General features: G+C 63.7%; 52 protein-coding genes and 1 tRNA gene (1 of these 53 cut by a window edge). 30 read left to right on the forward strand and 23 right to left on the reverse strand.

Annotated elements, in window-relative coordinates; genetic code table 11:
- Positions 1-638, forward strand: partial view of a glycosyltransferase gene (locus tag J7359_RS15870; RefSeq protein ID WP_348524402.1) — the 3' portion only. 394 nt of this gene lie to the left of the window's left edge; the window shows 638 of its 1,032 coding nt (coding positions 395-1,032); its start codon lies beyond the left edge, outside the window; it ends in the stop codon at positions 636-638.
- 58 nt (positions 639-696) lie between these two features.
- Here the strand turns inward: J7359_RS15870 and J7359_RS15875 are convergent, their stop codons facing one another.
- Genes J7359_RS15875 through J7359_RS15915 form a run of 9 tightly spaced genes read right to left on the reverse strand, consistent with a single transcriptional unit; the run spans position 697 to position 5,316 of the window.
- Entirely contained in the window at positions 697-1,257 is a 561-nt protein-coding gene (locus tag J7359_RS15875) for a hypothetical protein (RefSeq protein WP_209058080.1), read from the reverse strand.
- Positions 1,258-1,267: 10 nt separating this feature from the next.
- Complete coding sequence (gene flgH, locus J7359_RS15880; protein ID WP_209058082.1) at positions 1,268-1,993, reverse strand: flagellar basal body L-ring protein FlgH; 726 nt, start codon at positions 1,991-1,993, stop codon at positions 1,268-1,270.
- Between the two features lie 24 nt (positions 1,994-2,017).
- The gene (gene flgA / locus J7359_RS15885; protein ID WP_247740459.1) at positions 2,018-2,431 is read right to left on the reverse strand and encodes a flagellar basal body P-ring formation chaperone FlgA; all 414 of its coding nucleotides are present in this window, start codon (positions 2,429-2,431) and stop codon (positions 2,018-2,020) included.
- Complete coding sequence (flgG, locus tag J7359_RS15890; protein WP_209058084.1) at positions 2,431-3,216, reverse strand: flagellar basal-body rod protein FlgG; 786 nt, start codon at positions 3,214-3,216, stop codon at positions 2,431-2,433. Before flgG ends, flgA begins: the two co-directional genes overlap by 1 nt.
- A gap of 11 nt (positions 3,217-3,227) precedes the next feature.
- The gene (locus J7359_RS15895; protein WP_209058086.1) at positions 3,228-3,944 is read right to left on the reverse strand and encodes a flagellar hook-basal body complex protein; all 717 of its coding nucleotides are present in this window, start codon (positions 3,942-3,944) and stop codon (positions 3,228-3,230) included.
- Positions 3,945-3,947: 3 nt separating this feature from the next.
- Positions 3,948-4,214 carry a flagellar biosynthetic protein FliQ gene (locus J7359_RS15900; protein ID WP_209058088.1) on the reverse strand — a complete coding sequence of 89 codons (267 nt, stop codon included), beginning with the start codon at positions 4,212-4,214 and terminating at the stop codon, positions 3,948-3,950.
- A gap of 3 nt (positions 4,215-4,217) precedes the next feature.
- Positions 4,218-4,508, reverse strand: coding sequence for a flagellar hook-basal body complex protein FliE (fliE, locus tag J7359_RS15905; RefSeq protein WP_209058089.1), 291 nt, complete (start codon positions 4,506-4,508; stop codon positions 4,218-4,220).
- 11 nt (positions 4,509-4,519) lie between these two features.
- A complete protein-coding gene (gene flgC / locus J7359_RS15910; RefSeq protein WP_209058090.1) occupies positions 4,520-4,912 on the reverse strand; it encodes a flagellar basal body rod protein FlgC in 393 nt (130 codons plus the stop codon).
- 11 nt (positions 4,913-4,923) lie between these two features.
- Positions 4,924-5,316 (reverse strand): FlgB family protein, encoded by a 393-nt coding sequence (locus J7359_RS15915; protein ID WP_209058091.1) that lies wholly within the window; start codon positions 5,314-5,316, stop codon positions 4,924-4,926.
- 97 nt (positions 5,317-5,413) lie between these two features.
- Here J7359_RS15915 and J7359_RS15920 point away from each other — a divergent pair, with 97 nt between their 5' ends.
- Positions 5,414-6,751, forward strand: a complete 1,338-nt coding sequence (locus J7359_RS15920; protein WP_209058092.1) for a FliI/YscN family ATPase — start codon at positions 5,414-5,416, stop codon at positions 6,749-6,751.
- Positions 6,752-6,864: 113 nt separating this feature from the next.
- A complete protein-coding gene (locus J7359_RS15925; RefSeq protein WP_209058093.1) occupies positions 6,865-7,596 on the forward strand; it encodes a Crp/Fnr family transcriptional regulator in 732 nt (243 codons plus the stop codon).
- A gap of 2 nt (positions 7,597-7,598) precedes the next feature.
- Here the strand turns inward: J7359_RS15925 and J7359_RS20040 are convergent, their stop codons facing one another.
- Positions 7,599-8,441 carry an extensin family protein gene (locus J7359_RS20040; protein WP_209058094.1) on the reverse strand — a complete coding sequence of 281 codons (843 nt, stop codon included), beginning with the start codon at positions 8,439-8,441 and terminating at the stop codon, positions 7,599-7,601.
- Entirely contained in the window at positions 8,438-9,772 is a 1,335-nt protein-coding gene (locus tag J7359_RS15935) for a L,D-transpeptidase (RefSeq protein WP_209058095.1), read from the reverse strand. Before J7359_RS15935 ends, J7359_RS20040 begins: the two co-directional genes overlap by 4 nt.
- A 180-nt stretch (positions 9,773-9,952) precedes the next feature.
- Between J7359_RS15935 and J7359_RS15940 the strand changes: the two genes are divergently transcribed.
- The 4 genes from J7359_RS15940 to J7359_RS15955 are packed head-to-tail and all read left to right on the forward strand — an operon-like array spanning position 9,953 to position 15,379.
- On the forward strand, positions 9,953-11,275 hold the full coding sequence (locus J7359_RS15940) for a TRAP transporter large permease (RefSeq protein ID WP_209058097.1): 1,323 nt from the start codon (positions 9,953-9,955) through the stop codon (positions 11,273-11,275).
- A gap of 2 nt (positions 11,276-11,277) precedes the next feature.
- The gene (locus J7359_RS15945) at positions 11,278-12,120 is read left to right on the forward strand and encodes an IclR family transcriptional regulator (RefSeq protein WP_247740460.1); all 843 of its coding nucleotides are present in this window, start codon (positions 11,278-11,280) and stop codon (positions 12,118-12,120) included.
- A complete protein-coding gene (locus tag J7359_RS15950; RefSeq protein WP_209058099.1) occupies positions 12,117-14,207 on the forward strand; it encodes a 3-hydroxyacyl-CoA dehydrogenase NAD-binding domain-containing protein in 2,091 nt (696 codons plus the stop codon). Before J7359_RS15945 ends, J7359_RS15950 begins: the two co-directional genes overlap by 4 nt.
- Positions 14,204-15,379 carry an acetyl-CoA C-acyltransferase gene (locus J7359_RS15955; protein ID WP_209058101.1) on the forward strand — a complete coding sequence of 392 codons (1,176 nt, stop codon included), beginning with the start codon at positions 14,204-14,206 and terminating at the stop codon, positions 15,377-15,379. Before J7359_RS15950 ends, J7359_RS15955 begins: the two co-directional genes overlap by 4 nt.
- Before the next feature lie 60 nt (positions 15,380-15,439).
- On the opposite strand, the gene J7359_RS15960 is transcribed toward J7359_RS15955, so the two are convergent.
- The gene (locus J7359_RS15960; protein ID WP_209058103.1) at positions 15,440-16,126 is read right to left on the reverse strand and encodes a GntR family transcriptional regulator; all 687 of its coding nucleotides are present in this window, start codon (positions 16,124-16,126) and stop codon (positions 15,440-15,442) included.
- 284 nt (positions 16,127-16,410) lie between these two features.
- On the opposite strand from J7359_RS15960, the gene J7359_RS15965 reads away from it, so the two are divergent.
- The 7 genes from J7359_RS15965 to J7359_RS15995 all read left to right on the forward strand — a co-directional run bounded on the left by J7359_RS15965 (position 16,411) and on the right by J7359_RS15995 (position 23,736).
- Positions 16,411-17,640: an MFS transporter gene (locus J7359_RS15965; RefSeq protein WP_247740461.1), complete on the forward strand. Its 1,230-nt coding sequence runs from the start codon at positions 16,411-16,413 to the stop codon at positions 17,638-17,640.
- Positions 17,637-19,373 carry a glycosyl transferase family 90 gene (locus J7359_RS15970; RefSeq protein WP_209058105.1) on the forward strand — a complete coding sequence of 579 codons (1,737 nt, stop codon included), beginning with the start codon at positions 17,637-17,639 and terminating at the stop codon, positions 19,371-19,373. Before J7359_RS15965 ends, J7359_RS15970 begins: the two co-directional genes overlap by 4 nt.
- A 24-nt stretch (positions 19,374-19,397) precedes the next feature.
- Positions 19,398-19,877 (forward strand): ureidoglycolate lyase, encoded by a 480-nt coding sequence (locus J7359_RS15975; RefSeq protein WP_209058107.1) that lies wholly within the window; start codon positions 19,398-19,400, stop codon positions 19,875-19,877.
- A complete protein-coding gene (locus J7359_RS15980) occupies positions 19,874-20,506 on the forward strand; it encodes a ribonuclease HII (RefSeq protein WP_209058109.1) in 633 nt (210 codons plus the stop codon). Before J7359_RS15975 ends, J7359_RS15980 begins: the two co-directional genes overlap by 4 nt.
- Positions 20,507-20,595: 89 nt before the next feature.
- A complete protein-coding gene (locus J7359_RS15985) occupies positions 20,596-21,726 on the forward strand; it encodes a site-specific DNA-methyltransferase (RefSeq protein ID WP_209058111.1) in 1,131 nt (376 codons plus the stop codon).
- A gap of 172 nt (positions 21,727-21,898) precedes the next feature.
- Positions 21,899-22,882, forward strand: a complete 984-nt coding sequence (locus J7359_RS15990) for a GSCFA domain-containing protein (RefSeq protein ID WP_209058113.1) — start codon at positions 21,899-21,901, stop codon at positions 22,880-22,882.
- A complete protein-coding gene (locus J7359_RS15995; protein ID WP_209058115.1) occupies positions 22,879-23,736 on the forward strand; it encodes a hypothetical protein in 858 nt (285 codons plus the stop codon). The genes J7359_RS15990 and J7359_RS15995 overlap by 4 nt, the downstream gene beginning before the upstream one ends.
- Here J7359_RS15995 and J7359_RS16000 read toward each other — a convergent pair whose 3' ends face one another.
- Together J7359_RS16000 and J7359_RS16005 are read right to left on the reverse strand one after the other, a co-directional pair.
- Positions 23,737-24,876: an alkane 1-monooxygenase gene (locus tag J7359_RS16000; protein WP_209058116.1), complete on the reverse strand. Its 1,140-nt coding sequence runs from the start codon at positions 24,874-24,876 to the stop codon at positions 23,737-23,739. It abuts the gene before it with no gap.
- 9 nt (positions 24,877-24,885) lie between these two features.
- A complete protein-coding gene (locus tag J7359_RS16005; protein ID WP_209058118.1) occupies positions 24,886-25,911 on the reverse strand; it encodes an A/G-specific adenine glycosylase in 1,026 nt (341 codons plus the stop codon).
- A gap of 112 nt (positions 25,912-26,023) precedes the next feature.
- On the opposite strand from J7359_RS16005, the gene J7359_RS16010 reads away from it, so the two are divergent.
- The 3 genes from J7359_RS16010 to mscL all read left to right on the forward strand — a co-directional run bounded on the left by J7359_RS16010 (position 26,024) and on the right by mscL (position 27,819).
- On the forward strand, positions 26,024-26,539 hold the full coding sequence (locus J7359_RS16010) for a DUF721 domain-containing protein (protein ID WP_247740462.1): 516 nt from the start codon (positions 26,024-26,026) through the stop codon (positions 26,537-26,539).
- Positions 26,533-27,186, forward strand: a complete 654-nt coding sequence (locus J7359_RS16015) for a DsbA family protein (RefSeq protein ID WP_209058123.1) — start codon at positions 26,533-26,535, stop codon at positions 27,184-27,186. The genes J7359_RS16010 and J7359_RS16015 overlap by 7 nt, the downstream gene beginning before the upstream one ends.
- Positions 27,187-27,381: 195 nt before the next feature.
- Positions 27,382-27,819, forward strand: a complete 438-nt coding sequence (gene mscL, locus J7359_RS16020; protein WP_209058125.1) for a large conductance mechanosensitive channel protein MscL — start codon at positions 27,382-27,384, stop codon at positions 27,817-27,819.
- Between the two features lie 84 nt (positions 27,820-27,903).
- Here mscL and ald read toward each other — a convergent pair whose 3' ends face one another.
- The gene (ald, locus tag J7359_RS16025; protein ID WP_209058127.1) at positions 27,904-29,022 is read right to left on the reverse strand and encodes an alanine dehydrogenase; all 1,119 of its coding nucleotides are present in this window, start codon (positions 29,020-29,022) and stop codon (positions 27,904-27,906) included.
- 149 nt (positions 29,023-29,171) lie between these two features.
- Here ald and J7359_RS16030 point away from each other — a divergent pair, with 149 nt between their 5' ends.
- Entirely contained in the window at positions 29,172-29,633 is a 462-nt protein-coding gene (locus J7359_RS16030; protein ID WP_209058133.1) for an Lrp/AsnC family transcriptional regulator, read from the forward strand.
- Positions 29,634-29,703: 70 nt separating this feature from the next.
- A complete protein-coding gene (locus tag J7359_RS16035; protein WP_209058135.1) occupies positions 29,704-30,459 on the forward strand; it encodes a hypothetical protein in 756 nt (251 codons plus the stop codon).
- 88 nt (positions 30,460-30,547) lie between these two features.
- On the opposite strand, the gene rpsU is transcribed toward J7359_RS16035, so the two are convergent.
- Positions 30,548-30,754, reverse strand: coding sequence for a 30S ribosomal protein S21 (gene rpsU, locus J7359_RS16040; protein WP_022705914.1), 207 nt, complete (start codon positions 30,752-30,754; stop codon positions 30,548-30,550).
- Between the two features lie 93 nt (positions 30,755-30,847).
- Here rpsU and J7359_RS16045 point away from each other — a divergent pair, with 93 nt between their 5' ends.
- The 3 genes from J7359_RS16045 (at position 30,848) to J7359_RS16055 (ending at position 34,889) form a co-directional block, all read left to right on the forward strand.
- Positions 30,848-31,504 (forward strand): COQ9 family protein, encoded by a 657-nt coding sequence (locus J7359_RS16045; RefSeq protein WP_209058137.1) that lies wholly within the window; start codon positions 30,848-30,850, stop codon positions 31,502-31,504.
- Positions 31,505-31,517: 13 nt separating this feature from the next.
- The gene (locus tag J7359_RS16050) at positions 31,518-32,507 is read left to right on the forward strand and encodes an NAD(P)H-quinone oxidoreductase (protein ID WP_209058138.1); all 990 of its coding nucleotides are present in this window, start codon (positions 31,518-31,520) and stop codon (positions 32,505-32,507) included.
- 102 nt (positions 32,508-32,609) lie between these two features.
- A complete protein-coding gene (locus J7359_RS16055; RefSeq protein ID WP_209058140.1) occupies positions 32,610-34,889 on the forward strand; it encodes an NADP-dependent malic enzyme in 2,280 nt (759 codons plus the stop codon).
- Positions 34,890-34,900: 11 nt separating this feature from the next.
- Here the strand turns inward: J7359_RS16055 and J7359_RS16060 are convergent, their stop codons facing one another.
- Positions 34,901-35,743, reverse strand: a complete 843-nt coding sequence (locus J7359_RS16060) for a hypothetical protein (RefSeq protein ID WP_209058143.1) — start codon at positions 35,741-35,743, stop codon at positions 34,901-34,903.
- Positions 35,744-35,918: 175 nt separating this feature from the next.
- Here J7359_RS16060 and J7359_RS16065 point away from each other — a divergent pair, with 175 nt between their 5' ends.
- Positions 35,919-36,227, forward strand: a complete 309-nt coding sequence (locus J7359_RS16065) for a DUF2218 domain-containing protein (protein ID WP_209058145.1) — start codon at positions 35,919-35,921, stop codon at positions 36,225-36,227.
- A 7-nt stretch (positions 36,228-36,234) separates the two neighbouring features.
- Here the strand turns inward: J7359_RS16065 and J7359_RS16070 are convergent, their stop codons facing one another.
- Positions 36,235-37,575: a condensation domain-containing protein gene (locus tag J7359_RS16070; RefSeq protein ID WP_209058147.1), complete on the reverse strand. Its 1,341-nt coding sequence runs from the start codon at positions 37,573-37,575 to the stop codon at positions 36,235-36,237.
- A 138-nt stretch (positions 37,576-37,713) separates the two neighbouring features.
- On the opposite strand from J7359_RS16070, the gene J7359_RS16075 reads away from it, so the two are divergent.
- Together J7359_RS16075 and J7359_RS16080 are read left to right on the forward strand one after the other, a co-directional pair.
- Complete coding sequence (locus J7359_RS16075) at positions 37,714-39,339, forward strand: (2,3-dihydroxybenzoyl)adenylate synthase (protein ID WP_209058149.1); 1,626 nt, start codon at positions 37,714-37,716, stop codon at positions 39,337-39,339.
- Positions 39,336-39,584 (forward strand): phosphopantetheine-binding protein, encoded by a 249-nt coding sequence (locus J7359_RS16080; RefSeq protein WP_247740463.1) that lies wholly within the window; start codon positions 39,336-39,338, stop codon positions 39,582-39,584. The genes J7359_RS16075 and J7359_RS16080 overlap by 4 nt, the downstream gene beginning before the upstream one ends.
- A 9-nt stretch (positions 39,585-39,593) precedes the next feature.
- Here J7359_RS16080 and J7359_RS16085 read toward each other — a convergent pair whose 3' ends face one another.
- The 3 genes from J7359_RS16085 to J7359_RS16095 are packed head-to-tail and all read right to left on the reverse strand — an operon-like array spanning position 39,594 to position 42,212.
- The gene (locus tag J7359_RS16085; RefSeq protein WP_209058150.1) at positions 39,594-40,364 is read right to left on the reverse strand and encodes an SDR family oxidoreductase; all 771 of its coding nucleotides are present in this window, start codon (positions 40,362-40,364) and stop codon (positions 39,594-39,596) included.
- A complete protein-coding gene (locus tag J7359_RS16090) occupies positions 40,364-41,002 on the reverse strand; it encodes an isochorismatase family protein (RefSeq protein WP_209058151.1) in 639 nt (212 codons plus the stop codon). Before J7359_RS16090 ends, J7359_RS16085 begins: the two co-directional genes overlap by 1 nt.
- Before the next feature lie 25 nt (positions 41,003-41,027).
- On the reverse strand, positions 41,028-42,212 hold the full coding sequence (locus tag J7359_RS16095) for an isochorismate synthase (RefSeq protein WP_209058152.1): 1,185 nt from the start codon (positions 42,210-42,212) through the stop codon (positions 41,028-41,030).
- 669 nt (positions 42,213-42,881) lie between these two features.
- On the opposite strand from J7359_RS16095, the gene J7359_RS20045 reads away from it, so the two are divergent.
- The 3 genes from J7359_RS20045 to J7359_RS16110 all read left to right on the forward strand — a co-directional run bounded on the left by J7359_RS20045 (position 42,882) and on the right by J7359_RS16110 (position 45,793).
- Positions 42,882-43,196, forward strand: coding sequence for a 4'-phosphopantetheinyl transferase superfamily protein (locus tag J7359_RS20045; protein WP_348524403.1), 315 nt, complete (start codon positions 42,882-42,884; stop codon positions 43,194-43,196).
- A gap of 126 nt (positions 43,197-43,322) precedes the next feature.
- Positions 43,323-45,299 carry a TonB-dependent receptor gene (locus J7359_RS16105; RefSeq protein WP_209058154.1) on the forward strand — a complete coding sequence of 659 codons (1,977 nt, stop codon included), beginning with the start codon at positions 43,323-43,325 and terminating at the stop codon, positions 45,297-45,299.
- A 417-nt stretch (positions 45,300-45,716) separates the two neighbouring features.
- Positions 45,717-45,793 (forward strand) — tRNA-Pro (locus tag J7359_RS16110).
- Between the two features lie 468 nt (positions 45,794-46,261).
- Here the strand turns inward: J7359_RS16110 and J7359_RS16115 are convergent.
- Entirely contained in the window at positions 46,262-46,750 is a 489-nt protein-coding gene (locus J7359_RS16115; RefSeq protein WP_348524404.1) for an Lrp/AsnC family transcriptional regulator, read from the reverse strand.
- Between the two features lie 100 nt (positions 46,751-46,850).
- Here J7359_RS16115 and J7359_RS16120 point away from each other — a divergent pair, with 100 nt between their 5' ends.
- The gene (locus tag J7359_RS16120; protein ID WP_209058155.1) at positions 46,851-47,810 is read left to right on the forward strand and encodes a pyridoxal-phosphate dependent enzyme; all 960 of its coding nucleotides are present in this window, start codon (positions 46,851-46,853) and stop codon (positions 47,808-47,810) included.
- A gap of 286 nt (positions 47,811-48,096) precedes the next feature.
- Here J7359_RS16120 and J7359_RS16125 read toward each other — a convergent pair whose 3' ends face one another.
- Positions 48,097-48,816 carry a hypothetical protein gene (locus J7359_RS16125; protein ID WP_209058156.1) on the reverse strand — a complete coding sequence of 240 codons (720 nt, stop codon included), beginning with the start codon at positions 48,814-48,816 and terminating at the stop codon, positions 48,097-48,099.
- Between the two features lie 156 nt (positions 48,817-48,972).
- Between J7359_RS16125 and J7359_RS16130 the strand changes: the two genes are divergently transcribed.
- A complete protein-coding gene (locus J7359_RS16130; protein WP_209058170.1) occupies positions 48,973-49,833 on the forward strand; it encodes a LysR family transcriptional regulator in 861 nt (286 codons plus the stop codon).
- Positions 49,834-50,060 lie beyond the last annotated feature (227 nt).

Genomic DNA, 50,060 nt, shown 5'->3' on the forward strand with positions numbered 1-50,060 from the left:
CCGACGGCCGCATCTGCGAGATGAACCGCCCATGGGTCAACCCCTTCAAGAGCATCTCGGTCTTCTTGCGCGTGATCGCAGGTGGCGGACGCGCCGCATTCCACATCCCGGATGCGGCTTACGCGACGGATCAACCCAGGGTGTTGGACGGCACGTCCTTCGTCGGGTTCTTCGTCGCGCGCGCGGGCGTGCGGCGTGCGGGATTCCCGGACGGGCGTCTGTTCATTTATGGCGACGATGTCCTGTACACGCTTGGGCTGACCCAGTCGGGCGGAAAGCTGCTGTTCGCCCCCGAGCTGCGGTTCGAACATGAATGCGGGGTTCAGACGGCCGGCGCGATGCTGCGGCCGCTCTGGAAGACCTACTACCATCACCGTAATCTCTGGTTCGTCTATCGTCGCACGGCGGGGCGGATGCTGTTCCCGTTTCTGATCGCGGCGATGGTTCCCAAATGGCTGGCGAAGGGCAGATCGCTGCCCCCACCCGAGCGTGCCGTCTGCCGGCGCCTGATCCGTCTGGCGATAACGGACGCCTTCCGCGGCAATCTTCGGCGCGACCATCCCGAGATTCTGGCGATTGCCGATTCGGCAACTGCGGCCGGCAACACCGGCGATCAGGAAATGTCGCGGCAGGACTGACGGACCGTCCGGTTTGCCACCAAACCTTCGGACGCGGTGCGGGTGTCGGGCAGGCCGTTCAACCCTGCTGTCTGGCGATATCCTCGATCAGCACCTTGTCGACAGAAAGCTCGGTCGCGTCCTGCGCCGCCTTCAAAAGTCCTTCACGCATCACGCGCAGTCTGGCCTCGGCGGTGAAGTTCCCGTCGAAGGCGCCCGTATTGGCCAGCACCATCAGCTGTCGCAGCAATGCATCGCGCAGCCGGTGTTCCTGTTGCTTCATCGCTTCCAGATCGGCTTCGGTCGTCTCGACGGTCAATGTCATGATCATCATCGCGCCCATATCGCCATTGCGCATCATGGGCACGAAAAATTGCGATGGAAACGTGAACCAGGCCGCAGCGCCGGGGTCGCCGCCATGTCCGTCGCCCTCATGCCCGCCCCCGCCATGCGCATCCTCAGAGTGACCGGTATCGGTAGAGCCATGTGCCGCGGTAGTCGCCGTTGCATCCGCTGCGCTTGATCCGTCTGCGTGCGCACCTTCTGCGTCTGCCGTGGCTGCGGGCCTCAGCATGTCGCCGCCGATGCTGCCCGCGGCAAGCGCCAGGACGGGGATCAGCATGATCAGGATTTTCTTCATTCCGCGCACCTCAATAGGGAAGCAGGATATCGGCGATCTGCTGGCCGTATCGCGGCTGCTGAACATCCGTGATCTGACCTCGACCGCCATAGGAAATGCGGGCGCCTGCGATCCTGTCATATTCGATTTCGTTGTTGCGGTCGATGTCGCCCGGCCGTACGAAGCCGGATACCGTCAGTTCGCGCAATTCATAGTTCACGCGGACCTCTTGCATGCCCTGTATCTGCAATGTGCCGTTCGGCAGGCGCTCGATGACCGTGGCGGCGACACGCAGAGTCAGCTTGTCACGGCGCGTGATGTTGCCGCTTCCCTTGTAGGTCGATGATGACGAGGCGTCTGCGAGGTCGTCGAAGCTTGCGCCTTCCGGCAGCTTGTCGGCAAGCCGCTGGGGAATCCCGATCATTTGCGGCATGCTGACCTCGTCTCCGGCCGCGCGCGACCGACCCGAACTGTTGCTGATTTCCGCGCGGTCGTCGATCTCGATCACCACGGTCAGGATGTCGCCGCGTGTCGAGGCGCGCCGGTCGCTGATCAGCGACGAGGTTGTGCCGGCCCACAGCGACGCCGCTGCTTCGGGACGGCCCGAATCGACCGGAATGTCCAGCGGCGGATTGGTCATGGCGATGAATTCCTCGCTGTTGCGCGGAGAACTGAGCGTGGGTGCCTGGCCGACATTGGCAACCCGAGAGCAGGCACCCAACGCCAGGACAAGACAAAGAAGATGTGTGGATTTCATGCGGTATTCCTTGTCTTTCTACTGTCAGCGACCGGCCAGAAGGCTGCCGTCGGGCATCACGCGGGCGGTGATCGTGCTGCGGGAATCCAGATTCATCACCCGGACCAGATCGCCGGCGGCGCCGTCGCCAAGGACCCGTCCCTCGGCCTCGATGCGCAGCGGTCCGCGCAGAAACGACAGGCGTACCAATTGATTGCGGCTGACCAGCCTGGGGGCCTGCAACAGGTTGGCGTGGATCGGCCGGCCTTCGTAAATGGTGATGCGTGTCTGCAATCCGATCGCCTGCGACGGATCGCTGAGACCCGAACGCGCGCTGTCTATGGCGCGCAGGTCGGCTGCGGAAATGACCGTGCCGGCGGGCAGGGTGCGGGCCGCCGCCAGAGTCCCGGCCTGGGCCGAGACGGGTAGCAGCAGCAACAGGGCAAGGGCGCGGATCATCAACGCACCTGCGTGGTCGCGCCAAGCATCTGGTCGGCGGCGGTAATGACCTTGGCGTTCAGTTCATAACCGCGCTGCGCCTTGATCAGCTCGGTGATCTCTCGCACCGCATCGACCGAGCTTTCTTCAAGGTAGCCCTGCCGCAGCGTGCCCAGACCCTCCTGTCCGGGATTGGCGACCTGCGCCGCGCCCGATGCGGCGGTTTCCAGAAACAGGTTCGACCCGATCGCTTCCAGCCCTTTTTCGTTGGAAAAGCTGGCAAGCGTGAACTGGCCCAGCAACTCGGGTTCGACCCGGTCGTTGAAATAGGCATAGACCTCGCCGCCGGCATTGATCGAGATTGACCGGGCGTCGTCGGGAATGGTGATGCCGGGCACCACCGGATAGCCGTCCGAGGTCACGATCTGCCCTTCGGCCGATCTTTTCAGCCCGCCGTCGCGTGTATATCCCGACAGACCGGAAGGAAGCGTCACCTCCAGATAGCCATCGCCGTCGATCGCCATGTCCAGATCGCCTCCGGTCTGGCTCAGCGATCCCTGTTGCAGATTGATGCTGACCGCGCTGGGTCGGACGCCCAGTCCCAGTTGAACGCCGGCGGGGATCACGGTGCCGTCGGCCGCCGTCACGGTGCCGGGGCGAGTCGCCTGCTGATAATGCAGGTCGGCGAACTCGGCCCGCCGCGCATTGAAGCCTGTTGTCGACATGTTGGCGAGGTTGTTCGAGATGACCTCGACGCGGGTTTGCTGGGCGCTCATGCCGGTCGCGGCAATCTGAAGGGCTCTCATGGTTTTTCCTCTCAGCGGGTCATGGATGTGATCGCGTTGCGGATCCGCTGATCCTCGCGGTCAAGGAAGGATTGGCCCAGCTCGTAGGCGCGCTGGACCTCGATCATGCGGGTGATTTCGAAAACGGCATCCACGTTGGATTCCTCCAGGAAACCCTGGCGGATACTCGCGTCCTCGACCGGCTCGGGGTCGCCGTCGATGGCGAAGCCGGTGCCTCCGTCATGAGTGATCTGCGCGCCTTCCGGTGGAGCAAAGACGCCGATGCGGCCGAAATTGATGCCGTTTGCCGACAGCGTGCCATCGGCACCAACGCCGACCTTGCTGGCGCCCGCCGGAATGATGATAGGCGCCTGGCCTTCGTCCAGCAGGCGATGGCCGTCCGCGTTCATCAGTTCGCCTTCCGGCGACGGCATGAAGGCCCCGGCGCGTGTCAGGCGCGGTCCCTCCGGTGTTTCCAGCATGAAGAAACCGTCGCCCTCGAGCGCCAGATCGAACGTGCCGTTGGTCTGCGTCAGTACGCCCTGATCCAGATCGACAAGCCGGCCGCGGGCATGCGCCATGGATAACGTGTCGCCTTGTCGATCAAGGGCGGACAGGTGTTCGGCGAAGATCACGCCTTCGCGGCGAAAGCCGGTCGTATTTGCGTTGGCAATGTTGTTTGCGACCACGCGCATTTCGTTCATCAATCCGGATTGCCGGGTCAGCGCCGCGTAGATCGCGTTGTCCATGGTTCAGCTTCCCGCGATCAGGGGGATGATCTGACCGACATAGAAATCGGACAGGGCGGTGGTCATGAAGCTCATGGTGACCCAGAAGACCACCAGCATCAGCCCGACCTTGGGAACGAATGTCAGGGTCATTTCCTGCACCGAGGTCAATGCCTGGAAAAGTCCGATGACGACCCCCGCAACCAATGCCACACCCAGCATCGGGGCCGAGATCCGGACAGAGATCAGCAAGGCCTGGCGCAGCATGTCGAACAGAAGAGTTTCGCTCATGGCTCAGACCGGCATCCGCAGGATTTCCTGATAGGCCTCGACGACCTTGTCGCGGATCGCGACCACGGTCTCCATCGCCAGCTGGGATTCGGCGATTGTCTGGACCAGTTGGTGGGTGTCGGTCTGGCCGGTCATCGCGTCGGTCGACACCGCGTCGACCTGGGCCATCTGGGCGGCAAAGTCCTGGGCCGCCTCGCCCAGTTTCGCGACCGAAGTGGGGGCGGCGGCCAGGTCGGGTTGAACCGCGCTGCGCGCGGCGTTGTAGGCATTGGCGGCATTGATTGCAGTGATCATGAAAAATCCTTTCAGCGACGCAGAATATCCAGAAGGGACGCGCCCATCTGTCTGGTCTGTTCGAACATCTTCAGATTGGCTTCGTAGCTGCGCCCGGCCTCGCGGGAATCCGCGATTTCGATGACCAGGTTCACATTCGACCCCAAATAATATCCCTGCTCATCGGCCATGGGGTGGGACGGATCATAGATCCGTGGCAGTTCGGTGCGGTCGAGGATGGTTTTCGAGACTTCGACGGTGCCGCTGGGACGACCGAATCCCACAGCCTCCTCGAAGGCGACCAGTTTTCGGCGATACCCCGGCGTGTCTGCGTTCGCGACGTTCTCGGCCACGCGACGCAGCCGTTCGGCCTGGGCCTGCATGCCGGACGCGGACAGTCGAAGGGGGGATACGGGTTCTGCCATGAATACCTCCCTCAGGCCCGCCGGCCGATGCTGGTCCGCATCAGGTCGAGGGCCGAGCGATAGATCCCAAGCGACAATTCGTGCTCGCGCTTGAGTTCGGCTGCCTTCAGCATTTCGGCCTCCAGCGAGACAGAATTGCCGTTGGGCGAGACTCCGGTCTCGGTCTGAGCGACACGAAGTTCGGCGGGTGACCATGTCGGGACGGGCAGATGCCGGGGGCTTGTGGTCCGAATTGCCGCAAGGTCGTCGCGGCGGCGATAGCTGTCCTCGAACGGCTGCAGATCCTGTGCCTTGAAGCCAGGGGTGTCGGCATTGGCGATATTCCTGGCGACGATGGTCTGTCGTTCGGTCACATGCTGACCCATTGCGCGGGCCATTCGCATCATTTCGATCTTCTCAAACATGAGGCTTCTCCTCATTGGCGATAACCGGGTCTTAACTCCGAATGGTTTAGAAACCGTTTCGGAAGCACGAGTTCGGCTCAGGCAGGAGAAGCGCGAAATGGATAAACTTGAATCGATCGCCCACCGCATAAGGCATTTGCGGCTGGCGCAGCATTTCGGCCGCGTGCAGTCCATTCGCGGCGGCCTGATCCGCGTCGAGGGGTTGAACGGTCGCGCGTCGGTCGGCGACAGGGTAATGATTTCATTGCAGGAAAGCGGCGTGGCAGGCGAGATCGTGGGCCTTGCGCCGCGTCATGCCGAGGTGCTGCCCGAAGGCCATCCCGAAGGGTTGTCCGTCGGCGCCGAGGTCGAGTTGCTGTTCGCGCCGACGATTTCGCCCTGCGACGCCTGGATCGGCCGAATCATCGATCCGTTGGGGCAGCCTTTGGACGGCCGGGCGTTGCCGAAAGGAATCGAGCCGCGTCCGTTCAGGTGCGAGGCACCGCCGGCCGTTGGCCGCAAGCGGCTTGGCTCGCGGCTGCCGACCGGGTTCGCGGTGTTCGACACGCTGCTGCCGCTGGTCGCGGGGCAACGGATCGGCCTGTTCGCGGGATCCGGCGTGGGCAAATCGACGCTTCTGTCGGGCCTGGCGCGTGGGGTGCAGGCCGATGTGGTGGTCATCGCGATGATCGGAGAGCGCGGGCGCGAACTGCGCGAATTCGTGGACAAGACACTGGGCCCCGAGGGGATGGCGCGCGCGGTCATCGTCACCGCGACATCCGATCGCTCGCCCCTGATCCGGCGGCGCTGTGCCTGGGCGGCGATGGCCGTTGCCGAACATTTCCGCGATCAGGGCAAGCATGTGCTGCTGCTGGCCGATTCGATCACCCGCTTTGCCGAAGCGCACCGCGAGATCGCGCTGGCCGCGGGCGAGCCGCCCAGTTATCGCGGGTTTCCTCCGTCGGTTTCGAACGTTGTCATGGCTCTTGCCGAGCGTGCCGGTCCCGGTCTTGAGGGGGGCGGAGACATTACGGGGATCTTCAGTGTGCTTGTGGCAGGCTCTGACATGGAAGAACCCGTGGCCGACATTCTGCGGGGCACGCTGGATGGGCATGTCGTCTTGGAACGCAGCATCGCCGAACGCGGGCGCTTTCCCGCCATCGATGTCGTTCGATCGGTGTCGCGCTCGCTGCCCGATGCGGCGAGCGCGGACGAGAACGGTCTGATCGCCCGCGCCCGCGCCGCCTTGGGGTCGTATGCTGAATCGGAACTGATGATCCGCGCCGGCCTGTATGCGCCCGGAACCGATCCGCGCCTGGACGAGGCCGTGAAGCTGTATCCGCAACTGGACGATTTCGTGACCCGTCGCAGTGAATCTCTCCAGCAGAGTTTTATGGAACTGGCGGACGCCTTGCGTGTTCCGGCACGGACAATGGCCGGCGTGCGCAGCGCGTGAATCGCATCAGCGCGAAGCTGCTTGGCTTAATGAATGTTAGAAGGGAGTTTCGGGCCATTGCGTCCGATTCGACGATTTGCAACTGTCTCGCAGCCAATGGAAAGGAGGGCGGGATGGCGATTACGGACTATTTTATCCGCTATCTTCAACGGCGTGATACGCTGTCCGAGGCTGACTTGTCCCGTCTGCGCAGCTTGCGTACCGAGCATGTTTCATTCGCGCCGGGCGAGGTGATCGTGCCGGTGGAACGCATCGCCGCAAGAAGCTGCATGATGTTGCGGGGATTGTCGGCACGGTCCCATCAGCTTGTCGGCCGCCCCGAGGAACGGGTCATCACGGCGCTGCATGTTCCCGGCGACTTCGTGGATCTGCATGGTTTCGTGCTGGCCGGGCTTGAACATTCTGTCATTGCCGTCGGCCCCGCCGAGGTCGAGTTCGTCAGCCATGATCAGTTGACCGAGATTACGGAAAATTTCCCTCATCTCACGCGCATGATGTGGATGGCGACGCTGATCGATGCAGCCGTGCATCGGCAATGGCTGGTGGCTGCGGCATCCTTGCGATCCAGCGCGCATCTAGCGCATCTTCTGTGCGAGATCTACACACGGCTGAACGCAGTCGGCGCGGCCGCAGACAATCGCTTTTCATTGCCGCTGCTGCAGCGCGAACTGGCGGATATCCTGGGCTATTCCCCGATTCACGTGAACCGCGCGGTGCGTGATTTGCGCGACCGCGGCCTGATCCGCTGGTCGGGTGCGGATGTGACCATTCTTGACTGGCAAGGGCTGGCAACGCTGTCGCGGTTCGATCCGACTTATCTGGACATGGAAAAGATGCGCCGCTGATCTTACTGGCACAGTCGCCAGCCACTGCGCCGGGAGGCCAGATCCAGATGAAGATGGTTGGCATGGGCGGCGTTCGCGCCCGGCCCAAGAACGGTCGTGAAGAACAGGCAGGCTGCCCCCCGAACCGCACGCTGAAAGGCTTCTTCTGTGCCGCCACTGTCTTCGCGGGGCGCGACGTCCAGCAGATCGCGGTCGGCGAAGGTGAAACCCATGATGTCGATCGCGTTGCCCAAGGCATGTTCGGACAGGTCGGGACGGTCCTTGCCGGTTCCGACGCGGGCGCGGCAGGCATAGGTCGTGCCAAGCCGAAGGCCGGTGACGCGCGGCGCGCCGGGCAACGCGGCTGCGGCCGGTCGCAGGAAATCGCGCGCCCAGAAACCCAGGGCGCGTGCAGTGTCGCAGCGCATCTCGGCGCCGCCCTCCAGTTCCAGGTCAGGCAGGATGTGCGTCACCCGGATCGGACGCGCGATGCCGCAATCGCGATCCTGCGGGTCAGTGATGGCCGGGCGGTCCTCGTATCGCGTTCCAAGCATCGTCAACGCCAGCCGACAGGCCGCCTCTTCTCCGTCGCTTTCGCGCAGCACGAACCATCTTGGCGGAGGTGGTGGCCCGAAGGCCTGTTCAGCTTTCGGACTGTCGGGTTCAGCGCCGTCGTTTTCACCATCACTTTTCGCGATTTCGTCAGGCCGCTCGGTACTGGCAGGTTTCTCGGGCGGACGCGTGTCGTCGGCCCTGTCGAGCGGCAATTCGGTTTGGGGTTCAGTGGCTTCGGGCGGGCGGTCCTGCGCGATGGCCGCCGTGGTGATCAGGCAAAAGGCGGCGATGGTCAGCAGGTATGTTCTCACGGCTGTTCATCCAGTGGCGGCACCACGAACCCGTCGGGCAGGGCGCCCGACAATGCATCGCTTAGCGGGTCGGCAGCGGACGGTTCGGCCAGGGCGTCGGCTTCCGCTTCCGAGGTGTTTTCGATGACGCGACCGCTGATCGATTCCGCGGCGGGATCTGGAAAATCCAGAACTTCTGTCGCGGCTGCGTTGGCGGGGGTCGGACTGGCGGTCTCGGCCTCGCTGATGGGGGCGGATGCCGCCTGATCCAGCGGCTCAGAGGTGGTGACGGGCGCGGCGGGTCGCAACCCCGTCGCCTCGGCGATGGTCATGCCCGTCGGAAGGAATTCGACCGCCGTCACCCCGGTCTTCACCATTCCCGCCAGTTCGCGCGCATCCCAGTTGGTCAGCCGGACGCAGCCATGCGACTGGTTGTGGAACAGCCTTGACGGTGTCGCTGTGCCGTGGATCCCGTAGCTGGGCTTGGACAGATCGATCCACACAGAACCCACTGGCCCGTTCGGACCGGGGGGCACGATCAGCGCCTTGTCATTGTCGCCCTGCTTGAAATTGCGGGCGGGATTGTAGGTATAGTTCGGGTTCAACGCGACGGTCACGACATGGTGGCTGCCCGATGGCGAGGGGGTCGCATCGGATCCGATCGTCGCCGGATAATCCACGATCATCCTGCCCTTGGCGTCATAGGCCGCCACGCGCCGCGTGGCCTTGTCCACGATGATGCGCGTCACCTGTCCCCGGGCGGGACTGGCCGGGTTGGTGACCTTGATCGTCGCGCCGGGTTCCAGCACGACCCCCGGGTTGAGGACGGCGATGAATTTCTCGTCCATGTGGAACCGTTCGCCCAGTTTCTCGGCGATGCTGGTAAAGCCCTGCGAAGACATCTTCGCCTTCTCGGCATAATCGGACGGGATCGATGCGACCAGATCCTGTGCGTCCTCAGGGGTGATCGTGTAATCCATGGTGATCGGCTGATGCGCAAAGCTTTGCAGCAGGTTCCACACATGCGGGTCCATAATCCCGTCCATGGGCAGCCCGGAACGTCGTTCGAACGCCATGATGGCGCTTTGGCTCATGCCGCCCTTGAAACCGTCGATCACCCCCGGTGACGTGCCGGACCGATCCAGAAGAACCTGGACCTTCGCCGTCAGTGCCGAGCGGCCGGATGGAAGGTCGCCGCCGTCATAGCCCGCCGATTCCAGTTGCGCGGCGGTGATGATGGATGGCGACATGTCTGTCTGGCTTTGCGACAGCGCGATCTGCGCTGTCATCGGCAATGCAACCGCCCCCGCAAGGGAAAGAACAGGAAACAGGCGGGTCAGGCGGCGCGGCATCGGGATCTCCGTCTTGGGTCTGGGCAGCATCGTGTGATCGAGGGGAAACCGCCAGATATCCTGCTGGTCACAATCGGGTCAATTCCCAGTTGAATTCCGCATAGCGGAATTTTAGCCTGCTGTGTGAAACAATCACGTGGGATGCCGCTGATCAGATGTGCGTGCAGGAGGCGATCTGACATGGATCCAGCAAACATCGGCGTTGCCTTGCTGATCCTGACCCTTTCGCTGCTGGCGCTGCGCGTGCCTTTGGCGCTGGTCCTTGGTGGCGTCGGGGCGGTCGGCACGTTTCTGATACATGCGACAAGCGGCGGCGGGATCTTCGACGTGGCCATGAACTGGACCGGGCCGACCCTGCTGTCCACGGCGCTGGATCTGCCTCGCGCGGGTGACCTTGCGATCGTGCCGCTGGTGATCCTGCTTGGAAATATCGCCTTCTACGCCGGTATCGCCACGCGCATCTATGACGCCGCCGCGATCTGGTTGCGACCCCTGCGTGGCGGTTTGGCAATGGCGGCGGTCGTGGGATGCGGGGGATTTTCTGCGATCTCGGGGTCCTCGGTCGCCTGCGCCTCGACGATGGGTCGCATCTGCGCACCCGAGATGTTGCGCCTGGGCTACGATCCAAGGCTTGCGACCGCATCCGTCGCCGTGGGTGGGACGCTGGGATCGCTGATCCCGCCGTCAGTCCTGTTCATCCTGTTCGGCATCTTTACCGAGACGTCGATCGCCCGGCTGTTTCTGGCGGGCGTCCTGCCAGGCTTGCTGTCTTTGGCGGGGATGATGGCGGTCGTCGCCTGGTGGGTCGGACAGAATCCCAAGGACGCGCCGCCCGGCACCGTGGACAAGGCCAGCCGGATCGACGCTGCTCTGGCGATCTGGCCGGCGCTGCTGCTGTTCGCAATGATCGTCGGTGGAATCCTTCTGGGATTTTCGGCGACCGCTGCCGTGGCGGCCTGTGTCATGCTGACTCTGGTGATCGGGTTCACCCAAAGTCGCCTGACAGCCGACGTGCTGTGGCAGGCGATCCGGGAAAGCCTTTTGCAGAGCGCCGCGATCCTGGTGATCGTTGTCGCGGCAAAGGTCTTTTTCGGTTTCGTGATCCTGACGGGCCTGCCGGACGCGGCACTGGGGTGGGCCCAGGATGCCGCCCTGTCCTATTTCGTCATGATTGCCGTCGTGATCATCACCTATCTGATCCTGGGGATGTTCCTTGAACCGATCGCGATACTGATCCTGACATTGCCGTTCCTGCTGCCGCTGGTCGAAGCGTATGGCATGGATCCGATCTGGTTCGGGGTGATCGTGGTCAAGCTTCTGGAGATCGGTCTGATCACCCCGCCGGTCGGCCTGAACGTGTTCGTCATCGGAAACGTGACGCGTGACGTGGGGATTGACCGAATATTCGCCGGTGTCTCGCGGTTCCTGGCCATCGACGTTCTTGTTCTGCTGATCCTGATCCTGTTTCCGATCATTTCGACCATTCTGGCGGGCGCGATGTGACCATGGTCAGCATGCATGGACCTGATGATGAACATGACCGGAACTTCGCCACCACGCTGGCGCGGGGTCTGTCGGTTCTGCGCGCATTCCGCGCGGGCGACGACGGTCTGACCAACGCGCAGATCGCCGAAAGGACCGGACTGCCGAAATCGACCGTGTCGCGCCTGACCTTCACGCTTGGGCGCCTTGGTTATCTGACGCGGCCACAGCGGAACGAACGCTATCGCCCCGGCCCCACATTGCTGGCTTTGGGGCATGTCGCCGCGTCATCCTTGTCGTTTCTGGATGTGGCGCAGCCGATGATGCAGGCGCTGGCGGACGAGACCGGAACACTGGTTCTGTTCGCCGTGCGCGACCGCGACAAGGTCGCGTTGGTCCGAACATGGCGGCCACGGCACGCGGCGTCGATCTGGCTCGAGGTGGGGCACAGGTTGCCGGTCGGAGGCTCGTCTTCGGGTCTTGCGATCTTGTCGGCGACGACGGGCGAGGAATTCGCGGCCTTGTTGCAGGACCGCCCGCCCGAGGTCGCGGATGGCAGTGCGCTGGCGGATCTGCGGCGCGAGGGGCATGGGCAGTTGATGGCGAACGGCTATGCGGTCATTCGCAGGGAATTGCGCCACACGGCGAATGTCTCGGCGGTGTCGGTGCCGTTCAGATCATCGCGTCTTGCGGGGCCGGTGTCGTTTTCCTGCGGCGCGCTGGATGATGTCCTGCCGGAGGCAAGGATTAATGAGCATGTGGGCCGAAGGCTGCGTGAAACCGTCCAGCAGTTGCAGGGCCTGATCGGGCAGAATGCTTCACCCGCGTGGACCGGAACGCTGGACGACGAAGGAGGACTGGCATGATCGTCGACTATCAACGCGAGGGCGTCATCGGCGTCATCACCATCGACAACCCACCGGTAAACGCGACATCGCAAGGGGTGCGTGCCGGACTGATGGACGCGCTTGCGGCGCTGCATGCAGACGCCGGGGCGCAGGCGGCCGTGATCCTGTGTGCGGGGAGGACATGGGTCGCAGGGGCGGATATCACCGAATTCGGCAAGCCGCCCATGACGCCGCATCTGCCCGATGTCATCGACCTGATAGAGGCCTCGGGAAAACCCGTTGTCGCCGCGATCCACGGCACCGCACTGGGCGGCGGGCTGGAGATCGCACTGGGTGCACATGCGCGCATCGCCACGCCCGACGCCAGGCTTGGCCTGCCCGAGGTGACGCTGGGTCTGATGCCGGGCGCCGGCGGCACGCAGCGGCTGCCGCGCCTGATCGGCCTTGCGGCGTCGCTGGACATCATAACTTCGGCACGGCAGGTCGGCGCTGCCGAGGCGTTGAAGATCGGGCTGGTGGATCGGCTTGCAACCGGGGATCTGACGCGGACCGCGATGGAACTTGCCCGTGAACTGGCCGGGCAACAGCCGCGGCGCACAAGCGAGATTCCTGCCCCCACGGTCGATGCGGCGCTGGTGGACAGCATCAAGGCAAGGCTGGCCGCGACAGCGCCGGGGCAAGTGGCGCGGCCGCGCGCGGTCGATGCGATGATCGAAGGTTTGGCGCTTCCGTTCGATCAGGGCATGGCGCAAGAGCGCGCGAAATTCATGGAACTGATGGACACCCCGCAGCGCGCTGCGTTGATCCATGCCTTTTTCGCCGAACGCGCCGTGACGAACCTGCCCGATCTGAAGGGTGTTCCTGCGCGCGCCATTGACCGGATCGGGGTGATCGGCGGCGGCACGATGGGCGCGGGCATTGCCGTGTCCGCGCTGCTGGCGGATCTGGATGTGACGCTGGTCGAACGCGATGCCGAGGCCGCAGAACGGGCTGCGGCCGGTGTCGACAGGATGCTGGAAGGTTCGGTCAGGCGCGGCAAGCTGACGTCCGACCGGCGCGATGCGATCCTGTCGGAAAGTTTCCGGGCCGTCGGCGACTATGAGGCGCTGTCCGACGCGGATCTGATCGTCGAGGCGGTCTTCGAGAAGATGGAGGTCAAGGAACAGGTCTTCGCCGGCCTTGATGCCGTGGCCAGGCCGGGGGCGGTGCTGGCCACGAACACATCCTATCTGGACGTGAACCGCATCGCGCAGGCGACAGGTCGGCCGCAGGATGTGATCGGCCTGCATTTCTTTTCGCCCGCCCATGTCATGCGGTTGCTTGAGGTCGTGGTGGCCGACAGGACGGCACCCGACGTGGTGGCGACCGGGTTCGCGCTGGCCAGAAAGCTGAAGAAGATCGCCGTCCGCGCGGGTGTCTGCGACGGGTTCATCGGCAACCGGATTCTGGCCCACTATCGTGCGGCTGCCGACGCCATGGTGCTGGACGGGGCGTCACCCTATCAGATCGACCGGGCGCTGACCGAATTCGGATTCGCGATGGGCCCTTATGCGGTATCGGATCTTGCCGGCCTGGATATCGGTTACCTGACCCGTCAGCGAATGGCCGCGGAACGTCATCCGCGTGACCGTGTGCCGGTCTTTGCGGACCGCCTGTTCCAGCTGGGGCGCCTGGGCCGCAAGTCCGGGCGCGGCTATTACATCTATGACGACAAAGACCCGAAGGGCCGCGAAGATCCAGAACTTGCAGGCTTGCTGGATCAGGTTCGCGCGGATCTGGGGATCGTGCCGCGCGATTTCGACGACGCCGAGATCGTTGCCCGCTACATGGCGGCGATGGTGAACGAGGGCGCGCGCGTCATTGGCGACGGGATTGCTGCTCGTCCTCTGGATGTCGATGTGGTGCTGCTGAACGGCTATGGATTTCCGCGATGGCGGGGCGGTCCGATGCACTGGGCGGACGCGCAGGGACTGCCCTGCATCGCCGCCGATATCGAGCGATTTGCCAGACAGGACGACCATTTTTGGCATCTCGCGCCCTTGCTGCGCGATCTGGCCGCCAAGGGCGGCCGCTTCGGTGACCTGAACCAGCGGAGTGTCGTGTGAAACAGCCGGTCATCGTCTCGACCGCCCGCACAGCCATCGGCAAGGCCGGGCGCGGCGCCTTCAACATGACCCACGGGGCGGTGATGGCCGGACATGTCGCGCGGGCGGTGGTGGATCGTGCGGGCATAGATCCGGCGCTGATCGAGGACAGCATCTGGGGATGCGGCTACCCCGAATATGTCACAGGCGGCAACATCGCCAGGCAAGCCGTGATCCGCGCGGGTCTTCCGGACTGTATCGCGGGCACGACGGTCAACCGATTTTGTGCCTCGGGGCTGCAGGCATTGGCGATGGGCGCGCATATGGTTGCGTCCGAAGGTGCGGGCGCTGTGCTGGTCGGCGGGGTCGAAAGTATTTCGATGGTCCAGCCGCCGGTGCGCAATTCGCGCGAAGCCTGGATCGAGGAACATCGCCCCGATCTGTATATGCCGATGATCGAGACGGCGGACATCGTGGCACATCGCTATGGCATCAGTCGGGCGGCGCAGGACGATTATGCCGTGCAGTCGCAGGCCCGGACCGCAGCCGCGCAGGCGGCAGGTTACTTCGATGACGAAATCGTGCCGATCACCGTGACGAAGATGGTGACAGACAAGCATTCGGGGACGACGCACCGGGAAGATGTGACGATCTGCGACGATGAGGGCAACCGCCCCGGCACCACGTTGCAGGCGCTGTCGCGGTTGGAACCGGTTCGCGGCGAAGGCCAGTATGTCACAGCGGGCAATGCCTCGCAGCTTTCCGACGGCGCAGCCGCGCTTTTGGTGATGGATCAGGATCTTGCGGCGGCGCAGGGGCTGACACCCCTTGGCGCGTTTCGCGGCTTTGCCGTCGCCGGCTGTGCGCCCGATGAAATGGGGATCGGCCCGGTCCTCGCGGTGCCACGCCTGCTGAAGCGCGCCGGACTGCGGATCGACGATATCGACCTGTGGGAACTGAACGAGGCGTTCGCCAGCCAGTGCCTTTATTGCCGCGATCGCCTGGGAATCGATCCGGCAAGATGCAACGTCAACGGCGGGGCTATCTCGATCGGTCATCCATTCGGCATGACCGGCGCACGGACCGCCGGTCACATTCTGCGCGAAGGTCGCAGACGGGGCGCGAGATGGGGTGTCGTGACGATGTGCGTGGGCGGCGGGCAGGGCGCCGCCGGTTTGCTGGAAATATTCTGACCGGCCGGGCGATTGATCGTCCCGGCCGGGTCAGTGCCTGCTTCGGCGCCTGCCGGTCGTTCAGTCTTCGGAGACCAGCCTGTGCCGCGGCGGATAGAACTGCCGCGAAAACGAAACCGGGGCCACATCGCTCCAGTTGATACGCTCGACCGTCAGAACCGGGGTGCCGTTCTCGACCCTCAGGTTGTGGGCGCAATCGCCCGAGGCCCCTTCGGCGAGGATCGAAAACCGTCCACGCGTCAGCGGGACGTTGCGGGCCAGCCATTCATGGGCAGGTTGATTCCTGACATCCTCGATCGTTATCGTCGGCAATGATCGCGGATTCAGCCAGATGGCCTCGCAGCAATGCGGTTGGCCGTCAGCAAGATACTGGGCCTTGATCAGGATCAGATCTTCGCTTGCCGCAACCTGCAGGGCACGCATGGCGGCCTCGGTCGGCTTCGACTGGCCATAGCTGGTCATGCGATAATCGTATTCAGCGCCAAGGGCTTCGATCTCGTCTCTGACTATCGGCATTTCAAGCGTGGTGCGACGCGACGGGGTCGATGTCACGCGGGTGCCGACCTTCCGGCGCCGTTCGACGATGCCGCTGTCGGCAAGCTCGCGCAGCGCCCGATTGACGGTCGCGCGCGCGCAGCCAAGCTGAACGGCAAGCTGCTGTTCGGTGGGGATCAATTCGCCGGGCGCCCATTCCCGTGTCCGGATACGCTCCAGAACCTCGGAACGGACCGATTGCCAGGTATTCATGCGTCGTGATCCACGCTCGATGCCGGCGGGTCGCAGGGAACGAGCGACCATACTGGGTAACTTTGTCATGATGGGTGCAAACTCGGAATCGTTATGTTTTTTATTAATCTTATTAAAGCGCAGTAAGGAAACCTGTCGAAATAGGCATATTATGCGTAATAGGCGAAAAACCTGTTCTTAAAGATAAGAAACTAGCGTCAGAGTTGTGAGGAATGAATATTTTCAATCATTTTCTGATCTGCTAATTGCATGATGTGCAAGAGCGTGGATCGAAGGGCGCTGCGATGAAACAGGAACACCGGATGACGCCGGACCGGCCGGCCCTCATAACCCACGCGCAGGGTGCGGTCGCCGGGCCGGTCTGGCCGATCCTGCTGGCGATCAGTCTTTGCCACATGGTCAACGATGTCATGCAATCGATGCTGGCAGCAATCTATCCCCTGCTTCGGGCCGAATTTTCGTTGAGCTATGCCCAGATCGGGGTGATGACCTTCGCCTTTCAGGTGACCGCATCGCTGTTGCAGCCGCTGATCGGGGCGGCCACCGACCGGCATCCGCAGCCGCGGTCTTTGCCCTTCGGCATGGCCTCGACCTTCTGCGGTGTGCTGCTATTGGCGTTCGCGCCGCAATATGGCTGGCTTCTGGCCGGTGCGATGCTGATCGGCATCGGGTCCGCGGTGTTCCATCCCGAAAGCTCGCGCGTTGCGCGGCTGGCCTCGGGCGGCCGATACGGCACCGCGCAATCGCTGTTCCAGCTTGGCGGCAATTTCGGGCAATCCATGGGCCCGTTGCTGGCGGCCTTCGTGGTCGTGCCGCTGGGACGTCCGGCCGTGGCCTGGTTCGCCGTCGCGGCGGCGCTGGGGTCGGCGCTGCTGTGGCATGTCGGAGGCTGGGCCGAAGGGCGGCGGCGCGCGCACGCAGCGCGACCCGACACCACGCTGAAGCTGCCGCGAGGGATCGTGATGCGGTCGATCACCGTGCTGGCAGTCCTGACCTTCACCAAGAATATCTATGGCGCCGCGATGACCAGCTATTTCACGTTCTTCACCATCGAGAAGTTCGGTCTGGGTCCGCAGGGCGCGCAGATCATGCTGTTCCTGTTCCTGGGCGGGATGGCCGCCGGGGTGATGCTGGGCGGGCTGGTCGGGGACCGGATCGGGCCGCTGCGGGTCATCTGGTTCTCGATCCTGGGCGTGCTGCCCTTCACGCTGGCGCTGCCGCATGTCGGATTGATTCCGACGGGGATCCTTTCGGTTGTCATCGGGCTGATCCTGGCGTCGGCGTTTCCGGCCATCGTGGTCTTCGCACAGGAATTGGTGCCAGGCCGCACCGGCGCCATTGCCGGGCTGTTCTTCGGCTTTTCGTTCGGGATGGGGGGGATCGCGGCTGCGGCGCTGGGGGTTCTGGCTGACGCGCGCGGGATCGAGTCGGTGTTTCTTCTTTGCTCGGTTCTGCCCGCGCTTGGCGTGCTGACCGTGTTCCTGCCGCGCATGGATCGCCGGTCGCCGGGATGACGCAAGCGCCGTTGTTCTTTCACATCAGTCCCGACTGGTGCGGCGAGGCGCGGTTGGCGCAGATGTTCCAGCTGAACGGTCATGAGGCATTGGACGGGGAACGGGGCGCGCTGGCCAGCGAGATCCTGTTCTGCGAGGCGCGCGATCAGACCCCGCTGGCGCGCTGGCCCCGGGTGCGGTTGTTCACAGGTCTTTATCGCACCGCTCCTTTCTGGCGCCCGCCGCTGGAGGCCTGGCGCAGCTTCGACTTTCTGCGATCGCGGTTTCCGCATGCCTATTTCATCCTGACGACACGCGAAATCGACGGCTGGCTTGTCGATCGGCTGACGCGTGCCAACCGGGCCGCCGCGCGCTGCTATGCCCATCACCGGGATGTGCCCGAAGGCGATCTGCCACAGATCTGGGAAGCTGATTGGCACGCGCATCTGGGCGCGGTCGAGGCATGTTTCGGTGCCGATCCCCGACTGATCCGCATCGACCTGGAGGCCGAAGATCCGCAATCGGTCTGCCGTCGCCTGTCGGCGCTGTTGCCGATGGATGTCGCGCCGCCGGACCGCGATTGGTTCCCCCCAGCCGACCCGTGGTCAGGAAAAGCTGTGATGGCGGCGTTCGAGACCGACGCGTCGGCTGCCGTGCCGGATCCAGACTATGTCGAGGATGTGGCGAGTTTCTGTCTGCGTGGGCTTTCGCCCGATGACAGTGGCCGCAAAGGCGTGTCGCGGCATTACTGCGAATGGGACGGAGAGGGGATAATTCTGGATCATCTGGACCAGACCCGCCAGATCGCCATCCGATCGCTGCCGGGCGATCCCGGGCGGCGCAATGCTGCGGTTTCTCGCCCCGATCAGCATTTCAAGCTGCTGCGCGCCGAAGGTGTGGTTAACGATGCTCTGCGACTTGGGCGTGCCATGCGGCTGCGGATCGACATGGAGGATTCGCGCTGGATGGGCTCACCCCAGGGGCAGGCATTGGGGGTTCCGGTGCTGGGCCATTGCCGTCGCGAGGGGGCGCGCAACGTCGTGCTGTGGCCGCTGCCGGATCAGCATCAGATCGGCATGCCGGGGTTTGACCGTGCCGCTGCGCCCGACCGCCTTCCGTTCGACGACAAGCTGGACCGGGTGGTGTGGCGCGGCATGATTTCCGGCAGCGAGATGCGTGACGGGGTCCGTCCGGGTGCCGGCTCGCATGTGCATCTTGCGCGACTGGCCCAGGCAGGACAGGATCCTGCGGCGCGCGACGCCGCCTGGCAGGATCTCTGCCGCACATCGCGCCTGAACTTCGTGCGGCGCTGGTTCGGCCATCCGGACTTCAATCTGGGTATCGTCATGGCCTGGAGCATGCGTGACTTGTCCGAGGATCCGCTTCTTGCGCCTTATTGCGACACGCGGCGCGGTCCGGGATTTTTCCGGCAGTTCCGCTATCAGCTTTGCCTGACGGGTTTCGATCACGGGTCGAACTTCATTCCGATGATCGACAGCCAGTCGGTGCTTCTGGCCGAACAGGATGGCTGGGAAGTGTTCTATTCCGGTCGCTTCAAACCGTGGAAACACTTTATTCCTGTGGCGCGGTATTGCGGCGATATCCTGGAAAAACTGGCATGGGCGCGCGAAAATCCCAACAAATGCAAAGAGATGTCGGCTGCTGCGCGCGCCGAGGTCGCCATGCTGCGCGATGCGCCCACACGCCGCGCGATCCTGTCACGCATTCTCGACGGACTGGCGGCGTCGCGCTAGGTTTCGTCAAGGGAGGATCCGTCCATGACAACCATTCGCGCGGTGCCGATCACAGCCGATGACTTCGCCCCGTTCGGCGAACTGCTGACGGCCCGGCCGATGCCTGACAAGATGATCAACGAGGGTCGCTGCGAACGGCATCATGCACTTGCCACGGTTCAGCGTGGCGGGGGCGAGGCGATCATCTCGATCTTCCGGTCGCAGCCGGTCAGCCTGCCTTATGAATGCGGGCTGCTGGAACGCCATCCGTTGGGATCGCAGGCGTTCATGCCGCTGGGGCCCGATGCCTGGCTGTCCGTGGTGGCACATGACGAAGCGGGCCGCCCCGGCCATCCTGTTGCCTTTCTTGTGCCTCCCGGCATGGGCATCAACCTGAATGCGGGTGTCTGGCATGGGGTGCTGACCCCGCTGGATCGCGCGGCGGATTTTCTGGTGGTGGATCGAGAGGGTGATGGCGTGAACCTAGAGGAGATCCGCATTCCGCCCGTCATGATTACCGCATGAATCTTCCCGATGACAGTTTCGAACGACTGGCCTGGGCACGCGGTGCGCGGATCGTGGCCGGCGTGGACGAGGTTGGCCGGGGCCCGCTTGCGGGTCCGGTGACCGCGGCGGCGGTGGTACTGGACCCAAGCAATGTTCCCGAAGGGCTGAACGATTCCAAACAGCTGACCGGCAAGCGGCGTGAAGCCCTGGCGGCACGGATCATGGCGCAAAGTCACTGGTCCGTGGCCCATGTCGAGGTGGCCGATATCGACCGGCTCAATATCTATCATGCCAGTCATCTGGCGATGTGCCGCGCGGTCGCCGGGCTGCTCCATGTACCTTGTCACGTCCTGGTCGACGGCAATCGGGTGCCCAAAGATCTGGGCCGCCCGGCCGAGGCCATCATCAAGGGCGACGCGCGCAGCATCAGCATCGCGGCGGCATCTATCCTAGCCAAGGTGTTGCGCGATCGCATCATGGTGGATTTGGCGCAACAGCATCCCGGCTATGGCTGGGATGTGAATGCGGGCTATCCGACGCCAGCCCACAAGCAGGCCCTGCTAGATCTGGGGGTGACCCCTCATCATAGGCGTTCGTTCCGGCCCATCCACAACATCTTGTGTAAAGATGGTTCTGCAAGTCTTTGATTCAAAAAAGAAATTGACGCCGAATCGGGTCTGAATCATCTTTGTCCTCATACCAGACCGGCCAAAGTCGGCTTCCCCACGAGGCAGAGATGACGAAGATCAAAGAACAACGCGCGGCCACCGCGCGGCCCTTGCCGCTGAACCAGATTCTGGCGGGTGATTGCATCGAGATCATGAATTCGCTTCCCGAAGGAAGCGTGGACCTGATCTTCGCCGATCCTCCTTACAACCTGCAATTGCGGGGCGATCTGCTTCGCCCGGACAATTCGAAGGTTGATGCCTGCGACGACGAATGGGACCAGTTCGCGGGCTTCGCCGCTTATGACAGCTTTACCCGTGACTGGCTGGCCGCCGCGCGCCGTATCCTGAAGCCGCATGGCGCGATCTGGGTGATCGGCAGCTATCACAACATCTTCCGCGTCGGCGCGGAACTGCAGAACCAAGGTTACTGGATCATGAACGACGTGATCTGGCGCAAATCGAACCCGATGCCGAATTTCCGGGGCAAGCGCCTGACCAACGCTCATGAGACGATGATCTGGGCCGCGAAATCGGACGCCTCGAAATACACGTTCAACTACGAGGCGCTGAAATCCCTGAATGAAGGGGTTCAGATGCGGTCCGACTGGGTCATCCCGATCTGCAACGGCGGCGAACGGCTGAAGGACGGAAAGGGCGAAAAGGCCCATCCGACCCAGAAACCCGAAGCATTGTTGCACCGGGTCATCGTCGGTACCACCAATCCGGGCGATGTGATCCTTGATCCGTTCTTCGGCACCGGCACAACGGGCGCTGTTGCCAAGATGCTGGGCCGCGATTTCATCGGCATAGAACGCGAGGCCGCCTATCGTGAGGTGGCCGAGCAGCGTCTTGCCCGGATTCGCCGTTTCGATGTTGAGGCGATCGCCACCACCAAGGCAAAGCGCGCCGAGCCGCGCGTTCCGTTCGGCCAGGTGATCGAACGCGGAATGCTGCGCCCGGGCGAGGAACTGTATTCCATCGGCAGCCGGCACAAGGCGAAGGTGCGCGCCGATGGCAGCCTGATCGGCAACGACGTCAAGGGCAGCATCCACCAGGTCGGTGCCGCGCTGGAAGGTGCGCCGTCCTGCAACGGCTGGACTTACTGGCATTTCCGGCGCGAGGGCAAGATGATCCCGATCGACATCCTGCGCCAGCAGATCCGCGCCGAGATGGAGGGCGAGGTCTCGCGCCCGAACTGATCCCGTTTCAAGGTTTCGCCGCAGTCCCGCCGCCAACCGCGCGGCCGGGACCGCCTTGCCCCGCCATCGTCGCATGGCGGGGTCTTTTCATCCGCGATACCGCATGCATATCTCTGTTATCATGTCGCACCCGTACTCAGACCTGCCACCGACTGCTTTCTGGCGCCGCGCAGTGGCCGAAACCCCGGCCGGCGCCCCCGATGCGATCAGCCGGCCCAAGTTCCTGCTGACCCGCAAGGACCGGATTGCGACCGCGGGCAGTTGTTTCGCGCAGCATATGGGCAGGGCGCTGCGCGCGGCCGGGCTGAAGGTGCTGGATGCCGAACCATCGCCGCGCGGCATCGGTCAGGCGGTGCTTCAGCAGCATGGCTTCGGTCTGTATTCCGGGCGGTATGGGAACATCTACACGGTGCGACAGCTGATTCAGCTGCTGCAAGAGGTTGCAGATGGCCAGCCCGATCCCGCGCAGATCTGGCGGCGCGGCGACCGATTTCATGACGCCCTGAGACCGGGGCTTGATCCCGAAGGGCTGGACAGCCCCGAAGAGGTGCTTGCAATCCGTCGCCAACACCTGTCGCGGCTGGCGCCGATGCTGGCTGGGGCCGATGTGTTCATCTTCACCCTTGGCTTGACCGAGGCGTGGCGTTGCCGGGATACCGGACGTGTCTATCCGACGTGCCCGGGTGTCATCGCTGGCAGTTACGACCTCGCTCGGCATGAGTTCGTGAATTTCACCTATCCCGACGTCGTCGAGGATCTTCAGCGGCTGCGCGCCAGGCTGCATGCGTTCAAGCCGGGGATGAAGCTGCTGCTGACCGTGTCGCCGGTGCCGCTGACCGCGACCGCATCGGGCAATCACGTGCTGCCCGCGACGCAATACTCCAAGGCCACGCTGCGTGCGGCGGCGGGCGATTTCGCCGCGCAGCATGATGACGTGGACTATTTTCCGTCCTACGAGATCGTCATCAATCCCGCGGCGCGCGGTCGGTTCTTCTCGGATGGCCTGCGCCAGGTCTCGCCCGAAGGCGTCGCCGCCGTGATGCAGACATTTCTGGCGACGCACGGACTGTCCGAGAACATGCCGCCGCTGTCGTCCGACTCGGATATGGACGATCCGATCTGTGAAGAGGCGATGCTGGAGGCGTATTCCCCATGACCGGCGAGCTGCCTCGTGTCCTGTTCATCGGCAACTCTCACAGCGGTGCCCTGCGCCTTGCTTACGCGGCCGAGGCCGATCGCTGGCCGGGCTGGGACGTATACTTTCTGGGGGTCCTGTCGGATCGTCTGGGCGAACTGGACCTGCGGAATGACAGGCTGGTGCCGATGACCGGTGCGGCGTCCCGTCAGATGCAGTATTATAATCACGTCAACTCGGTCGATGTCGGCGGGTTCGATGCGTTCGTGATCGTCGGCGGAGTGTCCTGGTTTCGCACGGCCGCAATTTGCGCCGATCACCGCAGTCTGGATTTTCCCAGCGTGGTCGCGGGTGACGAGACTGCGCAGCTTGTCGGCGGGCGCGTGCTGGGCGCAATGCTGCGCGGGCGGATCGCCGGATCTGCGGTCGGGCAATTGCTGCCAAGGATCGAGCGGCTGCAAAAGCCTGTCGTTGTCGTGCCTGAGCCCGCGCTGTCCGAAGATGGCCGGGCGGACGACGCCCGCTATGGCGCCTATCACGCCCTTGTGCAGCGTGGGGATGCCACGCACTGGCTGGATATGTATCGCGCTGCGCGCATGCAGGTGCTGGGGGACAGCGCCACCATCCTTGACTGGCCCGAGGCTGCGTTGGTTGACGGCCCCTATACCGCATCATCCTTGATGCGCGGCTCAAGAAGGCTTGGCCGGATCGACGCGGCCGCAATCGTGGCAGGCACGTCCGCCGCGAGGGCGCAGCGGGAAGTTGCGGAAGATGGCGAGGGCCCGACCCATCCAGATGATGACTATGAACACGCCAATGCGACCTACGGCGCAATGGTCATGGATCAGGTCATGTCGGTGCTTTCGACGCGCTGATTACAGCGCGTTGCGTGGCATCGGCAGGTCGCCGTTGTTGTAGGGCGCCCAGTCGCGGATCTGTGGATAGAACTTCTGCCGCCAGGCCCGAACGCGCGGGTTCATCCGCCTTCGCCACCATGGCGGCACCATCGCGACGAAGGTCATGGCCGGATACCCAAGCGGCAGCTGTGGTGCGTCGTCGTCGCCATAGGTCTGCAACAGTGGAAAGCGCCGGTCCGGCTTGAAATGGTGGTCGGAATGTCGTTGCAGGTTGATCAGCAACCAGTTCGACGCCGTGTGGCTGGCGTTCCAGCTGTGGCGCGGCTTGATATGTTCATATCGTCCTTCGCCAAGATGTTCCCGGGTCAGGCCGTAATGTTCGACATAGTTGGTCAGCTCCAGCTGCCAGACTGCGATGAAGGCCTGAAAGACGAACAATGCGACGCCAATCCACCCACCAAGGATCAGCGCCAGCACGATCATCGACAGTTGCAGCGCGCCGTATCGCCAGAACGGGTTGCGCGGGTCCAGCGGCCCGCGACCGGCCCGCGCCAGCCGTCGTTTCTCGGCCCGCCATGCGCTGGCCGGGCTTTCGCGCAGAACGCGCGCGAAAAAGCGATAGAACCCCTCGCCGTATCGCGCCGATACCGCGTCGCGCGGCGTGGCGACCCATGAATGGTGGACCAGCAGGTGTTCGGTGCGGAAATGCGAATACAGCACGCTGGCCAGCAGAAGATCGCCCATCCAGCGTTCCAGCGGCGATTTCTGGTGCAACAGTTCATGTGCATAGACGATGCCGATCGTGCCGGACAGGACGCCGATGCCGAAGAAAAGACCCAGCTTTTCCAGCCCCGACAAGTGACCGCCATGCTGCACATACCAGATCGCCCCGAAGATCGCCGCGAATTGCAGCGGGAACCAGATGATGGTGACCGCGCGATGCCAGAACAGCCGGTCGGCGGACGTGTCGGGGTCGGGGTTGTCCGTATTCAGGCCCAGCACGCCGTCGATCGCGGTTGTCAGATACCACGCATAGCCCGGCAGCAGCAGCCACCACAGCCCACCCTTGATGGCCGCAAGGGCGACAAGGGGCAGCATGACCACCGAGATCCAGAACGGTGCGGCGGCGGGCAGGCCGGTGGGGGAAGACTCGCTCATGCGCACAGTCTAGGCCGCGATTTCGGATCGTGCCATATCCCATACCTTTCGCATCAGACCCGGCAGCGCATTTCGGTCGAATTGCCGCAGCGGGACCAAACGCCCGCGGTCCGCAGGACCGTCCAGATCGCCCAGCATCACGGTCAGCGTCAGGTTGAAATGCGTAAAGACGTGCCGCACTTCGCCGATATCGCTCCATGTGGCGCGGCCCGGCGGTGGCAGATCACGTCCGTCCCAACCGGCCGAGGGAAACGCCAGCGTGCCGCCCAGAAGTCCCTTGGGCGGGCGTTCCTCCAGCAGCAGCGCATCGCCGCTGAGGGCGACCCAGGCGATGCCCGTCCGGGTGGGCTTGGCGGCCTTCGCGGTCTTGCGGGGCAGTTCGGCGGCGATGCCCTGCGCCCGCGCGTCGCAATCGTCGATCAGCGGGCAGATCCCGCAGGCCGGGCTGCGCGGGGTGCAGATCGTCGCGCCCAGATCCATCATCGCCTGCGCGAAGTCGCCCGGCCGTGACTGCGGGGTCAGGCCAGCGGCCAGCGCGGTCAGTTCCGGTTTCGCGGCGGGCAGGGGGGTCGGCACGGCAAACAGGCGCGACACGACGCGTTCGACATTGCCATCGACCACGGTTTCGGGGGCGTCGTAGGCGATCGCCGCGATCGCAGCCGAAGTGTAGGGTCCTATACCCGGCAGGGCACGCAGGCCGTCGCGGCTGGTCGGAAAGCTGCCCATCTGGCTGACTGCACGGGCGCAGGCCAACAGGTTGCGGGCACGCGCATAATAGCCAAGCCCCGCCCATTCCGCCATCACCTGCGCATCGTCTGCCGCAGCCAGATCTTCCACCGTGGGCCACAGAGAGGTGAACCGGATGAAATAGTTTTTCACGGCGGCAACGGTGGTCTGTTGCAACATCACCTCGGACAGCCACACGCGATAGGGATCGGCGCGACCGCCCTGCGGCGGAACACGCCAGGGCAGCACGCGGGCATGGCGGTCGTACCAGTCCAGAAGCCGGGGGGCGATCACCTTGTCGTCACGCAATTTTCAGACCCTTCGCTGCGCAGCGCGCTTTCATCCCTGTGCCCCGCTGATTAAGGATGTGGGGGTGATAACCGATCAGGCGAAGATGGCACAGAGGCCAGCAAAGACGAACATGCCGCAGCGGCGCCGCAGGCGCGGCTTCGAGGTGGCGTCATCGCTGCTGGCCGATAGGGTGCAAAAGGCGGCCGAGGGTCGCGGCTTTGCGGTCAGTCGTCTGCTGACCCACTGGCCCGAGATCGCGGGCGACAGGCTGGCCGCGATGACCCGTCCCGTTCGGATCAGCCACAGTCGGGGCGCGTTCGGCGCCACGTTGACCCTGCTCACGACCGGCCCGGTCGCGCCGATGGTCGAGATGCAGTTGCCGCAACTGCGCGATCGGGTGAATGCCTGCTATGGCTATAACGCCATCCAGAAGATCGTGCTGACGCAAACCTCTGCCAGCGGCTTCGCGGAAGGTCAGGCGCAGTTCGCGCCGGCGCCGCGCCGCGAGGTTCCGCCCGATCCCAAGGCGACGGCCCGCGCGAATGACGTGGCCGCGCAGTTCGACGATCCGACGCTGGCCGAGGCGATGGCCCGGCTGGCGTTGAACCTCTCATCCCGAAAGAACCGAAAGGAAAATTCATGTTGATCCGCTCTGTCGCCACCGCGCTTGCCGTGGCGCTGGCCGTGCCCGCGCTGGCGCAGGATGCGCCGTCCGACGAGACCGCGACCGAGGCCGCGGATGTCCAGACGCTGCCCGACATTGCCCTTGGTGCCGATGACGCGCCCTTGACGGTCATCGAGTACGCAAGCTTTACCTGCGGACATTGCGCGAATTTCCACGATCAAAGCTGGCCAAAGCTGAAGTCGGAATATGTCGATACCGGCAAGGTCAAGTTCATCCAGCGTGACGTGTATTTCGATCAGGTCGGATTGTGGGCCGGCATCCTTGCCCGCTGCGGCGGCGACGACAAGTATTATGCCGTCTCGGACATGCTGTTCGACGAACAGCAAAAATGGCTGTCGGGCGGCAATGGCGAGGAAATCGCCAGCAATCTGCGCAAGATCGGCCTGAAGGCTGGGATGACCGAAGATCAGATGACCGCCTGCTGGGACGACAGCGCCAAGGCCGAGCAACTGATCGCGACGTTCCAGCAGAACGCCACCGCCGACGAGATCGAGGCGACGCCGACCTTCATCATCGGTGGCGAGAAGGTGATGAACCAGCCTTGGGACGATCTGAAGGCGACCATCGATTCGAAACTGGCGGACGGCGATACGTCCGATCAGGAATAGGCAGCGCCGGTCGGGTGGGCGCGGTGCGCTTGCCCGCCCGGCCTCTTGCAGTCGGATTTCGTTTTCCGGCGCCGACTTGGCTGATTTCTCGAACACCTCTCGCCGCCAGCGCGTGACCCTTGGCGTGCGAACAGAAGCGGGCTAGCATATGGCGCATCGCGCAACACGCGCTTTTGCAGAGGGACCGCAAGTTTCATGATCAAGGAATTCCGGGAATTTATTGCCCGCGGCAATGTCATGGACATGGCCGTTGGCATCATCATCGGTGCCGCCTTCACCGCCATCGTCAGTTCGATGGTCGATGATCTGATCAATCCGATCATCGGGCTGTTCACCGGAGGCATCGACTTTTCGAACATGTATCTGGTGATGTCAGGCAATGTGCCGGACGGCGCAAGCCTGCAGGCCGCGCGCGATTCCGGCGCTGCGGTGTTTGCGTATGGGTCATTCCTGATGGCGGTGCTGAATTTCCTGATCGTCGCCTGGGTGGTGTTCCTGCTGGTCAAGGCGGTGAATCGCGCCCGCGACATGGCCATCGCGAAGAAGGAAGAAGAAGCCCCTGTGCCGGCCGGCCCGTCGCAAGAGGAACTGTTGGCCCAGATCCGCGATCTGCTGGCTGCGCGCGCAGCCTGATCGCCCGTCATCTGTCAGCACAAGCAAGAAGCGGCGCGACCCGGATGGGTCGCGCCGCAATCATTTGCGGGGGTGTGGTCGCGCTTAGCTGGCCAGGAACTGATCGGGGGTCATCGCCTCGATCCCCAGCGCCTCGCCCACCGGCAGCGATGTCAGCTTGCCCTGATGGGTGGAAAGGCCGGCGCGCAGATGCGGGTCGTCGGTGATCGCCTGCCGCCAGCCCTTGCCGGCCAGCGCCAGCATGAAGGGCAGGGTGGCATTGCCAAGCGCCTGCGTCGATGTGCGCGCGACCGCGCCAGGCATGTTCGCCACGCAATAATGCACGACGCCATCAACCTCGTAGATCGGATCCTGATGCGTCGTGGCCTTCGAGGTCTCGAAGCAGCCGCCCTGATCGATCGCAACATCGACCAGCACCGACCCCTGCGGCATCGTGGAAAGCTGTTCTCGGGTGACCAGCTTGGGTGCCGCGGCGCCGGGGATCAGGACCGCGCCGATCACCATGTCGGCGGTCTGGATCAGTTCGGCGGTTGCTGCGGCACTGGCATATTGCGTCGTCAGCTTGCCCATGAACACATCGTCAAGATAGCTGAGGCGCGGCACCGAACGGTCCATGACGGTCACGTTCGCGCCCATGCCGACCGCAACGCGCGCCGCCGCCGCACCGACCACGCCGCCGCCGATCACCAGCACATTCGCGGGCCGCACGCCCGGAACGCCACCCATCAGAACGCCGCGACCACCATTGGCCTTCTGCAGTGCCCAGGATCCGACCTGCGGTGCCAGCCGTCCCGCCACCTCGGACATGGGGGCCAGCAGCGGAAGGCCACCGCGCGCATCCGTGACCGTCTCGTAGGCGATTGAGGTGACGCCGGAATTCAGAAGGTCCTCGGTCTGTGCACGGTCGGGGGCAAGGTGCAGATAGGTGAACAGCAGCTGCCCTTCGCGCAGCATCTTGCGTTCGGGGGCCTGCGGTTCCTTGACCTTGACGATCATTTCGGCCTGGTCGAAGACGCTTTGCGCATCCGGCGCGATCTCGGCGCCGATGGACATGTAATCTTCGTCGGTAAAGCCCGAACCCAGCCCGGCACCGGTTTCGACCAGCACGTTGTGGCCGCGCAGGATCGCCTCGGCGGCCGCCTCGGGTGTCAGGCCGACGCGAAACTCCTGCGGTTTGATTTCCTTTGGGCATCCGATCTTCATCGCGCTTTCCTCCCAGAATTTCTGCGACTCACTATGAGATGCATTCTGTCACGCATGGCGTGAAAGGTGCTGCGAAGCTGCGCGCGGCTGGCTTGACTTCTTCAAAGAAAGTTCTGGTTTTCATCAATTGAATCGAAGATTATTCGCGAATGAATAGCCTTGACGCAATAGATCGCCGAATTCTGGGGTTGCTTCAGAAGAAGGGGCGAATCAGTAATGCCGACTTGGCGCAGCAGGTGCATCTTTCACCATCGGCCTGTCATCGCCGCGTGCAGCGACTGGAAGAAGCCGGGGTCATCTCGGGCTATGTCGCGCTGCTTGATGCGCGGGCCCTGCGTCGCCAGACCACCGTCTTCGTCGAGATCACGTTGTCGGGTCAGGCCGATGAATTGCTTGATGGATTCGAACGCGCGGTCAGCGCCATCCCAGATGTGCTGGAATGTCACCTGATGGCTGGGACCGCAGATTATCTTCTGAAGATCGTGGTCGAGGATACCGACGATTTCGCGCGCATCCATCGTCAGCATCTGGCCCGCCTGCCGGGCGTCGCGCAGATGCATTCCAGCTTTGCGTTGCGGACCGTTTTCAGGACCACCGCTATTCCGGTCTGAATCAGCGTCGCGGAACCCGATGGCCCTGCAGCGGCGTTGTCACTGCCAGACAGACAGCAGGAGAAGTGCGATGTTCAACACACCGTTCAAGGCCCTTGTCGTGGGAACGCAGTTGGCTGCGGCCAGCCTGATGGCGACCACCGCCATTGCCCAGACTTCGGATATCGAAACGCCGCAGGGCAATACCGTCGTGGTGCCCGAGGAGGCTTTGCAGGAGTCCCCTTCCGAGGGGTTCGTGAGTGAAAGCGACTATCCGCGCCTGGAAAGCCTCGAGAACTATGATCTGATCGCCGAGACCCTGTCCGCGCAGGGATATTCCGATATCTTCATTCAGCGTGAAGGCCCGATCCTTACCATCACGGCGCAACGTGCGGGCGTCCCGACCGAACTGGTCTACAGCACCGCGAATGGCCGTCTGGTGTCGGTCGATGGCGTCGAGACACGCGAAGCACCAGAGGGTTCGTCGGCGGGAGATGCGGCAGGCCTGACCGCTACCCCTCAGCCCGGCGAAGATTCTGATTCGAGTGGCGGCGACGATGCTGACGGCGACACCGGTGACAGTGGCTCCGATGGTGCAAGCGACACCGGCGGCGAAGATGACGGCATGGGCGGCGATGCGGGTGCCGGAGACGGCGGCGCAGACGGCGGCGCGGATAGCGGTGACAGCGGAGACTCCGGCAGCGATTCCGACGGCGGTTCCGATGGCGGCAGCGAAGGCGGTTCCGGCAGCGATGGCGGCGGCGACTCGGACGGCGGTGGGTCTGACGGCGGTTCCGATGGCGGATCGGACGGTGGGTCGGACGGCGGCTCTGACAGCAATGGCTGATGTTTTCCGCATCCCGGCATGACCAAAAGAAAACCCCCGCGGCATGGTGCCACGGGGGTCTTCAAATGAATTAAAGGATCGCGTCGCCTTACAGCGCGCCTTCGCGCTGTGCCTTTTTACGGGCCAGCTTGCGGGCGCGGCGGACGGCCTCGGCCTTTTCACGGGCTTTCTTGACCGACGGCTTCTCGAAATGCTGCCGAAGCTTCATTTCGCGGAAGACCCCCTCGCGCTGAAGTTTCTTCTTCAGGGCGCGAAGTGCCTGTTCGACGTTGTTGTCGCGAACATTGACCTGCATGTGGTTGTCACCACCTTCCTAGGTTAGAGTTGCAAAGATTGCAGGAGGCGTCCCAATAACAAAGCCGGACGCCTTTGTCCAGAAGAGGCTAAGATGACCCAGACCGAACGCGATGCGCTGCTGGATGCCGCGCTGATCCATGTGCCGTTCGACGGCATGAATGATCGCGCCCTGCTGGCGGGGGCGCGTGATCTTGGCATGTCCGACGCGCTTGCCAGGGTGCATTTCCCGCAAGGCGGTGCGGGGCTGGCTGCGGCCTATCATCGTCGTGCGGATGCGGAACTGCGCGACTGGCTGGCGGGCACGCCGCCGCAGGGCAGGTTTCGTGATCGGGTTGCTGCGGCGGTCTGGCATCGGCTGGAACTGTCGGATGTGGAGCTGGTACGCGCCGGCGCCGCGACGCTGACCCTGCCGCAGAATGCCGCCCTGGCCGCGCGTCTGGTCTGGGAAACCGCGGATGTGATCTGGACCGGGCTTGGCGACCGGTCCGATGATGTGAACTGGTATTCCAAGCGTGCGACGCTGTCGGCCGTGATCAGCTCGACCGTGCTGTTCTGGTTGGGCGACGATTCGGACTGTCGCGCCGACAGTCGGGACTTTCTTGATCGCCGGATCGACGGCGTGATGCGCTTTGAAGGCGTCAAGGCGCGTCTTGGCCGCCTGCCGGGCGCCGAGATGCTGGGCCGCGCGGCGTTCGGCTGGATTCGTTCGCCAAAGCCGCGTGATCTTCCCGGCAAGACCCATTCCTGACGAAGGAGAGACGATGTTTCCCGATGCGATGAACGCGGTCGAGATTGCCGCGCCCGGCGATGCCGACCAGTTGCAGATGACCCGCCGTCCGGTGCCGGTTCCGCGCCACGACGAAATCCTGATCCGGGTGGCCTATGCCGGGGTGAACCGGCCCGATGTTCTGCAACGTCAGGGGTCATACGCGCCGCCTCCGGATGCCTCGGATCTGCCCGGCCTCGAGGCGTCGGGCGAGATCGTGGGGATGGGCGCGGGCGTGACCCGCTGGAAGAAGGGCGAAACGGTGTGCGCGCTGTTGCCCGGCGGCGGTTATGCCGAATACGTCGCCTGCCACGCGGATCACGCGCTGCGGGTTCCCGCGGGCTTGTCGTTGCGCGAGGCCGCGTGCCTGCCCGAAACCGCCTTCACCGTCTGGTCGAACGTCGTGACGCGCGGTGGCCTGCGCGGTGGCGAGCGGTTTCTGGTTCATGGCGGCACCTCGGGGATCGGCATGATGGCAATCCAGATCGCGCGGGCGCTGGGGGCGCGGGTCTTTGCCACCGCGGGCAGCGACCGGAAATGCGCGGCGATCGAGGCGCTTGGCGCGACCGCGATCAATTACCGCAACGAGGATTTCACCAAGCGGCTGGCCCCCGAGGGTGGCGCGGACCTGATCCTGGACATGGTCGGCGGCAGCTATATCCCGCGCAACATCAAGGCGCTGGCGAATGACGGCCGGCTGGTGATGATCGCCTTCCTGGAAGGCCCCAAGGTCGAACTGAATTTCGCCCAGATCATGGTCAAGCGTCTGACCGTGACCGGATCGACGCTGCGGCCGCAATCGGACGTGGCCAAGGCCGAGATCGCCGAGGCGCTGCGCAAGCAACTGTGGCCTCTGATTGTCGGCGGGGCCATCAAGGTCAGCATCGACAGCGAGTTCGCGTTGGACGCCGCCGCCGAGGCGCATCGCCGGATGGAAAGCAGCGATCATATCGGCAAGATCGTTCTGAAGGTCGCGGGAGGCTGAGCTGCCGATCCAGACATCCGGAATCAGGAAATGCGATGGGGCGTTGAGCCCCGGATGGCGGCGCGTTAATCAGGCCGGACGCATGGGGAGGGACGACGACAGATGACCGACAAGACACGCCGCGGTGCCCGCATCACGCCCGAAGAGGCGCTGGCCTATCACATGGAGCCGCGGCCGGGAAAATACGACATCGTCGCCTCGACCCCGATGACAACGCAGCGCGACCTGTCCCTGGCATACAGTCCCGGCGTCGCGGTGCCGGTCCAGGCGATCGCTGATCAGCCCGAGACGGCATATGACTATACCACCAAGGGCAACATGGTCGCAGTCATCTCGAACGGCACGGCGATCCTTGGGATGGGCAATCTGGGGGCACTGGCCTCGAAGCCGGTGATGGAGGGCAAGGCTGTCCTGTTCAAGCGATTCGCCGATGTGAACGCCATCGACATCGAACTGGACACCGAGGATGCCGACGAATTCGTCAACGCGGTCAGGCTGATGGGGCCGACCTTTGGCGGGATCAACCTGGAAGACATCAAGGCGCCCGAATGCTTCATCATCGAGCAGCGCCTGAAAGAGCTTATGGATATTCCCGTCTTCCATGACGATCAGCATGGCACGGCGGTGATCTGCGCGGCCGGCCTGATCAACGCGCTGGAACTGTCGGGCAAGAAGATCGAGGATGTGAAGATCGTCCTGAATGGCGCCGGTGCCGCCGGGATCGCCTGTCTCGAACTGCTGAAATCCATGGGCGCGCGCCACGACAACTGCATCATGTGCGACACCAAGGGCGTGATCTATCAAGGTCGCGCCGAGGGCATGAACCAGTGGAAATCCGCCCATGCCGTCGTGACCGAGGCCCGCAGCCTGGAAGACGCGATGAAGGGCGCCGATGTGTTTCTGGGTGTGTCTGCCAAGGGCGCTGTGACGCAGGACATGGTGCAATCGATGGCCGACAATCCGGTCATCTTCGCCATGGCGAACCCCGATCCGGAGATCACCCCCGAGGATGCCCATGCCGTCCGCCCAGACGCCATCGTGGCCACCGGGCGCAGCGATTACCCGAACCAGGTGAACAACGTTCTGGGCTTTCCCTATCTGTTCCGCGGCGCGCTGGACATCCACGCCCGGGCGATCAATGACGATATGAAGATCGCCTGCGCCGAGGCCCTTGCGCGTCTGGCGCGCGAGGATGTGCCCGACGAGGTTGCCGCAGCCTACGGCCGCAAGTTGCAGTTTGGGCGCGACTACATCATTCCGACGCCCTTCGATCCGCGCCTGATCCATGTCGTGCCGCCCGCCGTCGCGCAGGCCGGCATGGATACAGGCGTCGCCCGCCGCCCGATCATCGACATGGACGGGTATGTCCAATCGCTGAAGGCGCGGATGGACCCGACCGCGGCGATCCTGCGCGGCATCCACGTCCGTGCGCGGCAGAAACAGGCCCGGATGATATTTGCGGAAGGCGACGATCCCCGCGTGCTGCGCGCGGCCGTGGCATGGCAACGGACCGGGATGGGACAGGCGCTTGTCGTCGGACGCGAGAATGACGTTCGCGATAAGCTGGAGGCAGCGGGGCTTGCCGATGCCGCGCGCGAGATCACCGTCGTGAATGCCGCCAATTCCCGGCATCTCGATGCCTATCACGAATTTCTCTATGCTCGCCTTCAGCGCAAGGGTGTCGACCGAGAGGACGCGCACAAGCTTGCCAATCGCGACCGCCATGTCTTTGCGGCGCTGATGCTGGCGCATGGCCATGGCGACGGGCTGGTGACAGGGGCCACGCGCAAGAATGCCCATGTTCTGGCGCAGATCGGGCAGGTTTTCGATCTGCGACCGCAGGACGGGGCGGTGGGCGTCACCGCGGTGCTGCACAAGGGGCGGATCGTCCTGATCGGCGATACGCTGGTTCACGAATGGCCCGAGGCCGAAGATCTGGCGGACATCGCGACCCGCGGTGCCGCGGTCGCCCGCGGCCTTGGGCTGGAGCCGCGCGTTGCCTTCCTGTCCTTCTCGAATTTCGGGTATCCGGTCAGCGAAAGGGCCACGAAGATGGCCGAGGCGCCCAAGGTGCTGGATGCGCGCGGCGTCGATTTCGAATACGAGGGCGAGATGACCGTGGATGTCGCGCTGAACGCCGATTCAGCCGCGCGCTATCCGTTCAGCCGGCTGACCGGCCCGGCCAATGTGCTGGTCGTGCCGGCGCGGCATTCGGCGTCGATCTCGGTCAAGCTGATGCAGGAAATGGCGGGCGCGACGGTGATTGGTCCGATCCTGACCGGGGTGCCGCGGCCGATCCAGATCTGTTCGACGACCTCGACGGTCAGCGATATCCTGCATATGGCGGCGATTTCGGCCGGGGGGCTTGGCGCGGTCCGCTAGGTTATGCCGCATCAGCCCTTGAGGGGCAGTGGCTCTGCCTTGGCGGGCGCGTCGGCAGGATCGATGCCGTGCCGCCGTGCGGTTCGCGCAAGCCAGCTTTCGGGCGGCGGCAACCCCTGCCACCAGGTCCACAAGGCGCGCTTGGTGAAGCCGAAGATATGGACCGACGTGGTCCCGTCGCGCTGGATCAGCCTGTCCGGCGCCCCCGGCGTCCAGAGCAGACGCAGAGAGTCGCGAAACAGTGGATAATAGATGTGCCGTGGCGCGGCGCGCCAGAACTGGCCTGTCTGTTGCAGGGCGTGCGTCAGCAGACGCGGACCGGTATCACCCCACGGCAGGTCGGCCGGTCCCAGCCGGTCCTGGCCGCGGCGCCGATCAAGCCAGCCGGGGTCTGCCCAGGGCGGTTCAAGCTGACGCCCCTCGAGAAACCTTGCCATCAGTTGCAGTGTCGGGCAGTCCTGCGGCAGTGCCAGCACTCCGGACAGGACGCCGCCCCTGTCGTCCAGACCAGCCGCATATCCTTCGTTCAGCGCGAAGGGTCGCAGACAATAGGCGTCCAGATCCGCCCAGATCACCTGATGCCGTTCCAGCAGTCTGATCCGGAACAGATCCGACCAGACCGCCAGTTGCTTGCGCGTGGGCGGATCGGACAGGAAGTCGGGCGGCGGCATGATGTCGGCGGCGTCTGCGGTTCGCACGCCATCGGGAACACCCGCAACAGGATGCGCCAGATACAGCGTGAGGTCGCAGCCTTGTTCCTGATAGGACCGGATCACCATCTGTTCGATGAATGACAGCGGCTCGCCCGCCCAGAACGAGGCAACCGGCAGCGGCCATGCGGTGTTTTTGCGCAATCCGGTCTCCATCCACATTTGCGCAGAAGATGCGCCGCCTGCGGTTGTGAGGCAACCGACAGTATCCGCGATCCCTTCGCCGCGATGTGATTGTGTGACAGCAGACGCGGCATTGACACGCAGGGGTGGGTCGGCGCATCTGACGCAAAGTTGACAGAATAAGTTGGGATTGGCGATGACAGCGACATTTCAGACGGTCGGGCAGTTTGCCACGCAGAATGCGCGGAAATACATGACGCAGCTTTGCAAGCATTTCGCCCACAAGGTGCCGGCCGAGGTCGAGGGCGATCAGGGCCATGTCACCTTCGCCATGGGCACGGCAAAACTGCATGCGGACGATTCCGGTCTGACCGTGCAGCTATCTGCGGACAGTGAAGCCGCTCTGGCGCAGATGCGTCCGATCATCGACGATCACCTGACGCGCTTTGCCTTTCGCGAGGATTTCCTGTCGATGAACTGGTCTGCGCCCGCAGCTGCCGACTGAGGCGTGCTCAGGCCGGTGACAAGCGCAGCAGATCCTGCAGCGTCGCGGCCCCGTCATCATCGCAAAGGCATTGCTGCAAGAAGCGCGGCAAGCCATCGGTGTGATGCCGGAACAGCGCGTCCGAGGTCAGCCGGGGGTCCGCCTCAAGATAAAGCATCAGCCCGTCGCCACGGCTGTCTGCCGCGAAGCCGATATTGAACCCGTCGCCCGGTCCCGCCGCAAGCACCTCTTGCCGGATATCCGCGCCCGGCAGGCGGGGCGGGTCGAAGGGCATGACATTGATCAGCGGAGAAAAGAAATATCTACGGCCCGCCGCGATGCTTTGGTCAAGGGTGATCTGTTCGATGCGATAGCGCCCGTGGCGCCGATGCTTGCGCAGGTCGCGCGCCATGGTGCGCAGGGTTTCGGTCAGATCGTGCGTCGGATCGGCGGTGACGCGGAACGGCAGGATGTTGACGGCCATCGCCGGAATGCGAGAACCAACACAGCCCATACGGCTTTGGAACGGCAGCCAGATCACGCGTTCGGAGAAGGCACGGCCCCGATCGCTCTCGGGATGGCCCCAAAGCCACAGCCCGGTCAGCAAGGTCAGCATGTCGGGCCAGCCCATCGCGAAACGCTCGCCAGTTGATTGCAAAGGGGCTGACAGGTGGTGCAGGTCTGTCTCGGCGCAGCGCTGGGTCTGGGGATAGTCCTCGGATCCCTTGTCCAGCACGACAAGCCTGGGCGCTTCGGCGATCCGGTCCTGCCAGAACGCACCGTCGGATGCGTGGCGGTCACTGACGCGATATTCGCTTTCTTCACGAAGATATTCCGGGAAGGGCAGGAAGGGGTCGCCGGGGTCGTCGCCCCCTGCATGATGCGCATACAGGCGCGCCACGCGCCGTTCGATTAGCGCCATGGAGTATCCGTCAAGAAAGATGTGATGGCCGCGGCAATACCACATGCAGTCTTTGTCGCCCGTCCTGACCAGCCACTGCGCGACTAGCGGACCCGTCAGCAGGTCAAGGGGTCGATCCAGGTCTTCCTGCATCATGCTGCGCGCCCGACCATCGGGATCGGTTTCGCCGCGCAGATCCATCTCGCGCAGAACAGGGGCCAGCGCAGGATCGATCATCTGTTCCGGGATGCCGTCGCGTTCCCGGAACCGCAGGCACATGACATCCGATTCCGCGATGCAGTCGCGGATCGCGACGGACAAAGCGGCGTGGTCCAGATCGCCGTGCAGGCGGGTCAGATGCGCGACGGTAGACACCGACTTGCCCCGATGGGCGCGATATTCCTGCCAGAAATCAAGCTGACCCAGTGTCAGCGGAAGCCATTCAGTGCGCTGCCGGGGCGAAGCCATCTGGGCATCCTTTCATATGTCGAGAACCGGGGGAAATGGTCGGATTGCCATTTCCGACAAAAATACTTATGTATCCGGCGGCGTCAACCAGCCGTCCATGGCGCATCCAGATTTACCTGCCACAAGGGGCCGTCTGTCATGATCGAATTCACACCCTGGCCAGAGGAACTGGCGCAGATCTATCGCCAGCGCGGGTATTGGATCGGCCGCCCGCTTTGTGCGGGAATGGAGGCGCAGGCCAGCGCAAGGCCCGAAGCGACCGCGATCATCTGCAAGGGACGGCAGGTCAGCTATGCTGAACTTGATCGGGCTGCGACCAATCTTGCCGCGTATCTTTCCGGGCGCGGCTTGGGGCACGGTGATACCGCGCTGGTGCAACTGCCCAATGTCGCAGAATTCTACATGGTGTTCCTTGCGCTGATGAAGTTGGGCGTCGCGCCCGTCAACGCGCTGTACAGCCATCGTCAGATCGAGCTGTCGTCCTATGCAGACCAGATTCAGCCCCGGCTTCTGATCGCGGACCGTGCCCACAGGCTTTTCGGAGATGACGCGTTTCTTGCGCAGTTGCAGGCACTGACCCCGAACCTGTCCGAGGCGCTGTTCCTGGGTGATGAGCTGGCTTCTCGCAGCCTGACGCACTGGCTGCGCCGTGATGCAAGCCCACCGCCGGACATGGCTCCGACGCCTGCGTACAGCGTTGCGTTCTTCCAGTTGTCGGGCGGCAGCACCGGGACCCCGAAGCTGATCCCGCGAACCCATGACGACTATGATTACAGCGTCCGCGAAAGCGTCCGTATCTGTGGCGTGACGCAGCAGACCCGGTTCCTGTGCGCGTTGCCCGCGCCGCACAATTTCCTGCTCAGTTCGCCGGGAGCGCTGGGTGTGTTTCATGCCGGCGGCACCGTGGTGATGGCCGACAGCCCCGACCCCCTGCCGTGCTTCGATCTCATCGCGCGACATTCGGTGACGATGGCAGCCCTTGTGCCATCGGCCGTAGGGCTGTGGATACAGGCGGCGGAAACGCGCGGTGCGCCCCCCGCGCCGCTGGACCATCTGCTGGTCGGCGGGGCCAGTTTCGCCGAAGCGCAGGCGCGGCAGGTGCCGGACAAGCTGGGATGCAGGCTTCAGCAGGTCTTCGGCATGGCCGAAGGGCTGGTGAACTACACGCGGCTGGACGACCCGGACGATGTCGTCTTTACAACGCAGGGGCGGCCCATCAGTCCCGATGACCAAATCCGGATCCTGTCCGAAGACGGCAGCCCGGTTCCCGACGGCGAGACGGGTCAGCTTGCGGTGCGTGGCCCCTATACGTTTCGCGGCTACTACCTTGCGCCGGACCAGAACGCCCGCGCCTTCGATGCGGAAGGCTTCTATTTCAGCGGTGATCTGGTCCGGCGGATGGCGGGCGGCAACCTGCGCGTCGTCGGGCGCGTCAAGGATCAGATCAATCGCGGCGGCGAAAAGATTGCCTCGGAAGAGGTCGAGCATCTGCTGCTGCGGCACCCCGAGATACGACAGGTGGCGCTGGTGCCCATACCCGACGCGGGTCTGGGCGAGAAAAGCTGCGCCTTCGTGGTCGCGCGCACCAACCTGCGCGGCGTCGATCTGCGACGCCACCTGACCGGGCTGGGGATCGCCGACTACAAGCTGCCGGACCGTTTCCGATTCGTGGATGACCTGCCGCTGACGGCGGTTGGAAAACCCGACAAGAAACAACTTCGCGCGCAGCTGGAACTCGCGGAAGAACAAGGAGCGACAGGATGACCGCGAACGATATGCCGACACTGGATCGCGGCTGGCTGATGAACCGTGTTGCCGGCATGATCGATGACGAGGGGCCGATTGATCCGGCCGAGGACCTGACCCTTTACGGTCTGGATTCGGTCGCGGTCATGCAACTGGTCGCGGAACTGGAGCGACGCGGGGTGCCGGTCACCTTCGAGGATCTGGCCCGCGAGGCGACGATCGATGCATGGTGGGCCCTGATCGACCGGCGCGCGAGGACATAGCCTGTCGGATCATGCGCGCAGCGTGGCGCCGCCATCGACATACAGATCGGCCATGGTTACATGGCCCGCCTGATCCGACAGCAGGAACATCGCAGCCTGCGCGACGTCCTGCGGGGTGGCCAGCTTGGCCAAGGGAATCCCGGTGCGGAAGCCGGCCGGATCGCCTGCGATCACCCGTGCGGCGCCCTGATCGTCGGCCCACATGCCGGTCTGCATGGGCGTCAGGGTCGATCCTGGGGCAACGATGTTGCAGCGCACGCCATGCTGTGCAAGTTCCAGCCCGGCACAGCGAACCAGCATGGCTGCCGCCGCCTTCGAGGCCGCATAGCTTGCCATGTTCTGCCGTGGCACACCGGCGGCATTCGATCCGATGACCACGATCGAGCCCGGTCTGTTCTGCGCGGCCATATGCCTGCCGATCGCACGGGTGACATGGAATGTACCGCCGGCATTCGTTCCCATCACCCGCTGCCATTCCTGATCGGATGTGTCCAGGACCGACAGATTCGACAGAATTCCTGCGGCATGCACGGCCAGCGTGATCGTGCCCATCGCCTCTGCCGCAAGGGCGATTGCGGCTTCTACGGCGGGGCCGTCGGCGACATCCAGCCTGTGCCAGATCAGCCCGTCATCCGCAGGAAGACCGGGCGGGGCCGGCGCCAGATCGGTCGCGAAGACGCGTGCGCCCGCGTCGCGCAGCATGGCGACCAGCGCCTGTCCGATGCCCCCTGCAGCGCCGGTGACGAAAGCCGCGCGGTCCTGAAACCCGGTCAGTCGCATCACGCAGCCTCCGCCATCGCGGCCAGCGCCGCCGTGGTGTCGATCACGCCGCCGCAGCACGCGGCCACCCATCCCATCGCCATTTTGTGACGGGGGAGGTCGAAGTCGGCCTGCGCGTCGGTGATCGCAAAGGGTTGGATATCGCGCTGGAACGCCTCGGCAGCGGTGCACAGGCAGCCGATATGCGCGTAGATCCCCGTCACCAGCAACTGATCGCGGCCGCGCGCGCGCATCAACTCGGCCAGGTTTGATCGCTGGAATGCGCTGTAGCGATGTTTGACCAGCACGTGGTCGCCGGATCGGGGCGCGATCCCGGGCAGGATATCTTCGTGTTCAGGGGTCGCGCGCATGCCCGGTCCCCACAGATCCGCCTGCAACCCGCGATCCGCACGAAACTGGTCGCCGCGCTGTGCGGTGTAGAACACCGGAATGTCGGCCTGGCGTGCCGACGCCAGAAGTCGAGCGATATTGCCTGTGACGGATTCCAGCGGCTGTTGGTCAGGGCTGAATGCGGCGCAGAAATACCGCTGCATGTCATGGACCAGCAGGGCCGTGCGGTCGCGTTCAGGGCGCCAGTCCGCGCGTGGGCGTGGCAGGTCGGTCGGGGTTGCGTAGGGCATGATGCGGGGCAGGGCCATCGTCGGTCTTTCGATTCGGTTCGGGTCAGGTCGTGGCGGACATGGCGGCATCTGCGGGCAATCCCAGGGCGCGCAGCAGCGCGGCAAACTTGTTGCCGGTCTCGGCGGCCTCGGAGGCGGGATCCGAGCCGGGCACGATCCCGGCACCGGCATACAGCCGGGCCTGATTGCCGGCGATCCGGGCGCAGCGGATCGCGACATGCCAGGCGCCATCACCAGTGGTGTCGCACCAGCCCACGGCGCCTGCATAGTAGTCGCGTCCGACCGGTTCTAGCCGCTCGATCAGCGCGGCGGCGCGATCGCAGGGCAGGCCGCACACGGCCGGGGTCGGGTGCAGCATCGTGGCCAGCAGGATCGACGGCGTGCTGTCGTCCTTCAGTTCGCCGGTAATACGGGTTCCCAGATGCCACATGCTGCGCGTGCAGGTCAGGCCCGTTCCATCCGGGCAGCCAAGCTGGCGGCAACAGGGGGCAAGCGTGTCGAGGATATATTCCACCACCATCGCGTGTTCGCGTCGATCCTTGTCCGATCCGGCCAATCCGGCGCAAGCCTCGGCATCCGCTGTGGGGTCCGCGTGTCGCGGTGCAGACCCGGCCAGCGGGTTCGACATGATCCGACCGGCGCGCTTTTCCACCAGTATCTCGGGCGAGGCGCCGACCAGGACTGCGGGGCTGTCCCCGAAGGATGCATCGCGCAGCGCCACGTGAAAGGTCGTGACAGTCGGATCCTCGGCCAATCTGGATTGCAGCAGGTCGGGATTGATCGGGCGGCTGGCATGCACGGTCAGGCTGCGTGCCAGCACGATCTTGCGCAGACGGTCCGGGCCGTCTGGGTCGGACGTCATGATGCGCAGCGCCTCGGCGACGGTTTCGGCGTATTTCGCCGCGGCCGGTTCCGCGCGCAGGGTGGGATCTGGTGCGCAGGCGTGCGCCGTTGTCGCGTGCAGCGGCTGGCGGTCGATGCCGGCGGCAAGCCACAGGCAGTCGGCCCCGTCGCGCCGGAACGGCAGCGCACCGGCCAGAACCGAACCGGTGCCACCTTCTGCAAGGGCCTGCGACACCCGTGCCTGTCGCGTTGCGCCGGTTCCGGAGGGGACCGGTGACGGTGTTCCTCTGGCGCGCAGGGTGCCATCCGGTCCACGGAAGACAAAATGCCCTGCCGCGGCGTTGGCCCGCGCGAATTCGGCAGGATCAAGAAGTGACATGTTCATGCTGTTCATCACTGGCTGCCCACTGGCGGTTGCCGTGGAGTTTCGGGACAGGGCCTGACCGGCCAAGGATGATGCCTGCCGGACGCGAAGCAGGGTCGGCTGCGCGTCGGTGGGGTTTTCAAGGGTCGGACCGCGCCATGCCCGGGGCGGGACGCGGTCCGAGGAGCGACAAGAGGGGTTTATGTCGGATCCCGGCGCGAACCTGTCCAATCTACGGGCTATAGTCAACTAAAAAAGTAAGGATTATGGAGGCGCGGCGAAACCCTGCCTTGGCGCGGCCTGGTGGGGCATATGAAAGGCAGAATGATGCAGGTTGCAGACATCTTGGAGACGCCGCTTTTTGTGGTGCCGGGCCTGTCCTGGGCACAGTTTGACCCAGCATGGATCATGGACGATGCCGATCCCGACACCTTGTGCTGCGACGCCGGGAATCATGAAATCCTGCGGGTAGCCTTGCATCGTGATCTTCGCATGGCGCGACCGCGCAGACGGCGCGAGTGGCTTTCGGGGCGATTGTGCGCCGCGCTTGCGTTGCGCCGTTTGGGGGCTTCGGAATTCGTCGGAATGCAAGGGCGCGCACCTTGCTGGCCGGATCGATGCACAGGGTCCATCAGCCACAGCCCTGCGCGCGTCGTTGCCGTCGCGGGTCGTGGGTTTTCCGGGCTGGGCGTGGATTGTGAGTTGCGGCTTGACGCCGCCGCCGCGTCCCTGCTGGCACCCGCCGTTCTGTCGCCGGGCGATCTTCGTGCGCGCGCCCCGTGGCTTGGGGAAGCCGACGCCGTTTCGGTGATCTTTTCGGCCAAGGAGGCACTGTTCAAGGCGTTGTCCCCGCAGCGCTGTAACTTGCCCGATTGCCGCGCTGTCAACGTAACCTGCTGGCGCGCCGCCACGCTTGACCTGTGCATGGACGGGCATAGCTGGCCCGTTTTCTGGCGCTGCATGGGCCGTGAGGTGCACACATTGGCAGTTACGCGGGAATCCTGACTATTTAACTATGATATTTTTACAACACGCCCGCCGCGTTCTTGATTTAATCCTTAGTAAAACAGTTGTGAATCCCGGCGCGGCCGGACTAGGCGAACCACATCGTCAATTTATCGAGGTTCCGTCATGAAGCTGCGCCGCGTCTTCCCGCTTGCGGGTGTTTCCATTCTTGCACTTGCGACGGCGTCCGCCGCGCAGGACGCAACGATCTCGCAAACGCCGGGCACCATTATTCTCAGCCCGATCACCCTGGTTGCCGACGGGCAGGAAAGCGTCGAGGCGACGGGCGGTGTCGTCGTGAGCCAGCAGGATATCGAGGCGCTGCAGCCGGCGGACGTGTCGGAACTGTTCGCGCGGGATTCCGCGGTCACAGTCGCTGCGGGGTCTGGCCAGTCGAAGCGTATCCATGTCTTTGGACTTGAGCAGTCGAACCTTGCCGTGTCGGTGGACGGCGTGCCGCAATTCAAGGATGGCTGGCATCACAGCGGCTCGAACGTGATCGATCCGGCCTTCCTGAAACGGGTCGAGGTGAATGCAGGCGCGGCGCCCGCAGACGCCGGTTTCGCCGCCGCAGCCGGTGCTGTGCGCTATGAAACGCTTGGTGCGCGCGACTTGTTGACCGATGGTCGCACGCAGGGCGGTCGCGTCGGCCTGTCCTATGGCACCAACGGGCGCGGGGTGTCGGCCAATCTGGCGGGCTACGGCGTTCACGAGGGCTTTGACTGGTTCGCCATGGTCCATGCCGCACGCGGCGATAATTATGACGCTGGCAATGGCGATGAAATTCCGGGCAGCGAATCCGCTGTCACCGGCGGGCTTGTCAAGCTGGGCTACGAGTTCGAAACCCACCGGATCGAATTGTCCTACGAGCACAGCAGGGACGATGCAGACCGTGTGGCGCGGATGAACATGGACCTGAGCGACGAGGTCTTCCCGCTGAAGATCACGCGCGACACGCTGAGCCTGAGATACAGTTCGACCGCGCCCACCGCGATGTGGGATCCCGAGATACGGTTCTATGTCAGCCGCAACGAATACACGCGCCCCGACTTCATCCCGGATCGTGCCGGCGGCGACTTCGCGTTCGAGGCACAGGCCGTGGGCGGCGTGATGCAGAACCGCTTTGCCATGGGGCCGGGCACCATCACCACCGGGATCGACTGGGCCTATAACGACTACAAGATCGACAATTTTGGCGACACGGATGTTCGTTTCCACACCACCGAGACGATGCAGGTCGGGGCGTTCGTGCAGGGGCGGTTCGAATTCCAGAACGGCATCGATCTGTCCACCGGCGCGCGCGTGGACCACCACCGCTATACCGATTGGAACGGCCTGCGAAAGGCGGATAGCGGCGTCAGCGTGAACGGCACCGTGGCCTATGAAGTCTCACCGGGATACGAGGTATTCGCGGGGGCGTCGCGTACCTGGCTGGGATACGACATCGGCGAGTACGGCTATCTGCACGCCCGCGACAGCAGCACCTTTACCTCGCCCGACTATGAACCGGCCACTGCCACCAACTACAAGCTTGGCGTGAATGCGAATCAGGGTAACTGGACAGGCAACCTGACCCTGTTCGACACCCGTCTGGACGGTCTGGCCAACGCGTATTTCCCGATCCTCGAGAACAGCGAGGAATATCGCAGCCGGGGCGTCACGCTGTCGGGTAACTACAGCTGGGGCAGCGGCCGGTTCGGCGCCAGCATCACCACCGCCAAGCTGACCTTCGACGGCGATGAACTGCCGCCCGCCGGCGGCGAGGCCACCCCGATCGGCACCGTCGCCTCGTTGTTCGTGGATCAGGAGATTCCGCAATACAACCTGACCGTGGGCGCCACGCTGGAGATGGCGGACCGACTGTCCGGGGATTATATCGACGATAACGGGTTCGAGGATCACCCCGGTTATGGCGTTCTGAACGCCTATGCCGAATGGCGTCCGGCCAGCTACGAGAATGTCGTGGTCCGTCTTGGCGTCGATAACCTGCTGGACAAGGCCTATTACGAACGCTCTAGCTATGGCCGCAATACGGAGCCTGACGTGACCCCGCTTTATGCGCCCGGCCGGACCGTCACACTGGGTCTGACGATGGATTTCTGATCTCCAGCAAGCAGATCTTCATCAGCGGCGCCACGCGATTGGCGCCGCTTTTTTTTGGTTGGTAGCGGCCGCGTTGCGGATCTGGCGATCAGTTTTGGGCAGAACATCTGATCGTCAGGATTTGGCGGGCTTATCCTCCCTGAATTCGCCAATCCATGTCCGGCTCTCGTCATTTGCACTGTCCGACGGCAGCCGGCGCGGTTTCGAAACTAGGTTCCCGGATTTCGTGCCTAGCCGCCGTTCTGTGCATTCCGTTCGCGCACGTGCAGATATCTGGGGCCGGGCTTCGACGGCATCACCATGGCGAACGGAGAACGGTTCGCCGCGCCTGATCTTCCCACATTCAAAGATTGTGGTCGTCCGAACGGATGGGACTTGCATTCAGCGACATTGCGCGCTACCTGCCCGTCCTACGGTCGGAGCGTAGCGCAGCCTGGTAGCGCACCTGCTTCGGGAGCAGGGGGTCGGAGGTTCGAATCCTCTCGCTCCGACCATCTTTTGCTTGAAAAGAGGCAGATAGATTTGCCTTTTCGATCACGAGAACTGCCTCTCCCGCATATTAACTCCCATACAACGTACTGATTTTGCCAAATTAACGACGCTTGGGAATGAACTCGCCACAATCAGTGATGATCGGTCACGATGAGAGCTACCGGATTCAGCTTTCTTTCAAACGCCGGACTTCAGAGTTGCGGTCGCCACCGACGAGATCTCACAACACCCAAAATTACGGCTTCCTATGCCTGCTATGCCGGGGCACCTCCGCTCACCGACTTGCATGATAGATGCCATGTTGCGAGAAACTCCATCGACGCGTTGGGCGGGGAGTAGACGTTCGCTGCGTTCTGAACGAACGGCAGCAATGCGGACAAAGCTGCCGTTCGTCTCTGCTCGCCCTATGTCCGCTTGCCCTGGGAGGCCATACTCGCGGATCTGTCTCGAACCGCAGCATCAGGCTTTTCTCATCCGTCGACGTTTGGCCCATCGGTTGGCACGTCGAGTGTGCGCTTGTAGCTGGTCATCACCACCGAAGTTCGGAAGCGGCGCACGTTGGGCTGGTCGAAGAACAGACGGCGGGTGAGGGCTTCGAAATCCGCCATGTCGCGGGCGACGCAGATCAGGACGAAGTCGCCCTCGCCGGTCACGTAATGGCACTGCTGGACCTGTGGCTCGGCGCAGGCAGTGCGGGCGAAGCCGTCGATCTGATCTGGCCGCTCGCGCTCAAGCTCGACCGAAACGACGAAGGTCATCGCCTGCCCGAGCGCGGCGGGATCAAGCACCGCGACGGTGCCCGCGATTACCCCGTTCCGGCGCAGCTGGGTTAGGCGCCGTTGCACGGTGGCAACCGACAGTCCCGTCTCGTCAGCGAGTTGGTCGAGCTTGACCTGCGCGTCGCGCTGAAGGGCCGCGAGCAGCGTGCGGTCGGCATTATCGAACGTCGGCATCATCATGAGGCCACCGTATCACGGGCTACAGCCGTTACGGGAATGTTTCTCGCATATCGGGTACGCGTGCCGCAAACGCCGCACGCTTTCGTGGCAGATTGCATTCATGACCATGCTCGACCCCGCGCCCGTACGCGCCCGCCTGTCTCGGTGCCCCGTCCATGCACCGACCCCGCTCCGACGGCAGATGCCGGGCGGGCGACCGCTCTGGATCAAGGATGAACGGGCACGGATGGGGCTTGGCTCGTTCAAGGCCTTGGGCGGGGCCTACGCGGCGCTGCGGCTGATCGAGGCGAGGGGACGGGTTGATGTCACCTTCGTCACCGCGAGCGCAGGGAACCACGGCCTGTCGGTCGCCGCCGGCGCACGGGTCTTCGGAGCGATGGCCCGCATCCACATCGCGCGCACGGTGTCCGAGGACTTCGCCGACCGGCTGCGCGCCGAAGGGGCGGAAGTCGTCCGTTCGGGCGAGGCCTACGAGGCCTCCGTCGCCGCCGCGATCGCGGATGCCGAGGCGACGGGGGCGATCCACCTCGCCGATGGATCCTGGCCCGGCTACACGGAGCCGCCCCAGCTGGTGATGGAGGGCTATACCGTAATCGCCGAAGAGCTGCGGGAGGCGTTCGAGGCCGCCGGGCCTAGGCCTGACGCCTGGCCCGACGTCGTCTACCTCCAAGCGGGTGTCGGGGGCCTCGCCGCCGCGATGGCGGCACGCATCCGCGCCGCCTGGTCCGTGCAGCCGCGCATCGTCGTGATCGAGCCCGAGGCGGCCCCTTGCCTGCGCGAGAGCATGCGTGCGGGTCGCATCATCACGGTCGACGGCCCAGTCTCCGAGATGGGCCGGCTCGACTGCAAGACGCCGTCCCTCCTAGCCTTCGACATCCTGCGCGAGACGGCGGACGCGTTTGAGACCGTTTCCGAAGCCGAGGCCGCGGCGGCCGTCGACCTGATAGCCGCCGAGGGCCTTGCAACCACGCCCTCGGGAGCGGCGGGCGTCGCTGGCTGGATGCGGATGGGCGGAGAGCGCCCGCTCGCGATCCTCAGCGAGGGTCCGGTCGATGGCTGACCCCACCTTCGACGCGGTCGCTTTCCGCCGAAACAGCCAATCGTTCGAGTCGCGGCATCGATAGAAAAGGGCTCGGAGCGGGCTTGCGGTCGCGCAGAACAAACGTCGACCTTGGTCCGCTCCGAATGTCGGCTTCCACCTTTTTTGAGCCATCGGCTTGTCGCCGCAGCGAACAAAGCGCTAATTCGCTGCAGTTACTCGAACGACCGCTTCACGGTGATCTAAATTCGTTCGGCAAAGCGCCTGATGCGTTGCACCAGGCGCCTTTTGTTCCTGTCACATCGCGCTACTTGATGGCGAGGATGTCGAAGTTGTGGACGTTAGCGACCACACCGTAGTCCCACCCGCCAGCGACCAACTCCGCTGCCCGTTCGTTCAGCAGCCCGGCGACTTGACCGGCAAAGTGTGCTTCACGGCCAGCATTGTTTGTGAAGATGTCGAAGATTGCGAAGGATGTTTCGTCAATCTGCAGCGCCGCCCAGAACAATGTGCCGGGTTCGGTTTCTTCGACGATGGGACCAGCTGCGGTCAGCAAGGCTGCCAATTCCGGCCCTTTGCCGGGTGCTGCTTCGAGCGTGATGTACGTGGCTGTCGTGGCCGAGTAGAGATCAACCGGTTCCCTCATCGACAAGACATCGGAATTGTTGATGTTCGCGACAACACCATCGTCCCAGCCTCCGGCGACCAGCGCGTCGGCATTTTGGTTCAAAGCCGCGGCCACGGCGCCGGAGAAATGCGCATTGCGCGCTTCTTCATCCACGAAGATATCAAAGATCGCGAGCGTATCTTCGGCTTGCAAGGCAAACCAAAGCACGGTGCCTGGTTCGGTGTCCGCGACAATCGGGGCGGCTCCGGCCAGAAATTCGGCGAATGCTTCGGTCTGGCCTTCAGCAGCGGGCATGGCGATGTAGCTGGCAGTGTGATTTTCCATTGGGGTTTCCTGTGCGGCTGCAGATGTCGTGATCAAGGCCAAAGCGGCGAGTGTCTTGAGAATTTGGGCTTTCATGGTCGCCTCCTGATTGAGAGGTTGTTGTGTCTGGTTTCGATGCACCCTTTTCCCATGCCGAATGCCTCAGGCACCAATCCCGAACTTCTATTCTTTGATAGACATGTGCTATGGTGAACCTCATGGCGGAAAGTGACGGAGACTGTGGCAGTGGAGATGAACCAGATCAGGTATTTTTTGGCTGTCTGCCAGCATCGCAACTTCACCCATGCCGCTAGCGCCTCAAATGTTTCCCAACCGTCCCTGACGACCGCGATCAAGAAGCTTGAACACGAGCTCGGGGGTGATCTGTTTGTCAGGGACCGCGCGGGATGCAGGTTGACGGCACTCGGAAAACTCATGCAGCCAAGGCTACAGAAAGCGCATGACGAAACGCAGGCAGCTAAGGCAGAAGCCGTCCGCCACACGCGACTAGCGCGGGTTCCTATTTCTGTCGGTGTTGGCGAAACGATTGGTCACAACCGGATTTCAGCCGCCGTGGAACGCTTCCGTACACGATTGCCGCAAGCCGAAATAGAGTTGATCGTGGCGTCTGCCTCCAAGCTTCTGGCCGGATTGCGAGAGGGTGAATTTGACGTCGTTGTCACAGCGACGACGGTCAGTGAAGACCTCTATCGAATAGACCAGCTCTATGACGAGTCCTACAAGGTTGTGGTGTCCAAGTCGCACCCGTTGTCTGAACGAGACGCTATTTCTCTTTCGACACTCGCTGAAACTGACATGCTCGATCGACCCAATTGCGAAATGCGGGATGCGTTGCATGGGGCATGTGCAGACCAAGGTCACGAACTCTACGCGGCCTATCGGTCAAATCGCGTGGATTGGTTAGTCGAACTCGCGCGGCAGGGATTAGGCGCGGTGATTTTGCCAACCACGGCAATTCCAGCAGACAGCGGCCTAGTTTCGATACCCATCGACGGCCTTGAAATTTCGCGAACTGTTTCTGCTCTTCGTTATCGGCACCAAACGACGAGGCCAGAGACAAATGATCTGATCCGTGAGATTGCGCGTGTGTAGGCGTAGTATCATTGATGGCCGACATTCGCGCATAGTGCAGTAACTGGTACTTTGGGCTCCAAGTGGACCTTCGTTCCAATGAAGTCGAACGGCAGCTCTGGGCCGAGGCTGTGTGGAAACGCTGTTCCGTGGTAAGCTTTTGCAAGGCAGTGGGAGGCAGGGATGGCACGTTTCATCGATGGCATCGACCGGGAACAGGTCACGCTTTTCCCGGATCGTCTTGAGGA

Source organism: Paracoccus sp. R12_2, from assembly GCF_017744015.1.
Classification (GTDB): Bacteria; Pseudomonadota; Alphaproteobacteria; order Rhodobacterales; family Rhodobacteraceae; genus Paracoccus.

Coding starts and splice junctions, on each gene's coding strand:
- J7359_RS15875 (WP_209058080.1), bottom strand. CDS start 1,257: ATGAAGAAAATCCTGATCATGCTGATCCCCGTCCTGGCGCTTGCCGCG.
- flgH (WP_209058082.1), bottom strand. CDS start 1,993: ATGAAATCCACACATCTTCTTTGTCTTGTCCTGGCGTTGGGTGCCTGC.
- flgA (WP_247740459.1), bottom strand. CDS start 2,431: ATGATCCGCGCCCTTGCCCTGTTGCTGCTGCTACCCGTCTCGGCCCAG.
- flgG (WP_209058084.1), bottom strand. CDS start 3,216: ATGAGAGCCCTTCAGATTGCCGCGACCGGCATGAGCGCCCAGCAAACC.
- J7359_RS15895 (WP_209058086.1), bottom strand. CDS start 3,944: ATGGACAACGCGATCTACGCGGCGCTGACCCGGCAATCCGGATTGATG.
- J7359_RS15900 (WP_209058088.1), bottom strand. CDS start 4,214: ATGAGCGAAACTCTTCTGTTCGACATGCTGCGCCAGGCCTTGCTGATC.
- fliE (WP_209058089.1), bottom strand. CDS start 4,508: ATGATCACTGCAATCAATGCCGCCAATGCCTACAACGCCGCGCGCAGC.
- flgC (WP_209058090.1), bottom strand. CDS start 4,912: ATGGCAGAACCCGTATCCCCCCTTCGACTGTCCGCGTCCGGCATGCAG.
- J7359_RS15915 (WP_209058091.1), bottom strand. CDS start 5,316: ATGTTTGAGAAGATCGAAATGATGCGAATGGCCCGCGCAATGGGTCAG.
- J7359_RS15920 (WP_209058092.1), top strand. CDS start 5,414: ATGGATAAACTTGAATCGATCGCCCACCGCATAAGGCATTTGCGGCTG.
- J7359_RS15925 (WP_209058093.1), top strand. CDS start 6,865: ATGGCGATTACGGACTATTTTATCCGCTATCTTCAACGGCGTGATACG.
- J7359_RS15935 (WP_209058095.1), bottom strand. CDS start 9,772: ATGCCGCGCCGCCTGACCCGCCTGTTTCCTGTTCTTTCCCTTGCGGGG.
- J7359_RS15940 (WP_209058097.1), top strand. CDS start 9,953: ATGGATCCAGCAAACATCGGCGTTGCCTTGCTGATCCTGACCCTTTCG.
- J7359_RS15945 (WP_247740460.1), top strand. CDS start 11,278: ATGGTCAGCATGCATGGACCTGATGATGAACATGACCGGAACTTCGCC.
- J7359_RS15950 (WP_209058099.1), top strand. CDS start 12,117: ATGATCGTCGACTATCAACGCGAGGGCGTCATCGGCGTCATCACCATC.
- J7359_RS15960 (WP_209058103.1), bottom strand. CDS start 16,126: ATGAATACCTGGCAATCGGTCCGTTCCGAGGTTCTGGAGCGTATCCGG.
- J7359_RS15965 (WP_247740461.1), top strand. CDS start 16,411: ATGAAACAGGAACACCGGATGACGCCGGACCGGCCGGCCCTCATAACC.
- J7359_RS15970 (WP_209058105.1), top strand. CDS start 17,637: ATGACGCAAGCGCCGTTGTTCTTTCACATCAGTCCCGACTGGTGCGGC.
- J7359_RS15975 (WP_209058107.1), top strand. CDS start 19,398: ATGACAACCATTCGCGCGGTGCCGATCACAGCCGATGACTTCGCCCCG.
- J7359_RS15980 (WP_209058109.1), top strand. CDS start 19,874: ATGAATCTTCCCGATGACAGTTTCGAACGACTGGCCTGGGCACGCGGT.
- J7359_RS15985 (WP_209058111.1), top strand. CDS start 20,596: ATGACGAAGATCAAAGAACAACGCGCGGCCACCGCGCGGCCCTTGCCG.
- J7359_RS15995 (WP_209058115.1), top strand. CDS start 22,879: ATGACCGGCGAGCTGCCTCGTGTCCTGTTCATCGGCAACTCTCACAGC.
- J7359_RS16000 (WP_209058116.1), bottom strand. CDS start 24,876: ATGAGCGAGTCTTCCCCCACCGGCCTGCCCGCCGCCGCACCGTTCTGG.
- J7359_RS16010 (WP_247740462.1), top strand. CDS start 26,024: ATGCCGCAGCGGCGCCGCAGGCGCGGCTTCGAGGTGGCGTCATCGCTG.
- J7359_RS16015 (WP_209058123.1), top strand. CDS start 26,533: ATGTTGATCCGCTCTGTCGCCACCGCGCTTGCCGTGGCGCTGGCCGTG.
- mscL (WP_209058125.1), top strand. CDS start 27,382: ATGATCAAGGAATTCCGGGAATTTATTGCCCGCGGCAATGTCATGGAC.
- ald (WP_209058127.1), bottom strand. CDS start 29,022: ATGAAGATCGGATGCCCAAAGGAAATCAAACCGCAGGAGTTTCGCGTC.
- J7359_RS16030 (WP_209058133.1), top strand. CDS start 29,172: ATGAATAGCCTTGACGCAATAGATCGCCGAATTCTGGGGTTGCTTCAG.
- J7359_RS16035 (WP_209058135.1), top strand. CDS start 29,704: ATGTTCAACACACCGTTCAAGGCCCTTGTCGTGGGAACGCAGTTGGCT.
- rpsU (WP_022705914.1), bottom strand. CDS start 30,754: ATGCAGGTCAATGTTCGCGACAACAACGTCGAACAGGCACTTCGCGCC.
- J7359_RS16045 (WP_209058137.1), top strand. CDS start 30,848: ATGACCCAGACCGAACGCGATGCGCTGCTGGATGCCGCGCTGATCCAT.
- J7359_RS16050 (WP_209058138.1), top strand. CDS start 31,518: ATGTTTCCCGATGCGATGAACGCGGTCGAGATTGCCGCGCCCGGCGAT.
- J7359_RS16055 (WP_209058140.1), top strand. CDS start 32,610: ATGACCGACAAGACACGCCGCGGTGCCCGCATCACGCCCGAAGAGGCG.
- J7359_RS16065 (WP_209058145.1), top strand. CDS start 35,919: ATGACAGCGACATTTCAGACGGTCGGGCAGTTTGCCACGCAGAATGCG.
- J7359_RS16070 (WP_209058147.1), bottom strand. CDS start 37,575: ATGGCTTCGCCCCGGCAGCGCACTGAATGGCTTCCGCTGACACTGGGT.
- J7359_RS16075 (WP_209058149.1), top strand. CDS start 37,714: ATGATCGAATTCACACCCTGGCCAGAGGAACTGGCGCAGATCTATCGC.
- J7359_RS16080 (WP_247740463.1), top strand. CDS start 39,336: ATGACCGCGAACGATATGCCGACACTGGATCGCGGCTGGCTGATGAAC.
- J7359_RS16085 (WP_209058150.1), bottom strand. CDS start 40,364: ATGCGACTGACCGGGTTTCAGGACCGCGCGGCTTTCGTCACCGGCGCT.
- J7359_RS16090 (WP_209058151.1), bottom strand. CDS start 41,002: ATGGCCCTGCCCCGCATCATGCCCTACGCAACCCCGACCGACCTGCCA.
- J7359_RS16095 (WP_209058152.1), bottom strand. CDS start 42,212: ATGAACATGTCACTTCTTGATCCTGCCGAATTCGCGCGGGCCAACGCC.
- J7359_RS16105 (WP_209058154.1), top strand. CDS start 43,323: ATGAAGCTGCGCCGCGTCTTCCCGCTTGCGGGTGTTTCCATTCTTGCA.
- J7359_RS16115 (WP_348524404.1), bottom strand. CDS start 46,750: ATGATGATGCCGACGTTCGATAATGCCGACCGCACGCTGCTCGCGGCC.
- J7359_RS16120 (WP_209058155.1), top strand. CDS start 46,851: ATGACCATGCTCGACCCCGCGCCCGTACGCGCCCGCCTGTCTCGGTGC.
- J7359_RS16125 (WP_209058156.1), bottom strand. CDS start 48,816: ATGAAAGCCCAAATTCTCAAGACACTCGCCGCTTTGGCCTTGATCACG.
- J7359_RS16130 (WP_209058170.1), top strand. CDS start 48,973: ATGAACCAGATCAGGTATTTTTTGGCTGTCTGCCAGCATCGCAACTTC.